The sequence below is a fragment of the Bacteroidota bacterium genome (assembly GCA_030017895.1).
Taxonomy (GTDB): Bacteria; Bacteroidota; Ignavibacteria; order UBA10030; family BY39; genus JASEGV01.
Window position 1 is genome coordinate 1 of record JASEGV010000020.1, and the last position, 41802, is coordinate 41802.

Here is a 41802-nt window from a genome sequence, read left to right on the forward strand (position 1 = left end):
AAGGGTGAAACTTAAAAGATTATATCCGTCAATTCATGGCTAACACAACACTAGTCGGTTTATAAAATTTGCATATTTAACAGCGCTTTTTGTGGCAATTTTAATATTAGTTTATGAAGCATTTATCAATCCTGAAAAACGTTGGTATGCAATATTATTTGTGATATTTGGATTGTCGTTTTTTCTTAAAGAACTAAAGTCCATCAAAGCCCTTTACAAAAATAACAATTAAGCTGCAACACATACTTCGTCATTCGGTGTTCATTATTAGAACTACCCGATAAAAATATCAGATAGTTAATTCGATTCAGTTGGCTGGAGGTGTTTTAATTTTTCAATAACTATTTTGTAGAATTCTTTCCACTTGTTAATGTCCTTATTGTAATTATCGATAGTTAATTTAATTTGCCCTACGGTTACTTTATGCTTTTGGAAAATGCTATCGGAAACTTCATCATTACTTTTTAATAACAGTGAATCGATAGGTTCACGCATCCCTTCTGCTAATATCAAATCAATGTAGATGTCTGCGAATTTAGAACTGGGGATTTCTTTTTTCTCAGGGCTACTGCATCCTATTATTAAAAATAAAATAACGCAACCGGTAAATTGGAAGTTTTTCATTATCTTTACAAATTAAAATACATCTTATATTCGTACGGATGGGGCATAGTTGCTATCGATTTAATATCGTGCTGTTTTGTTTTTATCCATTGTTGAATCAAATCATCTGTAAAAACATCGCCTTGTTTTAAAAATTCATTGTCCTCTTTTAACGCATCTAAAGCTTCTTCTAAATTTTTTGGAAGGAACTTGACGTTGTGTTTATTGTCGTAAACATTTGTATCAATCGGACCTAATCCCTCTTTGATAGGATCAATTTTATTTTTTATTCCATCAAGACCAGCCATTAACATTGCACTCATTAACATATATGGATTTGCAGTTGCATCAGGTGGGCGGTATTCGAAACGAGCTTCATCCGGATTTTTTACATACGACGGAATTCGGATAGCAGCTGACCGGTTTGCTTTACCGAATGTTATGGCTACCGGCGCTTCAAATCCCGGCACTAAGCGTTTATAGGAATTTGTACTAGGATTTGTGAATGCACACAAAGCGGGTGCGTGCTTTAATAAACCCCCGATATACGATAGAGCCAATTCGTTTAAATTGCCGTACCTATCTTTTCCGTAAAAAATATTTTTACCTTTCTTTAGTAAATATTGATGCGCGTGTAGTCCGTTTCCAGCTTGCTGGAACATCGGTTTAGGCATAAACGTGATGAATATGTTATGCTTGCGTGCAAGATTAAACAATAAATATTTTGCTAAAACAATTTTATCGCTAATAGCTAACAAACTATCGAATTGAATTTCAATTTCTTGTTGTCCCCGTTCACCAACTTCGTGATGGTGGTATTTTACATCTATACCCATTTGTTTAAAAAGTAACGAAGCTTCATCCCGGAAATCGTCGTATATATCAAACGGATTTGCAGCATGGTAAGCATTAGCGAAAAATTCTTCTTGATGTTCAATTTTATAAAATGATAAAGCTGTTCGTGTATCGAACTCAACCTTCGAGAAAATATAAAATTCAAATTCAGGTCCCCATAATGAGCTATCAGCGATTCCGGTATCGGATAAATATTTTTCTGCTTTTTGAGCAATAAATCTTCCATCCTGATTGAAGCGTGTTTTATTAGAATCAGTAAGATGTATTTCAGTTAAGACGCTCAGAGTTGGAGCAGTCCTGAACGGGTCAACTACAGCAGATGCAAAATCGGGAATTAAAATCATATCGCTTTGTTCGACTTTCGAAAAACCGTAGCTCGATCCATCGAATCCTATTCCTTCTTCCAACAAATTTTCAAGAAGTCCTGCCTCATACGGAACGCTGATATGATGCAATTTTCCGATTAAATCAATAGTTTTTAAATCTATGAATTTAATATTGTTATCTTTTATAATTTTTTCAGTATTTTGAATTATGTTTTTTTCCATTTGCATTTGGATTTACTTTTAGTTGGTAATACCTGAATTGATGAGAACTTAGGCCAAACTGATGGAAAAATATAAGTAAATTGGGTTTGAAAAACAATTCGTTTACTTGACTTCTAATCAATTTGGATGTAAATTATGATGCAAATGGAATCATCGATATGAAGTTCTACAGAAAAATATGCGATAAACTTTATTGGCAGAAGCTTTCAGCTAAACAACCGTCGTATCATATTCGCTTGTTGCTAATTTTTATTTCTATCTTTGCATTGTTTGGTTATTCCGTTGTTCTCGATTCCGAGGGATATAAATTAGTCCGTCGTAAAAAGCAACTGCTAAATTATGATCGAAGAAATCTAATCTATCTTACCTTCGAACAAATTCAGAAAATGATTTCTTATTTAACCGTTTCAGCGGTTATTTCCTTACACCATTATTCGCCTTCTTCAGAAGATAATCATCTCTGCCCGGTTCTCCGTATTTAGTCCCGCGTACCACAGCATATTTTGGGCTGTGTATTATTTCTATAATAAATTTTATTAATTAAAAAGGCGGGATGAAAAATTCACAAACAAATATTAATTCGCTTCGTGGTATTGTTGAAACGACTCAACATTACAAACGTTTTGAAGAGTTACCTTTTTTAGCCGGCGAAAAACAAAGCACTACTATTTTACTCGGCGGTTTCACAGCACGCCACGATTATTTTGTGCGAGCTGGTATTGAAGGGCTGGGCTACAAAGTTCAAGACCTTCCAACCCCGAATATTGAAGCATATCACGTCGGTCGTGAGTATTGCAATAATGGAATGTGCAATCCCACTTATTTCACAGTCGGTAACCTCGTTAATTATCTGAAAAAGTTAGAAGCAAGCGGAATTGAAAAATCGGATATCGTAAAGAATTATGCTTTCTTGACCGCAGGTGCTTGCGGTCCGTGTAGGTTCGGTATGTATGAGAATGAATTTAGGTTAGCTTTGAGGAATTCAGGATTTGGAGGTTTTCGTGTTTTAGTGTTTCAGCAATTCGAAGGTTTCGATCAATCGAAACAAGGTAACGGTTTGCTTCTGAATGAGGAGTTTTTTCTCGGTATCCTTAACGGTCTCGTGCTCGCTGATATTATTAACGACCTCGGTAATAAAATTCGACCGTATGAAATTAATAAAGGTGAAACGGATAGAATTTTAGCCGATGCAACTGAAATAATTTATCAAACCATCAAAAAAAAACAATCGCAACTCGATGAATCTAAAATAATAAAAATATTTCAGAAATTTACCCGCTCAAAGTCGAAAAGTTTGTACGCTCTTCTGACCGACCAGATGTTAAGCGATGTATATCCTGATGCGTTACGTGTAATCAACGAAAAATTAAAAGCTGTAGTAGTGGATCCGCTTCGAGTAGTTCCAAAGATAAAAATTACAGGTGAGTTTTGGGCACAAACTACCGAAGGCGATGGGAATTTTAAGATGTTCAGATATTTAGGAAATGAAGGTGCAGAAATTATAAAAGAACCAATTACAAATTGGTTGTTGTATCTTCTATACGACGGAAATCAGTTGATTACAGATAGAAAAGAATTTGTGAGAACATATATTCGTCCGAAGCTTTTAATAAAGTTTGGAGAATTTATTTTAAAGAAAGAATATAATCGTTTCAGAAAATCGACGAGCAATTTGCCACAATCTTTGAGCAACCAATACCAACTGGAACAGCTTGCACATAAATATTACAACACTCGTGCAAAAGGGGGCGAAGGGCATTTAGAAGTATCGAAAAGTATTTATTATACTAAAAACCATCTAGCACATTTAGTTTTATCGCTTAAACCGTTCGGATGTTTACCGAGCACACAGAGTGATGGTGTCCATTCGGTAGTAACTTCGCATCATCCTGATATGTTGTTTTTACCGATTGAAACTTCAGCAGAAGGAGAAATAAACGCATACAGTCGTGTGCAGATGGGTCTGACCGAGGCGCGTCTCCGCTGTAAATTAGAGTACGAAAAATCTTTGGATGGAACCGGTTTGACTGAGGAAGAAGTGAGAAAGTTTATTTCAGAAAATCCGGAAATGCAAAATCCATTCTTTAAAATTCCGAAAGTTGAAGAAGTAGCTTCGAGAGCAGCTACGATTGTATATTTTGTTAAAAAACAGATAAAATAAATTTCTACAATTGAATGGCTGAGAGAATCAATACATATAAAGAATTACGTGTGTATCAAGAAGCATTCAAAGCAGCAATGGAGATTTTTGAAATTACAAAAATATTCCCCATTGAAGAAAGATATTCTCTGGTCGATCAAATACGAAAATCGTCTAGATCTGTGTGTGCTAACGGCGCTACAAAGCAGCATTCATTTCAAAGTTGTCGGATGCTGAAACTGAGGCTTGTGAAACCCAAATTTGGTTAGAATTTTCTTACAAGTGTGGGTACATAGATGAAAGTACTTTAAATAAATTATATGCTAAATATTTGTATTATAAACGATCCAGATAAATAGTTTATCAAATCAAAAACGAATAATCAAAAATAATGAATTTATTTATTCAAAAATATCGCCGTTTCTCCCTATCTCCACTTCACCGATTCGAAAAATCTGCGCTAAACATTTGGTGTAATTATGAGAATTGAAAACATATACGAAACAAAATCCAACAATAACTACACACTCGCTGTCGGACTTGATATCGGTTCTACCACAGTTAAAGGTGTCGTGGTTGATTTGCAAAAAGATAAAATAATCTGGAGCGACTACAGGCGGCATGAAACCCGTCTTTCCGAAAAAGTGCTTGATTTTTTACAGAGAATCGAGAACGAACTAAACTTAAAGCCGGGAGATTTCAGAATATTTGTTACAGGCAGCGGTGCCCACGATTTAGCTGAATTAATTGGCGGTAAGTTCGTGCAAGAAGTTAACGCACTATCATTTGCAGTCGAAAAATATCATCCTAAAGTAAAATCAGTAATCGAACTCGGTGGGCAAGACGCAAAAATCATTATCTTCAAAAAATCATACAACGGCAACAAAAAAATTGCATCGATGAACGATAAATGCGCCGGCGGAACTGGTTCGGTAATTGATAAAATTGCCGCTAAGTTAAATATTCCGACTACCGAATTAGGCAACTACCGGTATAAAGGTGTAAAAATTCACTCGGTTGCGGGTAAGTGTGGAGTGTTTGCCGAAACTGATATCAACTCGTTACAGAAGCAAGGAGTATCCACGCATGAATTGATGGCTTCGCTATTCGAATCTATTGTCCAGCAAAATCTAACTGTTCTTACTCGTGGAAACACTCTCTTACCTGAAGTTTTACTCTTAGGCGGACCGAATACTTTTTTACCCGGAATGGTCGAAGCTTGGCAAGCAAGTATCCCAGCAATTTGGAAAGAAAGAAATATTGAAATACCAAAAGATGTTGACCCGACCTCTCTGATAACAGTTCCGCAGAATGCAGAGTTATATGCGGCGATTGGAGCGGTTGAGTTTGGCAAAACTGAACCAGCAACTGTTGGAATATATCAAGGTTGCCAAAAGTTATACGAATTTGTTCACTCCGATCGCGAAAATATAAAAAGTAAATTAAGCAGTTCAGGATTGTGCCAGAGTGAAGATGAAGCGAGAATGTTTGCAGAAAAATATCGGATACCTGAATTTATCCCGCCACGTTATTACAAAAATGAAGTCGTGAATGTTTTTATCGGTGTAGATGGTGGCTCAACTTCAACAAAAGCTGTTCTTCTGGATACGAATAAAAACGTAATCGCTAAAGAGTATCGTTTATCAAAAGGCAATCCCATCGAAGATACAAAAGAAATTCTCCTCAATCTACAACATAAAATTGAATCGCAAGGCGCTCAGCTCAATGTGCTCGGTGTTGGAGTTACAGGTTATGCAAAAGATATTTTAAAAGATTGCATCGGAGCTGATGTGGCGCTTGTAGAAACTGTTGCCCACACGATTTCTGCTTTGCATTACTTTGAGGAAGTGGATGTAATTTGCGATGTTGGCGGACAGGATATAAAAATTATAATTCTAAAAGATAGACGAGTAATAGATTTCAAACTCAATACCCAGTGTTCGGCAGGCAACGGTTATTTTTTGCAAGCAACGGCAGAAAGTTTGGGATTTAATGTAGAAGATTATGCCGAAAATGCATTCAAAGCGCGTCGAGTTCCTGAATTCAGTTATGGTTGTGCGGTTTTTTTACAATCCGACTTAGTTGATTTTCAGCGACAGGGTTGGAAGCAGGAAGAAATTTTAGCGGGACTTGCTAAAGTATTACCTAAAAACATCTGGCTTTATATCGCTCAAATGCCGAATGTATCAAAGTTTGGCAGGCACTTCGTTTTACAGGGGGGAACTCAAAATAATTTAGCCGCAGTAAAAGCACAAATTGATTTTATCCAATCGCGTTATAGCGGTTTGAATGGTGAACCAACACTGCGAGTCCATCCACACACCGGTGAGAGTGGTGCAATCGGTGTTGCGCTTGAAGCATCGCGTTTATTTTCGGAAGGAATGAAAACACGGTTCATCGGTTTCGATGCAGTTGCTTCTATAAAATATCAAACTACACGCAGCGAAGAAACACGATGTCTTTATTGCAAAAATAAATGTCTCCGCACATTCATAGATATTTTCACAACAGCAACCAGTGATTCAGAGTTAAATGGCACTTTCAGTTATAAACAGGGAGCTGAAATGATGCGGTCGGGACGGGTGGAACAGATAGAACCTGATTTTGCAGAGGAAGTTTTGGGTATCCATAAAGAACGAATCATTATAGCAACCTGCGAAAAAGGTGCCGTTGATAATTTAGATGGAATGAAAGAAATTCAAAAGCAGATCGATAAAGCAAAAGCAGCTAATCCGAATATGCTTGATTATGCCGGATATAAAGTTTGGCAACCGGTGAAACCGGAAGCAATTGCCGACAAACCGCATAAGGTTGTTTTGACCAAAAAACAAAAGACAGTCAACCTCCTGAAATTGAAACGTCAAAAATTAGTAATCGGAATTCCGCGTCTCTTAAATTTATATACACTCAATCCGTTTTTTAGTGCATATTTCGAAAGTTTAGGAATATTACCTGGCAACATTGTTTATTCCGATTTCACTTCCGAGAAGCTTTATCGAGATGGTGCGAAACGAGGGAATATCGATCCGTGTTATCCGAGTAAACTTGCAATTCCGCACGTTCACAATTTGCTTTATGTTCAGCATAAGAAGAAGAAACTCGATTACATATTTTTCCCGAGCATCGATTCGATGCCGAGCAACATAATAAATTGTGTTGACCATCGCGGGTGTCCGACGGCAGTTGCAACTCCATTTACAGTAAAAGCCGCATTCACAAAAGAAAAAGATTTATTCGAAGAATTTGGTGTTAAATTTTTAAATCCGTTCTTGAATTTGCTGGAACCCGAATTTACAAAACAGCAATTATTCAATGAACTTGAAATGTATTTAGGTTTAACTAAAAGCGAAAATTCAAGAGCAGTAGAAATCGGGTACACGGCATTGCAAAATTTCCAGAAGGATTTGAAGCATAAAGGGAGAGAAATTTTGGAGATGCTCGAGTATGAAAATCGAATCGGAATTGTCGTGCTTGCAAGGCCATATCACAACGATCCGGGGATTAGCCACGGAATACTTGAAGAATTTCAAAAATTAGGTTACCCGATTCTTACACAGGATTCGCTTCCAACGGATGATGATATTTTAGAAAAGATTTTTTCCGATGATGATGCTCACCCGATGGATATAAATGATGTTTGGAAAAACTCGTATAGTGAAAATACAAATCACAAAATATGGGGGGCTAAATTTGTAGCACGGCATCCCAACTTAGTTGCACTCGAATTATCTAACTTCCGCTGCGGTCACGATGCGCCAATTTATTCTTTGATTCAAGAAATTGTTGAAGCGAGTCGAACGCCATATTTCTGTTTCAAAGATATTGATGAGAACAAGCCAAAAGGGTCAATTAAGATTCGTATTGAAACAATTGCATATTTCCTGAAGAGGTATTTGCAGACAATGCACAACGCGAATCCAGCCACTCCGCAAATTCAAACTCAAAATTTTGTTGAAGAATCAACTTGCGTATAGCTCTGTTTGTTATTATCGCCAACATTTTTTATAATTAAAGCAGATTATATAAACAATATTTTTTGAAAGGAGTTGAGGTTATGAATAAGAAATCACTTATTCTGTTCATGTTTATCTTCACAGGTTATGGTTTCTCCATTCCGATTCAAGATGAAAATGATAAAACTGGCGAGATAATATCTTTTCATTTCCCGCATGATGTGAATCGGATTTTTGCAACACCAACTGCCGATGTTTTGAAGTCGTTAGATTTAAATATTATTTTAGGAGGTGCATTTGGCTTTGAGGAAAGCTCAGCATTTCTTGGTAACGTTGCTTTGGGACTCGGAGGTATTGCAGATATTGAAGTCAACACCGGTTCCTTGTTGGGTGCTCTTGCGAATGTTAATCAAAATATTCCCACAATAACCTTGAAGGGGAAAATTTACAAAGGCACCGGAAATTATCCGGCAATTGCTATCGGTTTGCGGTCATCAAACGATTGGGATAGAACTAAAATTTATGAATCTGGTATTCGAGCGTCCGAACCTGAATTGTATAACGAGGGATTACGTAATGTTGATTACGAAGCTCGCATAACAACAGCATTCATAGCATTCAGCAAAAACGCTAACGAAAATCTTTCACTGCACGTAGGGGGTGGTATAAGCGATTTGCGTTATCGGAATATTCGGTTAGGCTGGTCGCCACCGTACGAATATTTCAGTAAAGATGTAATTAATAAGAAACAACTGGGATATGTTTTCGGTGGATTTATTTATACGATCAACGAGAGGACTCAATTGATGTTCGAAGCCCAAACGATGCCTTATTTTAGTGTCAACACAAAAAATAAAACCATCGTTCCGAAACAAAGAGGTTTGATGGTGGCAGGAATCAGGAGTGCGGTCTCCAAAGTACTCCTTTTTGATACTGGAATTCGTTATCAGAGCAACTACAAAGGTATAGCAGATACACAAATCAGGCTGAGCTTAAGCTTCTTTATTTCTCTTCCATCATAATGAGCAACGAAAATACTTGGACAATAAAGAAACTATTGGATTGGTCGGCGAATTATTTAAACGAAAAAGGTTTCGATGATTCACGATTGAATGCAGAGTTACTGATTTGCCACATGCTTAATTATAAAAATCGAATTGATTTATATTTGCATCACGATAAACCATTGCGTGAGACAGAATTGAAATCATTCAAAGAATTATTTAAGCGGCGTTTAAATCGTGAACCCTTGCAGTACATAATTGGTGAAGCTCAGTTTATGGGACTGAAGTTTAAAGTCGATAAACGTGTTTTAATCCCTCGTCCCGAAACTGAAATGTTGGTCGAGGCAGTCATAGAGACTAGTCAGAATTATCCGAACGGCTTAGATATTCTTGATATCGGCGTCGGAAGCGGGAACATTGCAGTGAGTCTGGCAAAATTTATTTCTGCCGCAAACGTTACAGGTATTGATGCAAGCAGACCGGCTATCGAAATGGCAAGAACTAATGTTGATGCAAATGGAGTTTTCGATAGAATCGATTTAAAGCAGCTAAATATTTTCGACGATGTTTCCGGCCTTCCTAAATACGATATAATCGTTTCTAATCCACCTTACATTTCGAGAAATGAATTTTTAGGAATTCAAGAAGAAATACGTTTGTTTGAACCACACTCTGCAACCACTGACGACAGCGATGGGTTAACTTATCACAGGCGAATAGCAGATGTGGCGCGAAACATTTTCAAAGAAAACGGGTGGCTTTTTCTTGAAATTGCCTACAACCAAAGTGTAGAAGTAACCAAAATTTGTTCTGAGTTCGGTTATTATAAAATCGAAACAATAAAAGATTACAGCGATAACGATAGAGTGATTAAAGCGAGATGGAGTAAATAAAATGCGCGCGTTAATACAAAGAGTTAGCCAAGCGAGCGTTACTGTAAATGGTAAAGTTACAGGACAGATTGACAAAGGATTGCTTATATTATTAGGTGTATCCGGTAACGACGATGAGTCCGATGCAAATTATTTAGCCGAGAAATGTGCCAACTTAAGAATTTTCGAGGATACTCAGGAGAAAATGAATTTATCGGTTCAGGACATCAGTGGAAGTGCGCTCGTAGTTTCTCAGTTTACACTTTACGCCGACACACGACGGGGAAACCGCCCGAGTTTTACTAAAGCAGCTTCGGCAGAAAAAGGGCAGAGATTATACGAGTTATTTGTAGAACAACTGCGCGCATTACTCGGTGAGAATAAAGTAGCAACTGGAGTATTCCGCGCAATGATGGATGTAAATTTAATTAACGACGGTCCTGTAACTATAATGTTAGAATCAAAACCCAAGAACGGAAACTAAAATGAAAACTCCAAAAGTTCTGATGCTATTTTATGATGGGGTTGGAGTTGGCAAAAAGGATCAATCTCGAAATCCGTTTTATGCTTGCAAAATTCCGGCTTTAGAAAAATTATTGGATGGAAACATACCACACTTGCGGCTTAAAAATTTTTCTTCTGATTCTACTTTTTACTCACCAATCAATGCAACGCTTGGCATCGAAGGGTTGCCACAAAGTGGCACAGGGCAGACTACTTTGTTATGCGGAATGAATGCTTCTAAATTTGTGGGGAAACATTTCGGTCCTTATCCATATTCAACACTCCGAATTATATTAGAAGAAAAAAATATTTATAAATTTCTCCATCAAAAACGAAAATCTGTTTTTTATGTAAACGCTTATCCACCGCGTTACTTTGAATATGTTGCAGCACATCAAACCCGCCGCACTGCAACAACACTTGCCTGGGAAATGGCGGGCTTTAAGTTGAATGATTTCAAGCAGTTGCAAGCGGGCGAGGCACTTTCAGCCGATATCACAAGCCAGAAATGGAATGCGCTTGGCTTTCCCGCAGTTCCAATTCTCTCTCCAAAAGAAGCCGGTCATCGGTTGGTAAAATTTTTAGAGAAATATAATTTTGTGTTTTTTGAATATTTTTATACCGACCATGCCGGTCATAGTCAGTCTATGGAAAAAGCCAAAGAAGAGTTAGCAAAGATCGATGAATTATTATCCGGAGTAATTGAGGCGTTTGATAAAAAACAGATGACTATGATTATTACGAGCGACCACGGAAACTTCGAAGATTTATCGGTAAAAACACATACACGAAATCCAGTACCTTTAATAGTTTATGGCAAAGAAGCAGCACATTTTGCAGGAAAGCTGAAAAGCATTGCTCATGTAGCGCCGGCAATCGTGAGTTTGTATTAGAGAAAATAAGTGAATTTAGAATATCGAACATAGAATAATGAATTAATCCAACACCTCGTTATTCTAAATTCTTTGTTCATTATTCAATATTTGAATGAAGATATAAATAATGTTTTCCACAAAACCCGCAATCAAATTTGTCCTTCCTCTAATCGCCGGTATTCTTATCGGCTGGGAATTCTCTTTTTCAATTTGGTACCTGCTTGGATTTTTGGTCTTTCTTTTTACTCTTTCAGTTCTTATCTTTTATTATCACAAGGACAATTCATTAATTTATACATTTATCATAGTTAGTTTACTCTTCACACTTGGTGTTTTCAAAATTACTATAGATGGTAAATTCATTCCCGACAATCAAATATCTAAATTTGTTGCAACGTCCGGTATTCAATCAATTGAAGGCATCATAACCGACCCGCCTCAAAAGAAAACATATAATATTCAATTTGTCATTGAATCTGAAAAAATAAAATCAGAAAAAGATTCAATCGGTGTATTCGGTGGAGTATTGGTTTCAATTCCGCGTGAGAATATATCCGACCAATTTTCAGATTCGTTGGAATACGGTGTTCGGGTGACGCTATCCGGACAACTTGCATTAGCAGGAACGGCTCGCAATCCGGGTGAATTCGATTTGCGACGTTATCTGGAAGTTAACGATATCTACGCACGTATATATCTTGACGGGAGAGAAGATGTTGTAATTCAGCAAAAAACCGGAAACTGGTTTTTAAGTTACATCATTTATCCATTGCGAAAAAAAATCGCTCATAATTTTGATAGGTTCGTTGGTGGCGAAGAAGCAAAATTTTTAAAAGGCATTTTAGTCGGAGACAGAAGCGAAATCCCTTTTGAAACGAAAGAAGCTTTTATAAATTCAGGTGTAATGCACATTCTCGCTGTTTCAGGTTTACATGTCGGGATGATAATATTAATCGTGATATCATTATTGACTGCTTTTCGTATTCCGGAAAAACTAAAAATTATTACAACTTGTTTTATACTGATATCCTTCGTTTTCCTCACAGGACAATCTCCTTCTGTTGTTCGTGCAAGTGTAATGGGTGTAATTCTATTAAGTTCGCTCTTACTTGAACGCAAGATTGATATCTTTAACTCGCTTGCAGTTGCCGCTATTATCCTTCTATTTTTTGATGCCAAGCAGCTTTTTCATCCGGGATTTCAACTTTCGTTTGCAGCAGTAATTTCGATAGTATTACTCTATCCCAAAATTTCATCCGTCGATAAATTAATTCCACAAAATATTCGAAATGTAAGTTCTGTAAAATTTATCATCGGGCTTGCTGCCGTTTCCGTCTCAGCCGCAATAGGAACTCTTCCTTTTACTTCGTATTACTTTGGTAAAATTTCTATGATTGGATTAGTGGCTAACCTACTTGTAGTTCCTTTAACCGGAATTGTATTGGCTTTGGGTATTACAACAACTGTATTTTCGTTTGTATCAAGTTGGCTTGGATTAATTTTCGCTGAGACAACAAAATCGGTTGCGGGATTATTATTGCATTTGGTTGCTGTATTTGGGAATTGGAAGTATTCATTCATTTATTCAAATTTTACATTATTTTCGGGATTGCTATTTTATGGCAGCATTATTTTTCTTTTCACCATAAACCGGAAAGTATTTTTTAAGAGGTCAATATTCGTTCTACTAATCGTGTCGAATATTATTCTTTACTATTTCATTTTTTTCAAAGTTGAACCTAAACTTAAAACAACATTCATAGATGTTGGACAAGGGGATGCTATTTTTTTAGAATTTCCGAATGGTAAAAACATGCTTGTCGATGGCGGTGCGAGAACATTTTATCGGGATGCGGGGCAAAGGTTTATAACTCCATTTTTAAACAGGCAAGGTATTTCTCAAATTGATATTCTTGTAAATAGCCATCCCCATCACGATCATCTTGGTGGATTTCCATATTTGATGCGTAATTTTAAAATCGGTAAAATTATTGACGCGGGGTCTTTTGAAAAATCAGATATTTTTAAAGAATTCAAACATATCATAGATTCATCCAAAATAAATTATCAAATCATTAAAAGAGGTGAAATAATAAATGTTGCAGATAATTTCAGGATATACGTACTACATCCCTCTGAACAATATGATTCGACAGATATACACGACCTGAATAACCAATCTCTTGTGCTGAAAGTTGTTTATGGGAAAACGGAACTTATATTGACCGGTGACGCCGAGAGAGCAACAGAAATAAAATTAATAAATCAATATAAAGAGTTTTTAGAGGTCGATATTTTAAAATGCGGACACCACGGTAGTACTACAAGCAGTAGTCTCGAGTTCATAGAAACAATAAAGCCATCGCTGTCGGTTATTTCTGTTGGATATGCAAACAAGTTCAACCATCCCTCAAAAATTGTTTTAGAAAATTTAAAGCGAATGAATATTAAAATTTATCGCACTGATTTACAAGGAGCAATTGTTTTGGAATCAAACGGATTGACATGGAGAGAAGTTGAGTGGAGGTGAAGGGGTGGCGGTAAGTAGTGAAACAGTTGCAATTACCCCCAACCTCCTCACTTTGTTTCTCATTCAATTTATTTTTATTTTACTTACACTATGAAAAATATTATCAAACTTAAAAAAGGCGAAGACAAGCGAATCCTTTCGGGGCATCTCTGGGTCTTCAGTAACGAAATTCAAGAAATTTTTGCTGTGCCACAAGCCGGCGATATTGTAGAACTGCGCAATCATTCCGGCGAGTTCATCGGTAAAGGATTCTACAATCCAAATTCTCTGATTGTATTCAGGTTATTAACAACCGAAGATGAAGATATAGATTTTCAGTTTTATAAAACCCGAATCGAAAAATCATTAGCTCTTCGGAAAAAGCTTTTCAATAATGTTGAGAGTTTTCGCCTCGTGTATGGCGAGAGCGATTTTTTGCCGGGCTTGATAATCGATAAATACAACGACTGCTTTTCAATTCAAACTTTCTCTTACGGGATGGATAAACATATCACACTTATTTGCGATGTGTTGGAATCAATTTTCAAACCGGCAGGAATTATCCGACGCGATGAATCGCCGTTGAGATCGTTAGAAGGTTTACCGGAAATTAAAGAGGTAGTGCGAGGGGAAATTGGACCTACCATTGTCACAGAGAACGAAATTAAGTATCAGGTCGATTTATCCGAGGGGCAAAAAACTGGTTTCTTTTTAGACCAACGGGAAAACCGGTTTGCTATCAGAAGGTATGTTAAAAACGCGAAAGTATTAGATTGTTTCTGCAACGATGGGGGTTTTGCACTGAATGCCGGTTTTGCCGGTGCAGCAAATGTGCTCGGTATCGATATCTCTGAAACAGCGGTAAAGCGTGCACAACAAAATGCTGGGCTAAATCAACTTGCCGATATATGCAAATTTCAAAAGAGTGATGTTTTCGATTTTCTAAAAAGCACTGACGAAAAATACGATGTCGTTATTCTAGATCCACCCTCATTTACAAAAAGTAAAAAAAACATAACTACTGCCAAGCTTGGGTATAAGCAAATTAATTCAAACGCAATTCGGTTATTGAACAGCGGCGGGATACTGGCAAGTGCTTCCTGTTCTCATCATATCGATGAAGCACTCTTCATGGAAGTCATTATTAAGAGCGCTAAGGAAACCGGAAAAAAAATCCGTCTGTTAGAATGGCGAGGTGCATCACCCGACCATCCTGTTTTACCCGCGATGCCGGAAACAAAATACCTGAAGTTCGGAATATTTGAAGTGTTTTAAAAAAGTATTATATTTTTATAAAATATTACTGAAATGAAAAAATCGCATTATATAATTTTATTCTCATTTATCGCCGTAGCATTTAGTTTAGCACAACACAAGAAAACTGATACTATGATGCTAACACAGGGAAATTTATTATTCGGTAAACCTCAATCCTATTTAGTAAAAAATAGTTGGGGGATGGATTTAATTATTTCTACAAATGGTTTTGGTTTAGGTAATTTTTATGGTTATAATTTTTCTGACGAGTTCACAGGAAAAGTAAATTTATCGATCGCCGAATCAAAAGATGAAAGGGAAATGGAAGTTTATAATCCTTACACGGGGGCGCTGTTTACACCTAATAAAGTGAACAGATTTATAGTTTTTCCGCTTCTATTTGGAGTTGAATATCGACTTTTTAAAGATGAAATAGTTGATAATTTTCGTCCTTATGTTTCGGTGATGACAGGGCCGACCTTAATATTTTCAACTCCTTATGAGATTGAATTTTTTGAATCTTTGAAGTATGGAAAAGCGCATTACACTGTTGGTGGTTATGTCGGTTTCGGTGCTTTCTTCGGTTCAGAACAAAAAAACATATTAGGTGTAAATATTCGTTATTACTTTATACCCTACCAATCAGGTATCGAAAGTTTGCAATTTGTGAAGAAAAAAGATTTCGGCGGTTTTAGTATTTCATTGAGTTTTGGAACAGGATGGTGAACTAATGGTCGGTTTGCTATCCGCCTTCTCCGCCAGAGGCGGAATCGGCGGTCAAGTTAGCAATTAGTAATAGAGAGAATGTAGAGTTGGTCGAGTTACAAATTCCTTGGGAAATTATCCCATTATTTTTTTTGATGGCGTTTCTGTATTCGAGCGTCGGTCATGGTGGTGCATCGGGTTATCTGGCGCTGTTTGCACTTGCCGGTGTTGCCCGTTCCGAAATCGCCCCCGTTGTTTTAGTGTTGAATGTTTTAGTAGCCAGCAGCAGTTTTATAAATTATTACCGGGCAAAACATTTTTCGATTCAGCTTTTACTTCCTTTTATAATTAGCTCGATACCAGCGGCTTTTGTTGGCGGACTTTTAAAAGTTTCATCGCTTGCGTTTACAATTATATTAGGGTCAGTATTATTGTTAGCAGCAGGACGATTGTTGTTTGTAAAAAACCGGATTGAAACCCGTTGGCAGAAATATTCGGGCAAGGCATTTTACTGGGGAATTCCTATCGGTTTTGTAATCGGAATTCTTTCGGGTATTACAGGTGTCGGAGGCGGAATATTTTTAAGTCCGTTCCTACTGCTAACCGGTTGGGCGGATGCAAAAAAAACCGCTGCTGTATCGGCGGCATTTATAATTTTAAATTCGTTGAGCGCCTTAGCTGCAAAATCACTCAGCGCTCCTATTCATTTCGATATAGCATTGATTTTCGGTATTGTGGTATTAATAGCCGGGCAAATCGGCTCACGATTAGGTGCGTTTAAATTTCAACCCGATATCTTACAAAAATTATTAGGGGCTGTTTTACTAATTGCCGGTATAAAACTAATTAAGGAGTTATGGTCATGAAAAATATTTGGACAGAATCAGATATTCAATTCTTAAAAGAGAATTATCCAAAACAGGGTGCTACTTATGTATCACAAAATATTGGACGCTCTGTGCACGCCGTCAGAATGAAAGCTATGCAGCTTCAAATTAAATTCGCGAAACCGGATAGTTGGTCGGAAGAAGATTTATTGCTTCTAAAAAAATATTACCCCAAGCGTGGGTCTCCATATATCTCTACTCGAGTTAATCGCACGCAAGATAGTGTGCGGACTAAAGCAATCCGTCTCGGTTTAAGAAGGGAGGACTTTCGTAAATGGTCTGATTGGGAAAAACGTTATCTCACTCGCCACTATGGATCGAAATCAAATCTTTCTATAAGTCGAACTCTCGGTCGGTCAAAAGATGGAGTTCTCATTAAAGCTCAAAAGTTAGGTCTCACAAAACCGGCAGCTGCACGTTGGACGGAGGAAGAAACAGAACAATTAATCAAGATGTTTCAGGACCCCAAATTTTCGTTGAAGGAGATGGAAAAAATTCTGAAACGATCGGAGCGGAGTATTTGGAAGAAAGCTTTCAAGTTAAAAATAAAGAGACCTTGGCTAAATAAATGGACCGATGAGATGCACGCTTTTCTGAAAAAGAATTATAAAAAGATGGCGTACAAAAATATCGCACAAAAATTAGGTGTTACTGAAAGTTCAGTTCAACATTATGCAAACCGGCACGGATTCCATAAAGGAAACAAAAAATAAATATTCTTATGTCTCAAGAAAAAATATATGATGTAATGATGAAAGCCTCATCGCTTGCAGATGCCGGCGATTTTATGGGAGCGGTAGAAATGACAGAAGAATTATTAAAGGAGTGTCCGGATTTTGTTCCGGTCCTTTGTTTTATCGGAGATATGTATTTGCATCTCGGCTCGCCTGTTTTAGCAATCGACCCGCTTGAAAAAGGTGTAAATTATCAACCTGGTTTTTATCAAAGCCATTACCTGCTTGGCTGTGCATTAGGAAGAACGATGAACTTCCAACTTGCTCTCCACCATTTAAGAATTGCCGATAAATTGGAACCTAATCACACAGAAATTAACCGTAATCTTGGTTGGATACTTTGTATAGGTGGCAAATTATCCGAAGGCAGAAGATTGTTGAACAAAGCAATAAAGATTGACCCCACTAACAGTCTTGCCTACAATGATATGGCGGTAAGTTATTTATTAGGCAATCGCAAGTTTCCACAAAAAGCTAAGTTGTGGTTTGAAAAAGCGATAAAGCTCAACCCGCAGAACGAGTTTATAAGAAATACCTTTGAAGCGTTTATGAAAAGTTGATGTACTTGCCATGAAGTTATACAGAACTCTAATTGGTCTGACTTGTTGAAATGGATCATCTCCCAACACTTATATTTTATGAAGGCATGCTTCAACTAAGAGGAGAAGCAGATAAAGATTTAATATCTATATTCTTTAAAAAACATCCACTTAATTACTTCATCTCGCCTGCTTATAAATATTCTGAAGTTATAAAATATTGTGAAGAAAAGAGGATAGCTATTGAGAACAACGCAGCAAAATTTTATGAAGTTACAAATATCACTCACAGCGAATCGCTTGACCCGTTCGATTTTCAAATAAAAGCAATCGAAGCTTGGGAAAAAGCCGATAAGCGAGGTATGGTTGTCTTACCGACGGGTGCCGGCAAAAGTTTTATGACTCGTTTGTTGATAGCTCGTTTAGCTATCGAAGATGCAAAGTGTTCTGTTCTTGTGGTCGTACCGACAAGAGTACTAGTTTATCAATGGTATGAACAATTGCGGACTGCTTTTCAGCAGGACATAGGAATTATTGGTGATGATATCTTTAATCCTAAGCCCATCACGGTTACAACTTATAAAAGTGCCCAGATTTATATGGCAACTTTGGGCAATCGATGGAAGCTTGTTGTGTATGACGAGATTCATAAAAAATTATCGGAAGGAAAATCAGCTAATGCGGCAAGGTTCTGTATGTCGCCTTATCGACTTGCACTAACAGCAACTCCGGTAAGCAGTGCACTTGCTTTGCTAAGTGATTTAATCGGTCCGATTGTTTATGAAAAAGCAACTGATGACTTGATTGAAAATGAAATCTTATCTGTGTATCGAAGAATATCCGTTCATTTAAAGCCAGCGAAAAATGAAATTGAAACCTACTATGACATTCGTAAACCTATTGAGAAAGTTTGGTATCGTGCAAAAGCAGAACACAGAATTCAGGACAGCAGTTGGCTTGTTCGTGAACGCCTGTATTATCCCGATGACGTTGACCTTGCCCAAAGGTCTCTGTTGCGTGCTTATAGATATTGGCAATCAATACCGAGTCGTCTTGCAAGGTTGGAAGAAATTTTACAAAATCATCAAAACGACAGGATTTTAATTTTTACTGAAAGTCGTTACGCCGCTTACGAAATATCAAAACGTTTCTTAATACCAGCCATTACGGCTGATATAGAATCGGATGAGCGTTCGTTTTATCTTGACGCATTTACGAAAGGAAAATGCCGTGCCCTTGTTACTGCAAAAGCATTGGAAGAGGGTATCGACTTGCCTGAAGCAAATGTCGCGGTTATTATTGCCGGTAGAAAAAACAGTAAAGTGGAAACAATTAGTTATATACAGCGGCGTGGACGCGTGCTTCGCAAGAGAAAAAGTAAGGAAGCTTTAGTTTACGAAATATCTTTTGCACTTCCGATTAAAGTTACGAACAAACCTGCTGAGGTCAACCTTTTCTAATTTCAAAGTGAAACATAAAATACTTAAATGGACTTTAGATCCGAACGATAAACCACTGTGTAAAGACGTTGCTCAAATCTTTCAAGAGTTGCAAAATTTTGTCGGCAAACCCCTGCGTGAGGTAACCGAGGAGATTGAGGGAATAAATATTTCCGAAAAAAAAGAATCTATTCGGAAGTTGCGCCGTGAAATTGCTGAATATATAACAGAAAGTTTCGATGATGAGTTGCCGAATAACTTATCACCCGCCGATATTCGGAAATATATATTCACATCTGTATGGGATAAAGGACACGGTTTTATTACATCCGAGAGTGGGTTGTTTATGCCGACATCGGATGAAATATTCAGTACTGCGGGCAAATATTTCAACCTTGAAACTAAAGTTATTGAGAAATATTTCTTTGCCGATATTCCGGAAGAAAAATTACTAAAGATAAAACCGGAAGTAACTGCAACTGACCCGAGCAGCATAATCAGGGCGCTCAACAGTCGGCGATTGAAGTGGAAGTTAAGAAAATCCATCGGATTAAAATTAGCCATTCCGGTTTATACTGAGAAGAATTCACCGTACACGAGTATAATTTGGTCCCTCAAGAAATGCCATTTAATGTATGATACAGTCCAAAATGGTAATGATATTGTCTTTAATGTTACAGGTCCTTTCGGTTTGTTTATGCACACGACGATTTATGGAAATCGGTTAGCACAATTGATGGAGATGCTGGTTCAGGAAACCATGTGTTCTTGGAAAGTCCAGGTTGATATTCTCAACCGAAAGTTTGCGAAAACCATAAGTGAGAATATCGAAACGGTTATACTCGACAATTCGATGAGTGATTTATTCGCAAACAAAGTGGATATTACCGAGAAGTTTAAGTCTTCCGACGAAGAAGCATTTATGCGTTACATAACAAGATATAGTTCTGATCTGGATGTAAGTTACGAGGGGACGATTATACCGTTAAAGTCGGAAGAAGGGAAGCATATCGGTTTTTTCATACCCGATTTTGTATTAGTAAACCGGAACACTCAAGAACAAATATTAATTGAAATCGTAGGATACTGGCGTGAAGAATACTTGCAACGGAAAATTGAGAAGATAAAACTACTCAAGGATAGAAATTTAATTTTGATCGTAAACCGAAATCTTAGTTTGACTTCCTCCGACGGTGAAAATGTTTTATCGGAATTAGAATTTGTTAAAATATACTATTATTCGAGCAGGGCTGAATTAAAAAACATTGCGAGGAGTGTTGTTGCAGAGCTTGATGGTGGTAATAATTGATTTTGCCTTTTATATATAAAAGTCTATATTTATAGCTAAAAACCAATATTCTATCACGATGAAAACTTTATCCATAGTTCTTTTCGTAGTTTCCTGTGCAATTCTCTCCTGCGATCACGGATTAGCTCCCCCTCCCAAAGAAAAAATTGAACAGGGAATAACCGGCACAATTTATTACAAAGGCACATTCCCCGATTCATTAAAAGAACACCGGCTCTTTGCTGCCAAAATGGATCGGAAATTTCGTAGTATGAATGAAATTATGATGTTAATTTTATCCGGATCCGATTCAATTCAAATTTATCCTTCCATTCTTCAATCGCCGTTATCTCTTATAAAAGAAGATTCAATAAAATTTAGATTTGTACTCCCACCGGCATTATATAAATACATAGCAGTTGCACAAACAACAGGAGCTATATTTGATTCGAGCAAATGGAAAATTGTCGGTGTTTACTCATCCGACTCTATGCGGATAACTTCCGACGAAATATTTGTAGAACCCGGTAAGTTTTTGGAAAATGTAAATATATACGTTAATTACGACAGCTTACCGCCGCAACCATTTGGTATCACTGGGAGGGAACGGTGAACTTTATAAAAATTCGAATCCACCAGTGGCGGACGAAATATGAAATACGAAACAAATTCAAAATACAAATATCGCTTTTGATATTTACAGCATCACTTTCATTTGCACAACAATATGGAATTCTTAAAGGGACAGTTACAAATAAAGAAAACAACCAGCCGCTTCCATCAGCAAACGTTATGATAAAAGGGACACTCATCGGAACTATTACAGATTTCGATGGTAACTATTCGGTACAAAAAATTCGTACAGGAAAATACATACTTGTTGTATCGATGATTGGTTTTCGGAAAGAAAAAATCTCCGGCGTAGTTATCGAGGCAGGCAAGGAAAAAATATTGAACATTAGACTTGAACCGGCGGCAGTTCAAGTCGGACAGGTAGTTATCACAGCAGGAAAACGTGAACAAGGTTTTGCCGAAGTTCCGGCATCGGTTAGTGTGATTGACCCGCAAACTTTTCAACGTCGTAATGCAATTACAATTGACGACGCACTGCGGCAAGTAAGCGGGGTAAGCTTGATTGAATCGCAGGTGAGCATCCGGGGTTCAAGCGGTTACAGCAAAGGAGTCGGCAGCAGGACTTTGATGTTGGTGGATGGCATCCCGCTGCTAACCGGTGATACAGGTGAGTTGGTTTTTGAATCTGTACCGACTTTTAACGTTGATAGAATTGAAATTTTAAAAGGCGCTGCTTCGGCTCTCTATGGTTCGGGTGCAGTGGGTGGGGTCGTGAATGTGCTTACAAAAGAAATTCCCGACCTACCTCAAACGTATTTTAGACTTTATGGTGGATTTTATGATAAACCTTATCATCCCGAATGGGAATGGAGTTCAAAAAAACAATTCATTAATGGTTTTTATGTATCACACTCACAAAAGTTTGACGACCTTAAAACTTTGCTCGCTATCAGCCGGACTGAAGACGATGGTTATCGCCAAAACAGTCGGTGGCTGCGATGGAATTTGTATTCGAAAAATCAATATCAATTTACGCATTCAAAAAAATTAAAGCTATCGTTTAATTATATTGAACAGCGGCGTAACAATTTTCTTTACTGGAGAAATCTTGATAGCGCCTTGATTCCGCCTGCCGATCAATTAGGCGACAGAGTTATCTCGAAGCGTTTCTCGGCTTCATCGCTTTTTACAAACATTGTTACGGATAGGTTTACATATTCAATAAAAGGAGTTTGGTATCACACAGATTGGCGGAATGACGTCGAAGTTATGGGCGACCGTTCTATATCCAATTTTATGGATGCCGAAGTTCAGTTCAATTATCAAATGTTTGCAGACCATATTTTTACGTTAGGTGTGCAAGGGAATTACAATCGTGTTCGGTCGGATATTTTTGGAAATCGATCTGGATTCAATACTGCATTTTATCTGCAAGATGAATACAAAATGCAGGATGATTTGAGATTTACATTCGGCACTCGCATCGATTATTCTAAACTCGATTCACTCAAAAGTCAATTTCAAATCAATCCTAAATTAGGAGTCGCTTACTCACACGATCCGCTAACAAGTCTTAGATTTTCCGTCGGGCGGGCTTTTCGGACGCCTTCTGCTAGTGAAGCGTTTACTTCAACAACTGCAAGTGGGATTACAATTATTCCAAATCCCAGTCTAAAACCTGAAAAAAGTTGGAATTTTGAGGTCGGAATTAACCGGATTGTTTCTAAAAATATTAATGCAGATGCATCAATCTTCCAAACTGAATATGATAATTTGATAGAGGCTAAATTTGTTTCACCGTTCACCGGACAGTTTATAAATGTAACACGAGCACGGATACAAGGTTTAGAAGTATCCGCTACAACCTCGTTCTTCGAAAATTATTTTCTGATGAATTTATCTTACACTTATCTAAAACCAATGGATCGAGTGGAGAACGATATCTTGAGGTTCCGGTCGAAACATCTGTTCTATGTGAATTCAGTTTTGAGTTACTCGAATCTCGAGTTTGGAATTGATTTTCGTTACATAAGCCGGATCGAGAGGATCGATAAAGAATTTACATTGTATATCGTAGATGCAGAGAAGCGTGTTCCAACTTACGTCATCGATACACACATAAGCTCAATATTTAAGTTTGGCGAAGTTCCTTTGAGGTCTTCATTCCATATTAACAACTTGCTGCAGTACAATTATGTTGAGTTAATTGGGAATGTTGCGCCGATAAGAAATTTTGTTTTGAGATTAGAAACTTCATTATAGATTGATTCGTTCTATCGTTGGAACAATGAATCAATAGACCAATGGTTTAATCTCTCCTTTTGCCAATTCAGATTCGTTTTACTATATTATCACAAAGAACAAAATCCAAAATTTAAAATCTAAATTCTAAAATGTTCATAGATTCACACGCACATTTAAATTCCGCCGATTATAAAAATGATATCGCCGAGGTTGTAAAACGCGCTCAGGATGCCGGTGTTGAGTTTATAATAAATCCCGGAACTGACCTCGAATCGAGCAAAGCAGCAATCGAGTTAGCCGAAAAATATGAACTCATTTATGCAGCAGTCGGTTTTCATCCCCACGATGCAGCAAAAGCGAGTGATAAATTACTCGAAGATATCGAAAAATTAAGCCACCACCCAAAAGTTGTTGCCATCGGTGAAATTGGTTTAGATTACCACTACAATTACTCGCCTCAGGAAATTCAAAGAAAAGTTTTTACCAGGCAAATCGAGATAGCTCAGCGGCGCGACCTGCCAATCATCGTGCACATGAGAGAGGCAGAATCCGATACAATATCAATTGTAAAAGAAGAGGTTCGGAAAGCACCGAACTGGCGCAGCAGCATTCCTAATAACCGTTATCCGGCACCAAAAGGTGTGTTCCATTCATTTTCGGGCGATGCAAGTTTGGCTTGGAAAGTAATCAATCTTGGTTTTTATATATCGACACCCGGCACAATAACCTTTAAACCCAAGCACGGACAGAAATCTAAACTCACCGAAGTTGTCGAGAGAGTTTCCATCGAACATATTTTATTAGAGACTGACAGTCCGTATTTAACGCCTGTCCCTCATCGTGGTAAAAGGAATGAACCTGCCTACGTAAAATATGTAGCAGATAAAGTTGCAGAAATTCAAAAACTTTCAGTCGAGGATATTTGCCGTGCATCGAATTTAGGTGTTTATAAATTATTCGGCATCGGTAAATATCCTGAAGCGACAATCGCTTACAAAATTAAGAACTCACTTTATTTAAACATCACACTTCGGTGTGATGCAGATTGCTGGTTCTGCGACCGCCAGGGGGAAGCATTAGTGAAAGGACACAACCTTAAAATCAGAAAAGAACCAACATCGGCTGAAGTTATAGAATCTATTGGCGACCCGAAGAAATACGAAGAGGTTGTCTTCTGCGGTTTCGGCGAGCCGACTATTCGTCTTGACGTTGTGAAAGATGTTGGCAAGTGGGTAAAACAAAATGGCGGGAAAGTTCGCCTCAATACAGATGGACACGGTAACATTATCAACCATCGAAATATTGTTCCCGATCTTATCGGCGTCATCGATTCTGTATCGATTAGTTTAAATTCCACCGACCCCACACAGTATGGAGAGATGATGAGGATCGACGGTGAGAAATATTTCCCCGCGATGATAGATTTCGCTAAAGAAGCTGTTAACTTAATCGGCGATGTAACCATGACTATAGTTGACCTAACAGGTGGAGATGAAATGAATGCACGCTTATTTGTAGAGAATGAGATTGGTGCAAAATTTAAAAACCGTCCATATTTTTAAGAGGGAAAAATGAAAACATTATTTCTTTTATTCGTTCTGATTTCAGCAGTTTGTTTTACTCAAACTGAAGAGGAGAAGGAGCAAATCAGACGCAGTAAAATTGAACTTATTCTCAAGATGCAGGATTTGCGCACAGTCCACGACGGCAAGTTGGTTAGTTTTCTCTCTGATACCGACGATGTTGTGCGTGAAAAAGCTACATTTGCTTTCGGAAGTATTCAGGATACAACAGTTCTACATCTATTAATAAGAAATTTAAAAGATAAAAGTGGAGCAGTTCAAAGTGCCGCGGCTTTTGCAATCGGACAAACCGGAACTATACTCAGTTCGAAAGGGAAGATAGATTTAGAAACTCAATTGATATGGAAACAACTCGGGAATACTTTAGTCGATGAGCGGTTGATTGAAGAACTTGGGAAATTTGGGACTGAAGAAGCGCTGAATCAACTGATGATTCGTTATGGGACTTTGTACCCACGAGTTTTTGTAAACGGATTAACTATGTCGGTTGCGCGGTTTGCAATTCGTAATATATATAACTCCGATGCAATCAAGTATTTAACTTCATTCATCAATCCCGAATCGCCGGTAAACTGGCGAACAATGTATGCGCTAATGCGAATCAGTTCAATGTCTGAAAATCATCAGGAAATTCTGAATGAAATTCATAACATTGCCCCTATGTATAAAAGCGGCGACCCGATTGTACGAATGAATTTGGCAACTTTGTTAGGACGGTTGAAGGATGAAAAATATTGTCTTGATCCGCTTCAACGGATGGCAAATTATGATCGTGATTGGCGGGTGCGTGTTAATGCCATTCGGGCACTTGCAAATTTTTATTTGAAAAACAACGAGAACGCAGTAGAAACTTTTAAGCGGGCGTTTTATGACGAAAATATGCACATCGCTTTAACAGCATTATCAGCTTTTGCAAACACGAATTTAAAAGAGGAGAATGGTAATAAGACTGTTCAAGAAACTTTCCAATGGCTGAGAAGAATTGTCGAAAATCCGGATAACACATACCGTTGGCAATATCAGGGACAAGCTTCGATTACTTATGCAAAATTAGTAAAGGGAAAAGCGGTCGATGTTCTTCGTAAAAATTTTGATGCTTCACGACAGCTTTTACCTAAAATTGTAGAGGCATTGGCTCAAACTGGTTCGTTTGAAGTGGCTGATGATTTATTGAAATTTAGCGAGCACAAAGACCCATTAACCGCAGCTGCTGCATTAGAGGGGTTGCAACAGTTGTGTAAAAGACAGAATAATAAAAAAGAGTTGATTGAAAATTCATACAGCAAAATTATAAGCAGACTTGAGAGTCGTGAGATTGCTGTTGTTTCTACGGCAGCAACTATTTTACGTGATTCAATTTTTTTGAGAAAAGAATCGGTTGACCCGTTATTGAATGCTTTGAACCGTTTAAGAATTCCACAAGACACTGATGCGATACAGGAAATAATTACAACATTAGGATTGCTGAAGGACGAAAAAGCATTAAAAAGTTTACGCCGACTGTTGCAAGTTCCGGAACGAACAATTGCAAACGAGGCTGCCTTGGCGTTAAAATCCATTACGGGCAAAGATTATTCGAAGGATGTTCAATTACATATGCAGCCAATCTATGTTGATTATGATTATAAATATTTAGATTCAATCCGAAAATATCCAATCGTGAAAATTGAAACTATACGTGGCGATATAAGAATAGAACTTAATGCTGATGCGGCGCCCTTTACGGTGTTGAGTTTTGTTCGATTAGTTGAAAAAGGTTTTTTCCGCGGAACAGTTTTCCATCGCATCGTTGCAAACTTTGTAATTCAGGGGGGCGATCCTGAAGGAACGGGATGGGGAGGACCGGGGTATTCAATTCGTTCTGAATTTTCACCGATAACGTACGAAGTCGGTTCTGTAGGTATGGCGAGTTCAGGAAAAGATACTGAAGGGTCTCAATTTTTTATTACGCAATCGCCTCAACCTCATCTCGATGGAAGATATACGATATTCGGAAAAGTTATTTCGGGAATGGATATCGTGAATACAATTCAAAGCGATGATAGAGTTTTGGATTTGAAGAAGATTTGGTGATAATAACTATTAGGAATGCATTATGTCAGATGATATTGGAAACCGATTCGATCAGTGGGAAAACGAAACATTAAAGTCTGTTCTTAATAAATCTAAGGAAAGAAAAGAAATATTTTCTACTGACTCAAAGGTAGAAATAGAACGTATATACTTCAAAGAAGCGGATTATCTCAACGAACTCGGTTTTCCGGGAGAATACCCGTTCACACGCGGAGTTTATCCGAATATGTATCGCGGTAGGTTCTGGACTATGCGGCAGTATGCCGGCTTCGCAACGGCTGAAGAATCAAACAAACGCTATCGCTATTTACTTGACCACGGTACTACAGGATTATCTGTTGCATTTGACTTGCCTACACAAATCGGATACGATTCCGACCACCCGATTGCTGAAGGCGAGGTTGGCAAAGTCGGCGTTGCAATAGATTCGCTCGAAGATATGGAACGACTGTTCGAGGGGATTGAACTTCAGCGCGTTTCAACATCAATGACAATTAATGCCACTGCGGCGATTTTACTATGTATGTATGCTGCAATAGCAAAAAAACAGGGTGCCGATTTATCTAAAATTTCCGGAACAATTCAAAACGACATTCTGAAAGAATACATCGCACGCGGGACTTACATTTATCCACCACAACCTTCGATGCGATTGGTTACAGATACTTTCAGTTGGTGCAACAAAAATTTACCCAAGTGGAACACCATTTCAATCAGTGGCTATCATATCCGTGAGGCCGGATCGAATGCAGTGCAAGAGGTCGCTTTCACTTTAGCAAACGGCATCGCTTATGTTCAGGCGGCGGTGGATGCTGGGCTTGATGTCGATTTGTTTGGTTCGCAATTATCTTTCTTCTTTAATGCGCATAATAACTTGTTTGAAGAAGTAGCAAAGTTTCGTGCAGCAAGGCGTTTATGGGCAAAGATTATGCGTGAAAGGTTTGGAGCAAAAAATCCTGAGTCGATGAAACTTCGCTTTCACGCTCAAACAGCCGGTTCAACCTTAACAGCGCAGCAAATCGAAAATAATGTTGTCAGAGTAACGCTTCAGGCACTAGCCGCGGTGTTAGGCGGCTGCCAGTCGCTGCATACTAATAGCCGCGACGAAGCACTTGCGTTGCCAACTGAAGAATCGGTGCGGCTCGCCCTTCGCACACAACAAATTATCGCTTACGAAAGCGGATGTGCCGATACAATCGACCCTGTCGGCGGTTCGTTCTATATCGAGAATATCACGAATGAAATTGAGAAACTTGCAACAGACTATATCATAAAAATCGACGCAATGGGTGGTGCTGTAAAGGCAATCGAAAATAAATTTTATCAAAACGAAATCGCGAACAGTGCCTATAAATATCAAAAAGAAATTGAAAGTAAAAACAAAGTTATTGTTGGAGTGAATGAATTTGTTTCAAAAGAAACAATCAAACCAGATCTCTTAAAAATCGATCACAGCGTACGCGATAAACAACTTATGAAACTGAAAGAATTACGACAAAAAAGAAATAGTAAAACAGTCGACTTAGCGATAAAAAAACTTAAAGAAGTTGCTCTATCGAACGAAAATTTGTTACCACATCTACTTGATGCTGTTGAATGTTATGCAACCATCGGTGAAATATCGCAGACGCTTCGAGAAACGTGGGGCGAATATAAAGAACTTTAATATGAGGTATGATGCAACGGAATGAAACTGTTATAGTGCTCGATTTTGGGTCGCAGTACACTCAACTAATTGCACGCCGTGTGCGTGAAATCGGTGTCTATTCTGAAATTCATCCTTATAATATTTCTATCTCAAAAATCAAGGAAATCGCTCCGAAATGCATAATATTTTCAGGAGGGCCTTCTAATGTTTATCAAAAAAACGCTCCTATCCCTTCTGCCGATATTTACAAATTGAACATACCTATACTTGGTATTTGCTATGGCTTACAACTTATCGCGCATCAACTTGGAGGCGAGGTTGACCGATCTGCCAAACGGGAATATGGTAAAGCTCTATTGTTTATTGACGATACCAACGACTTGTTTTTTAATTTTGGAAACCAAACTAATGTGTGGATGAGTCATGGTGATGCATTAACAAAACTTCCGTCGGGTTTCGAAAAGATTGCTCATACAAACAACTCACCTATTTGTGCAATCCGGAACGAAAGCCGGGAAATATATGGTGTTCAATTTCATCCCGAAGTAATACACACAGACAAAGGGATAGATATACTAAGAAATTTCGTTCTCCGAATATGTGGGTGCAAATCAGATTGGAGTACTGAGTCTTTTATAAAACAAAAAACCGTGGAGATTCGCAATGTAGTAGGAAGTGGCAAAGTCATTTGTGCATTAAGCGGCGGTGTCGATTCGTCGGTGCTTGCTGTTATGATGCATAAAGCAATCGGGAATACTTTATTTTGTTTTCATATTGATAACGGACTAATGCGGAAAAATGAAAGCGAAGAAGTCGTTAGAAGATTCAAAGATGAATACAAAATAAATTTAGATTATATCAATGCTTCAAAAATATTTCTTGAGAGATTAGAAGGGGTTGAGGATCCTGAATTGAAGAGAAAAATTATTGGACACACTTTCATCGAAATATTTGAAGAAGAGGCAAGGAAGCTTGGCGATGTCGATTTCTTGGCTCAAGGCACCTTGTATCCTGACGTTATCGAATCCCAATCGTTCAATGGTCCTTCAACAATTATCAAAACACACCACAATGTAGGCGGGCTTCCTGAAAAAATGAAGCTCAAGTTGATTGAGCCGCTGCGCGAATTATTCAAAGATGAAGTGCGTGCGGTCGGAAGAGAACTCGGCTTGCCTCACGATTTAATTTATCGCCACCCTTTTCCGGGTCCTGGCTTGGCAGTCCGAATTATCGGTGAAATTACAAAGGATAAATTAGAAATATTGCGGCTGGCAGATTATATTTTTATAGAAGAATTGAAGAATGCACAACTTTACGAATTAATATGGCAAGCATTTGCAGTTTTATTACCTGTTCAAACAGTCGGAGTAATGGGCGACGAACGAACATATGAAAATGTAATAGCTTTGCGCGCTGTTACAAGTGTTGATGGGATGACTGCTGATTGGTTTAGAATGCCAGCCGATATTTTAGAAAATATTTCGAATCGGATTATTAATGAGGTAGCGGGTGTGAACCGGGTTGTCTATGATATAAGCTCTAAACCACCCGCAACGATTGAGTGGGAATAGTAAAGTAAACTGGAAAGGAGAGTATTTGTGAAATTATTAATTGGGAAAAAAATGATAGAACGAAAAATATTATTTATTCGGTCTCAAAAAGTGATACTTGATTTTCAACTGGCGAACCTTTATCGTGTTTCAACTAAGAGATTGAAGGAGCAGGTTCGGCGCAATTATAAAAGATTTCCATCTGACTTTATGTTTGAATTAACTACGGAGGAGTACGAAGATTTGAGGTCGCAATTTGCGACCTCAAACATAGGGAGAGGAGGTAGGCGTTACTTACCGTACGCATTTACAGAACAGGGTATTGCGATGTTATCATCTGTTCTGAAGAGTGAGAATGCAATAAGCGTAAATATTGAAATAATGCGTGCCTTCGTCAAATTGCGAAATATCTTGGCGTCCGATAAAGAGCTTGCAAGAAAAATATTTGAGATGGAACAAAAATATGATGCTCAGTTCAAGGTGGTCTTTGATACACTACGACAACTGATGCAACCGCCACAAATGCCAAAACGGGATATTGGTTTTAGGGTTGGAGAACCCAAAGTGGTTTACAAAATTAAAAAGAAAAAATCTAAAAGATGAAAAAATATTTCCATTTTATAAAAATAGAACACACACTTTTCTCGCTTCCTCTTATTTACGCCGGAGTATTTTTAGCAGCCGAAACAATACCGCAGGTTCAGTTGCTAGTACTCGTACTTGTTGCAGCTACGGGTGCGCGTACAATCGCCATGACTCTAAACCGGATCATAGATGCCGAGATTGACAGAAGAAATTTACGAACAAATAATCGAGAGATACCTGCAGGCAGAATGTCATTAAGCGAAGCCGCAGGAGTTTTGTTTGTTGGAGCGGTGTTGTATTTTGGTGCTGCTTATTTCATTTCGTGGTTCTGTTTTATTCTCTCACCAATTCCACTTATCATCTTCGTCGTTTATCCTTACTCAAAACGGTTCACGGCTCTCGCTCACTTTGGAGTCGGTTTGGGATTGTCGATGGCGCCGCTTGGCGGTTGGTTTGCGGTTAAAGGAAGTTTAGAAAATATATTCCCTGGTGCGTTGATCTCCTTATTCACACTTTTGTGGGCAACAGGGTTTGATGTAATTTATTCAACTCTCGACGAGAAATTCGATAAAGAAGCCGGATTGTTTTCTTTTCCGTCAAGATTTGGTTCTAAGAAAGCATTAATTATCTCGTCTGCCCTTCATATATTGGCTTTCGGAACTTTGATTTTACTTTTTCTGGTATCAATAAATAATCTTTGGGCTTTGCCATTTCTTTTGTTATCAGGAATCTTGCTATATCTTGAACAGAAAAAATCCTCAGATGTCGAATTAGCATTTTTCAAGATCAATGCGGTAATTGGTTTTGTTGTTCTCGCTATGGTTTTAATGAAAGGTATTTCTTTATGAAAATAGCTGTCGGAATAACCGGTTCATCCGGTGCTGTCTTTGCTTATGAATTTTTAAAACAATGCGATGCTAATAAATATTTAGTCATAAGCAAGTGGGGAAAAATTTTGCTGAAGGATGAACTTGGAATCAACGAGAAAAAATTAAAGCCATATTTTACAAAACAATTCTCCGACGATGATCTATCGGCACCTTTGTCGTCAGGAACGAATAAAATTGATGCGGTTGTTATACTTCCATGTTCTACATCCACACTCGGGAGAATAGCTTCAGGTATTGGCGACTCATTAATTACTCGAATGTCGCAGGTTGCTTTAAAAGAAAGACATAAATTGATATTATGCATTCGCGAAACACCTCTATCCACAATCACATTGGACCAGTGCACACGCCTCTCGCAATCGGGCGCAATCATCATGCCGATATCTCCGCCAATGTATTTCAAACCCAAAACAGTCGATGAATACATCACTGCGTTCGTTGAAAAACTTCTTTCAGTAATCGGGGTTCGTGAATCAAAAGGTTGGCGGTCTGAGGAGTTAGAATGAAGCACAGCTTCCCGGCACTCGGCGAATTTCTAAAATATCTGGAATCTATCGGGGAACTTCATCGGATAAAGACTGAAATTGATCCTGAGTTAGAATCAACTGAAATCGCTATCCGCGCGCTCAAACAAAACAAGCCTGCCTTATTGTTCGAGAATCCGAAAGGTTCCAAATATCCGCTGGCGATGAATATACTTGCAAATGAAAGAAGAATTGAACTTGCCCTCGGGATCCATCCCGAAGAACTTGGGGAGAAACTAATTTCTTTTTTAGAACAAGCGATTCCTCCGAAAATCGATTTCTTACTTAATCAGAAATCAATTTTGAAAAGATTATTTTCTTCACGTCCGAAGTTGTCATCAAGTGGAATGGCACAGGAAATTGTTGGTGAGCCCAAACTTACGCAACTTCCAATTCAAAAATGCTGGCCCGATGACGGTGGGCGTTTTATCACTCTCGGTCAGGTATTCACTTATGATCCACTAACGAAGAAGCGAAATGTGGGTATTTATCGTATGCAAATGTTCGACGATTCATCTACAGGAATGCACTGGCAGATACAAAAGGGCGGGGGATTTCATTATTATCAAGCTCAAAAACTTAAGAAAGAATTTGAAGTTGCTGTTGCACTCGGAACTGACCCTGCAATGTTGTTAGCAAGCGTCGCAGCACTTCCCGAAGGAATCGATGAAGTTATGTTTGCAGGTTTCTTACATGGCGCAAGAATGAAAATGACTCGTGGTAAAAGTATTTCGATAGATGTTCCGGCAAATGCTGAATTTATTTTGGAAGGTAAAGTTTCTCTCACAGAATCAAAATTAGAAGGACCGTTTGGTGATCACTTCGGACATTATTCTGCCGCATCCGAGTTTCCTCTCTTCCGTTTGAATACAATTACACACCGTAAAAATCCAATTTATCCGGGAACAGTTGTTGGTAAGCCACCAATGGAAGATAAATTTCTTGGCGATGCCACTCAACAAATTCTCGGTCCACTCATTCGATTGATGCACCCCGAAATAAAAAATATTTGGGCTTACTATGAAGCAGGTTTCCATAACCTGCTCGTTGTAGAGATTGAAGAACGTTATGAAAAGGAAGCTGCTAAGACGGCAATGTCTTTGATGGGTGAAGGACAACTCTCGCTGGCCAAGTGCATCGTAACAGTTTCAGCCGGTGTTTATCCGAAAGATTGGAATGCTGTGTTGAGGGAGATTCGAGAAAATTTTGACCCACATTTCGATTTCATTATGATACCTAAAGTCCCGCTTGATACACTCGACTTCACAAGTTACAAGATGAATTTAGGTAGTAAAATGGTGATAGATGCGTGTAAGAAGCGAAGAGCCGAGAGCGGTGAGCAGAGAGATTTTAATCTCAAAGATTTACGTTCATTGCTCATAGCGCAAGATCGTCGAATATTAGACATCAATTTGATTGAGAACACTCTACTAATAATAAAAGTCGATTCCAAAATCCAGTCATCCATTACTCCAGTTATCCATCAATCCACTGGAAGCGGTGAACATCACTCTATTGGTAAAGATGTACTCCAAAAATTATTATCGCTTTCAGAACTTTCAGTCATAAAATTTATTGCGGTTGTTAGCGAGGATGTTGATATCCATGATAAAGAAAACTACATCTGGGGAATTTTTACTCGTTTTGATTGTGAGCGCGACGTTAGTTTTACCGAACAAAAACTTATCGGAATTTCTCCTGTATATTCCGGTGTTATGGGTATTGATGCTACATGGAAACCGGGTTACCAACAACCCCTTTTAATGGATAAAAGAATTGTGAAGTTGGTTGATGAGAAGTGGGGAAAAATTTGGGAAAAGGATTGATGCTTGCCCGTCAGCAGGCGGGGATTATTGAAGTATTGGATTGTTGGAGAAAGTGATTTGGAAGTTTCGTGTTTTTTGAACAAATTTAGTTACGAATGGAAAAAAATAATCACATAACGATGAAAGAAATCCGTGCAATCGCTAAGCGGATTGCCGAGAAGTTTAATGTTGAGAAAATTATTCTCTTTGGGTCTTACGCCTATGGAAAACCGAAGGCGGGAAGTGACGTTGATCTTCTTATTGTAATGAACACCGATAAACGACATTATGAATTACGCTACCAAATATATTCTATACTTGAAGATTTTAAATCCCCAGTCGATGTTGTTATCAAAAAACCAGAGGATGTAAGAGCAGCATCTCGTAGCAGAGATTGGTTTTTACAAGATATCGTCAATAAGGGACGTGTTATCTATGGGTAACGGTTTGAGGCTTACCATAGAAGCGAAACAATGGATAGATAAAGCCGAAGCAGATTTCGTAGCTGCGAATCGATTAATTAAACATAGAAGAAAACCAAATTATGACCTCGTGTGCTTCTGCTCTCACCAATGCACTGAAAAGTATTTAAAGGGATTTCTCACAGCTGCAAATAAAAGATTCGAATATAAACATCAATTAGAAAAACTAATTCTGCCTATTTGCATAGAAGTCAATTCATCCTTCGAATTCATTCGAGAGTTATTGCGTAGACTTGATGCATATAGTGTTGATTTTCGATACCCTGGCCACAGTGCTGACCGGAAAGAGGCACTACTTGCAATAAAAACTGCACGCACTGTGAGGGAATTTGTTAGGGAGAAGCTTCCCCTCGAGAAATCAAAATGAAAAGAGCGGCGGTAAATAACTTACATGTATTATGAAATGCAATAATCACATAACGATGAAAGAAATCCGCTCCATTGCGAAGCGCATTGCTGAAAAGTTTGATGTGCAAAAGATTATTCTCTTTGGCTCGTACGCAAAAGGAAAAGCTGATGAAAATAGCGATGTGGATTTGCTTGTCGTGATGGACACTAAGAAGCGCCCAATCCAGCAGCGATATGAGATTTATAAATCGCTCACGCCGATTCATTTCGCTTTAGATATTATTGTGCGAACCGAAGATGATTTGAAGCAACGCATTCCTAAAGGCGATTGGTTCCTAAAAGAAGCGTACGAAAATGGAAAGGTCCTTTATGCGCGGTGATCCGTGGAAAGAATGGATACGAAAAGCTGAAGGTGATTATCGAATGGCGATACTGGCAATGAGCGCAAACAATCCAGGACTCTATGACGGAGTTTGCTATCATGCTCAGCAGTGTGTAGAGAAGTACTTGAAGGCTTTCTGCGTATATCATGGGAAGAACTATAAACGGACTCATTCATTGATTCCCTTGTTGGAAGATTGCCTCGAAATCGACCCAACATTTGAGTTCATTAGAACACCGTGTGATGACATTACAGGAATCGATCAGTTCCGATACCCATCTGATTTTGCAAACAAGGATGATGCAATGCTCGCTTTAAAAAGTGCAAAAATCATTCGAAAGTTTATCCGTGAAAAACTTGGTTTGGCAAAACGATGGGTGGAGAAGCGGAGATGAGAAAGAAAAATTTAAAACTTAACAAATGACAGATCGTCAAAATTACAAACAGATCATAGAATCAATATTTGGTGTCCACACTGAATCCTTCAATCCTGGAAGTAGTTTAACCAATAATGTCATTGGTGCCCTCAATAATGGGGACTATAAAAAGTTTTCTAACGCCTTTACTGAACGTCTCAAGCGGCTGAATCAAATTTACTCTGCTCAAGATAAAGATAGAAAAAATCTCTTGGTACAAGTAAATGCAATAGCGACAAATACCTGGGAAGGCGCTTATTCAGAACTTGTGGCGTTTGACTTCTTAAACAGAGACAAAAAGTATACGCCAGACCCAATTTCCCTCAACAAGGACATTGATCCGAATCGAACATTTGCTGTGGAGCTTGGTCAAACGGGCTCGGCGAACTTAGACGGATGGTTCTCAGAATATGATGTTTATTTCGATGTGAAATCACTTAAAGATAATGTGAGGGAAATGCTGCTTGGCATTTGTAACGAAATACGGAAGCAATTAAAGCGAGATGATATTGCGATAATACCAGATTACCCTCTTACGTTGTCTTATAGAAATATTCAGGATAAAAGAGACTTACTACTAAAGGAATTTGAAACAAAGATCGATCAGGTTAAAAAGACCCCTTTCATTCAAAGCCAAGTGATTAATAATCTGAAATACCGGATCGTATGGGGGAAAGGAATTGCCGTAACCATGCAAGTCCACAATATGCACCAACTTGCAGAACAATATCATCGCATTGTATTCCTTCATGCTAAAAAGTTTGTGAAGGGTAGGCCATTCTTCTTAGTATTTGTCGTATTCCCATGGTTTAATGGTATCATTACCGATTTCCTTGATAGCAATAAGAAGTTTTATAGAGCTTTCGCACGTAGGGTATTTTGTCAATACATTAGCACAAAAACATTGTTTAAAGAACTATGCCCCAACTTTTCTGGTAATCAGACAATTTTCGACTTGACTAAGAAACTATCTGGTCTAATATTCTTGGAAGACAAGTGTATTGAAGAACGAGAGAACGAAAGTGAAAATGTGAGTTCTTTTATTTACTTGAATCCAAACGCAGATAACAAGATCACCGCTTCCGTTTTCGCTGAATATATTCGAAGATTGACTAGGTCAGACTTTGATGATTTTATTTATGATAATTACTAATGGACAATACAAAAATAACCACTCAATTTTATGAAAAAAATCCTGATTTCTATCTTGAGAAATAAAACTGAAATTCTAAATAATAGTATTGTTATTGCTTATTGTTTTCTTCTTTTTATTGCTCTGTATTCTTGCTCGCATAAGACCGATTTTACAAATCCCAGCAAGGTACTTGAGCGGTATCTTGAATTGAAGAATTCCAATAACTTTGATGTCCAATATGACCTGATATCGTCTAAGTCGCGAGAAATTGTAAATAAAGATGAGTTTGTAAGATTTTATGGTAGGGATAGTGCTGGATTAAGCAAAAATATCGAGGTCAAGTCGATGGTTGAACTTGAGGTTGATAAAAATTATCCTAATTACAAAAGATTCAAAGTCGAGGGAATGGTAATATCAGAGACTGACACTGGAGAGGTTCGTTATTATTATACCCTGATAAACGAAGATAATAATTGGAAAGTTATCTGGACACGAACTCTTGAAGATTTGTCTAAGAGGCAATATGAAAAAGGATTATATAATGAAGCAATAAAATTAAGTGAAAAAATCCTTGAGGTCGATCCATTTTCCTCTAAGGCATATTCTCGTAAAGCTTGGTGTTTTGAACGGGATAACTCCTTACCAACTTCTGAACGGAACTCCAAAGTTTTGGAAAATGCTAAGAAAGCCTTGGCTTTGGAGCCTGATATAGCCCAACATTACAATACTTTAGCAATGTATTATGGTATCGTTTTGATCCCTGAGTTAGAAATTGAAAATCTTCAAAAAGCAGTTGTATACTCTCTTGATGAAAAAGGAAAATCAACGTACTATAGCAATATAGCTTCAACTTATTCTGGTTGGAATAAATTGGACAGCGCTTATTTGTATATTAACAAAGCGATCGCATTAGATTCAAATAGCACTTTCTCGTGGATGCGAAAAGGAAGCATTTTATTAAAACAGAATTTAAGAAATGACGCACAAATAGCATTTGAAAGGGCCTTAAATTTACCTGAGATGGAAACTGCACTACAGTCCCACTTATACTTCTTTTACGCCTTATTATCAAATTCTCAAAACAAGTTTAAGGTTGCTCACATGTATATTTTAAAAGCACTTGAAATGGATCCAAACAATTTTACATATCAACAACTTTACAAAAAGATTAAGTCAAAATTAAACTAAAATCCTTAAAATTCGCATTGATTAGTTTCAATATATCACCCAACTTTCGCGACAAACAACTCATCCCCATTTTCCAAAAACTCCAGCACGGCAACCGCCTCTCGCTTGAAGATGGACTCGTTCTCTTCAAGACGGACGATCTAATATCGCTCGGCAAGATGGCAAACTTCGTTCAGCAGCAAAAGAGCGGCGATGCTGTGTACTTTGTGCTCAATCAGAAAATTGAGCATACGAATGTTTGTGTTCTCTCGTGCAAGTTCTGCGACTTTGCAAAAAAGAAGGGCGAGCCTGGTGCCTATGAGATGTCCACAGAAGAAATTTTATCTAAGCTTTCTCCTGAAATTAAAGAAGTCCACATCACTGGCGGTATGCCGCCCGATTGGCCCTGGGAAAGATACCTCGAGATCATCTCTTCCATTCATAAGAAATTTCCAGAGACTGATGTCAAAGCTTACACTGCTATTGAAATAGATTTCTTCCACAAAAAATTCAAAATGTCTGTTGAAGAAGTTCTTCGTCAAATGAAGGAGGCGGGATTAAAGACTATGCCCGGCGGCGGTGCTGAAGTTTTTTCAGAACGAGTTCGGCGGCTTCTCTTCAATCAAAAAGTCGGAGAAAAAATTTGGCTTGATGTTCATAAAACCGCTCATCGTATGGGAATCCCAACCAATGCCACAATGCTTTATGGTCATATAGAAACAATTGAAGAGCGTCTCATTCATTTAATAAAACTTCGGGAAGCTCAGGATGAAACCGGTGGATTTCTCACGTTTATTCCGCTTACATTTCAACCAGGAGAAACCGGAATTAAACCACTTGATACATATGGTTCTGCAATAGACGATCTTAAGACGATTGCAATATCCAGATTGATGTTAGATAATTTCCCTCATATCAAAGCGTACTGGGTGATGCTCACCGAAGAAGTTGCAGCCGTTGCGCTAAACTTCGGCGCCGATGACATGGATGGGACTGTCGGCGAAGAACACATTGCTCATGACGCAGGCGCATTGAGTCCGATGAAACTCGCAAAAGAGAATTTAATAAAAATCATTAAGGACGCCGGTAAAATTCCTGTTGAGCGCGATGTGTTTTATAATCCGTTAAAAATTCATGGTGAGAATTTAATTGGAAAAATTCCGTACCTCAATTCAGTTCCAGTTTATCGCTATCTCGATAGCGAGGATTTTAAAATATTACCCGTAACTCCTCGACGGTTGGGAGTGTTGTTCAAACAAGGAACTGTAGTTGCTGGTCTTGTTTCTTTGATGGATTATTTTGATCAGGAAGAAAACTTAGACATTATGAATTGGTGTATCGCAGCTCGCGATCAAGTTCAGAGTGTTTTACTTTTTTCTAAATATGAATGGAAGAATTTAGCCGGTAAAACTATAGGCGTTATTGATGATACTTCGACTTCTGTAAAACTTCTGGAAGTTATATTGAAAGAGAAGTATGGAGTTAGTGCTTCTCTTGAGAGAATGAAGCCAAATGATTATCAAAATTATTCAGCCGTAATATTAATCGGGGATGAGGCTTTAAAAAGTATGAAGTCAGGTATTCCCGGATTTAATTTTAGATACGATTTAGCAACGGAATGGTTCGTTTGGCAAAAGGTGCCTTTCGTCTTTGCCGTTTTTGCGGTGAGTAAAAGTCTTTCTCAGGATTCAAAGAATCTAATTCAATACTCGATAAACGAGTCGTTAACAAATGCAATGAACAATTTAGAAGTAATTGGTTCGAATCATGGGAGAACACTTGGCTATACTTCTAAAGAAACAAAGGAATATCTTGAAGAATTTAATTACGTTCTCGGTGAACGTGAGCGTGAAGCGATTCGAGTGTTTAGAGAGATGGTGGCTAATCTTGAGCAAACGCCAGTAGGTAGTAAATAGTAAGTAGTATGTTAAAGAATATATCTCATAAAATACAAAACAACGAACGGATAACATCCGAGGAAGGTTTGGAACTTCTTCAAAAAGCTCCACTTCTGGATCTCGGAGAGTTGGCTTCAGCGGTGCGTTTTCGGAAAAACCCAAAACCTCAGGTTACGTTTGTTGTGGATACTAATCCAAACTACACTAACATATGCACAGTCGATTGTATTTTCTGCGCCTTTTATCGCCATCCGGGAGAAGAAGGCGAGTACACATTATCTATAGACCACCTCATTCAGCAGTTCAAGGAATCTGCGGAGAAGGGTGTAACTACCGTTCTATTGCAAGGTGGGGTGAATCCGAAGCTTCCGTTTGATTATTATCTTGAGCTTGTTCGTCGGACAAAAAGAGAAGTTCCACAAATTTATCCACACTTTTTTTCTGTCTCTGAAATTGTAGGAATGTCGGAAGTGTCAGATTTACCGACAAGTGAGGTACTTAAACAGTTGTGGGATGCGGGAATGCGTTCACTTCCCGGTGGAGGTGCAGAAATTTTATCCGATAGAGTTAAAAAGAAAATCTCAAATAAAAAAGAAACCGCCGACCAGTGGATTGATGTAATGCGGCAAGCACATAAAATCGGATATAAGTCAACGGCGACAATGATGTACGGACATATCGAAACGGATGAGGAAATTATTGAACACTTAGAAAGAGTCCGCTCGCTTCAGGATGAAATAAGTGGGTTTACTGCATTTATACCTTGGTCGTTCAAACCGGGGAATACACCGCTTGAAAAAATTATTCCACACTATGCGTCTCCAACTCGGTATCTTCAAGTACTTGCTTTGTCGAGAATTTACTTAGATAATTTTCCGCACATACAATCTTCCTGGTTTTCGGAAGGGAAAAAGATCGGTCAGATTTCACTTCACTTCGGTGCGGATGATTTTGGCGGGACGCTGTTAGAAGAAAACGTACACGCTGCTGCAAACTTTGTGAACAAATCCAACACTGAAGAAGTTGTTGATATTATCCGGCAAGCGGGGTTTATTCCAGCACAGCGGACGACGCTGTATGAGATTGTGAAAATATATTGAGGAGTGAAAAGGTGAAGAAGCTACATATATTAGTCATAATATTAATAATTCAATTCTATACTTGTTATTGTCAAGAAAATACCAATATAACATTAAGCAAATTAATATCTCCATTATCGGCCCAGGCACTTCTTGATTCTGGGAAAGGCGTTTTTATTGATGTCAGTTCTTATCAAGATTATTTAGAGTCGCATGCTAAAGGGGCGACGTCATTTTCTATATCACGCATAGAAGAATTTCCTAAAACGTATCCTGACACGAACCAGAATTATATCCTAATAGGTAAAAACGTTTTGGAAGCATTAAATTGTTTAACAAAATGGGGGTATAAAAATATTTACGTTATTAGCAGGAATGATAAATTTGATAACGATTATAATACAACAGAATTTTGGGAAAAAGAAGGTGTCCCAATCGAACGCTGGAATAACACAATAGTTGGAGGAGACACATTTTATGTTTCTGGACTTGAAATATCACGACTGAACAAAGGAATACCTATTAGAATCGCAAGTTTTACCCAGCCAACTATACGAATGTTAGAAATGTACAGAAATATTCTCGAAACTCATTTTGACGATAGAGATGATGAGAAGATTGATCTATTTAAAGAAATAAGCGGTGTTTCTTATGGGCAGTTCCAAAAATTCAAATATAAGTTTAGTGTTATAGATTTTATCGTCGTGT

Annotated in this window: 36 protein-coding genes and 2 pseudogenes; 36 read left to right on the top strand and 2 right to left on the bottom strand. The window is 38.1% G+C overall.

Annotation, left to right across the window (positions count from 1 at the left end):
* Nucleotides 1-297: 297 nt before the first annotated feature.
* On the bottom strand, nucleotides 298-624 hold the full coding sequence (locus tag QME58_05380; protein ID MDI6803264.1) for a DUF4296 domain-containing protein: 327 nt from the start codon (nucleotides 622-624) through the stop codon (nucleotides 298-300).
* 5 nt (nucleotides 625-629) lie between these two features.
* Entirely contained in the window at nucleotides 630-2012 is a 1383-nt protein-coding gene (gene glnA, locus QME58_05385; GenBank protein MDI6803265.1) for a type I glutamate--ammonia ligase, read from the bottom strand.
* 152 nt (nucleotides 2013-2164) lie between these two features.
* Here glnA and QME58_05390 point away from each other — a divergent pair, with 152 nt between their 5' ends.
* The 36 genes and pseudogenes from QME58_05390 to QME58_05565 form a co-directional block, all read left to right on the top strand.
* Complete coding sequence (locus tag QME58_05390; protein ID MDI6803266.1) at nucleotides 2165-2488, top strand: hypothetical protein; 324 nt, start codon at nucleotides 2165-2167, stop codon at nucleotides 2486-2488.
* A 71-nt stretch (nucleotides 2489-2559) separates the two neighbouring features.
* Entirely contained in the window at nucleotides 2560-4167 is a 1608-nt protein-coding gene (locus QME58_05395; protein MDI6803267.1) for an activator of (R)-2-hydroxyglutaryl-CoA dehydratase, read from the top strand.
* A gap of 14 nt (nucleotides 4168-4181) precedes the next feature.
* Nucleotides 4182-4501: pseudogene (locus tag QME58_05400) on the top strand (four helix bundle protein).
* Nucleotides 4502-4625: 124 nt separating this feature from the next.
* The gene (locus QME58_05405; protein ID MDI6803268.1) at nucleotides 4626-8120 is read left to right on the top strand and encodes a BadF/BadG/BcrA/BcrD ATPase family protein; all 3495 of its coding nucleotides are present in this window, start codon (nucleotides 4626-4628) and stop codon (nucleotides 8118-8120) included.
* 80 nt (nucleotides 8121-8200) lie between these two features.
* On the top strand, nucleotides 8201-9121 hold the full coding sequence (locus tag QME58_05410; GenBank protein ID MDI6803269.1) for a hypothetical protein: 921 nt from the start codon (nucleotides 8201-8203) through the stop codon (nucleotides 9119-9121).
* Entirely contained in the window at nucleotides 9121-9996 is an 876-nt protein-coding gene (gene prmC, locus QME58_05415; protein ID MDI6803270.1) for a peptide chain release factor N(5)-glutamine methyltransferase, read from the top strand. Before QME58_05410 ends, prmC begins: the two co-directional genes overlap by 1 nt.
* A 1-nt stretch (nucleotide 9997) precedes the next feature.
* Complete coding sequence (dtd, locus tag QME58_05420) at nucleotides 9998-10459, top strand: D-aminoacyl-tRNA deacylase (protein ID MDI6803271.1); 462 nt, start codon at nucleotides 9998-10000, stop codon at nucleotides 10457-10459.
* A gap of 1 nt (nucleotide 10460) precedes the next feature.
* Nucleotides 10461-11372 (top strand): alkaline phosphatase family protein, encoded by a 912-nt coding sequence (locus tag QME58_05425; GenBank protein MDI6803272.1) that lies wholly within the window; start codon nucleotides 10461-10463, stop codon nucleotides 11370-11372.
* Between the two features lie 109 nt (nucleotides 11373-11481).
* The gene (locus QME58_05430) at nucleotides 11482-13884 is read left to right on the top strand and encodes a DNA internalization-related competence protein ComEC/Rec2 (protein MDI6803273.1); all 2403 of its coding nucleotides are present in this window, start codon (nucleotides 11482-11484) and stop codon (nucleotides 13882-13884) included.
* 90 nt (nucleotides 13885-13974) lie between these two features.
* Nucleotides 13975-15138 (top strand): class I SAM-dependent rRNA methyltransferase, encoded by a 1164-nt coding sequence (locus QME58_05435; protein ID MDI6803274.1) that lies wholly within the window; start codon nucleotides 13975-13977, stop codon nucleotides 15136-15138.
* A gap of 33 nt (nucleotides 15139-15171) precedes the next feature.
* Entirely contained in the window at nucleotides 15172-15846 is a 675-nt protein-coding gene (locus QME58_05440) for a hypothetical protein (GenBank protein MDI6803275.1), read from the top strand.
* 86 nt (nucleotides 15847-15932) lie between these two features.
* Entirely contained in the window at nucleotides 15933-16691 is a 759-nt protein-coding gene (locus tag QME58_05445) for a sulfite exporter TauE/SafE family protein (GenBank protein MDI6803276.1), read from the top strand.
* Nucleotides 16688-17425, top strand: a complete 738-nt coding sequence (locus QME58_05450) for a hypothetical protein (protein MDI6803277.1) — start codon at nucleotides 16688-16690, stop codon at nucleotides 17423-17425. The genes QME58_05445 and QME58_05450 overlap by 4 nt, the downstream gene beginning before the upstream one ends.
* A gap of 8 nt (nucleotides 17426-17433) precedes the next feature.
* A complete protein-coding gene (locus QME58_05455; protein ID MDI6803278.1) occupies nucleotides 17434-18006 on the top strand; it encodes a hypothetical protein in 573 nt (190 codons plus the stop codon).
* 50 nt (nucleotides 18007-18056) lie between these two features.
* On the top strand, nucleotides 18057-19445 hold the full coding sequence (locus QME58_05460) for a DEAD/DEAH box helicase (GenBank protein MDI6803279.1): 1389 nt from the start codon (nucleotides 18057-18059) through the stop codon (nucleotides 19443-19445).
* A gap of 7 nt (nucleotides 19446-19452) precedes the next feature.
* Nucleotides 19453-20733 (top strand): DUF790 family protein, encoded by a 1281-nt coding sequence (locus QME58_05465; protein ID MDI6803280.1) that lies wholly within the window; start codon nucleotides 19453-19455, stop codon nucleotides 20731-20733.
* A gap of 58 nt (nucleotides 20734-20791) precedes the next feature.
* Entirely contained in the window at nucleotides 20792-21325 is a 534-nt protein-coding gene (locus QME58_05470; GenBank protein ID MDI6803281.1) for a hypothetical protein, read from the top strand.
* Nucleotides 21322-23547, top strand: coding sequence for a TonB-dependent receptor (locus tag QME58_05475; protein ID MDI6803282.1), 2226 nt, complete (start codon nucleotides 21322-21324; stop codon nucleotides 23545-23547). The genes QME58_05470 and QME58_05475 overlap by 4 nt, the downstream gene beginning before the upstream one ends.
* A 131-nt stretch (nucleotides 23548-23678) precedes the next feature.
* A complete protein-coding gene (locus QME58_05480) occupies nucleotides 23679-25091 on the top strand; it encodes a YchF/TatD family DNA exonuclease (GenBank protein MDI6803283.1) in 1413 nt (470 codons plus the stop codon).
* A 9-nt stretch (nucleotides 25092-25100) separates the two neighbouring features.
* Nucleotides 25101-27185, top strand: a complete 2085-nt coding sequence (locus tag QME58_05485) for a peptidylprolyl isomerase (GenBank protein ID MDI6803284.1) — start codon at nucleotides 25101-25103, stop codon at nucleotides 27183-27185.
* A gap of 22 nt (nucleotides 27186-27207) precedes the next feature.
* The gene (locus tag QME58_05490) at nucleotides 27208-28851 is read left to right on the top strand and encodes a methylmalonyl-CoA mutase family protein (GenBank protein MDI6803285.1); all 1644 of its coding nucleotides are present in this window, start codon (nucleotides 27208-27210) and stop codon (nucleotides 28849-28851) included.
* Nucleotides 28852-28859: 8 nt separating this feature from the next.
* Entirely contained in the window at nucleotides 28860-30404 is a 1545-nt protein-coding gene (gene guaA / locus QME58_05495; protein ID MDI6803286.1) for a glutamine-hydrolyzing GMP synthase, read from the top strand.
* Nucleotides 30405-30455: 51 nt separating this feature from the next.
* Entirely contained in the window at nucleotides 30456-30986 is a 531-nt protein-coding gene (locus QME58_05500) for an ORF6N domain-containing protein (protein MDI6803287.1), read from the top strand.
* Nucleotides 30983-31816 (top strand): UbiA-like polyprenyltransferase, encoded by an 834-nt coding sequence (locus tag QME58_05505; protein MDI6803288.1) that lies wholly within the window; start codon nucleotides 30983-30985, stop codon nucleotides 31814-31816. The genes QME58_05500 and QME58_05505 overlap by 4 nt, the downstream gene beginning before the upstream one ends.
* Entirely contained in the window at nucleotides 31813-32364 is a 552-nt protein-coding gene (locus QME58_05510; protein ID MDI6803289.1) for a UbiX family flavin prenyltransferase, read from the top strand. Before QME58_05505 ends, QME58_05510 begins: the two co-directional genes overlap by 4 nt.
* Nucleotides 32361-34208, top strand: a complete 1848-nt coding sequence (locus tag QME58_05515) for a UbiD family decarboxylase (protein ID MDI6803290.1) — start codon at nucleotides 32361-32363, stop codon at nucleotides 34206-34208. The genes QME58_05510 and QME58_05515 overlap by 4 nt, the downstream gene beginning before the upstream one ends.
* A gap of 95 nt (nucleotides 34209-34303) precedes the next feature.
* Nucleotides 34304-34630: a nucleotidyltransferase domain-containing protein gene (locus QME58_05520; protein MDI6803291.1), complete on the top strand. Its 327-nt coding sequence runs from the start codon at nucleotides 34304-34306 to the stop codon at nucleotides 34628-34630.
* On the top strand, nucleotides 34623-35036 hold the full coding sequence (locus QME58_05525; protein MDI6803292.1) for a HEPN domain-containing protein: 414 nt from the start codon (nucleotides 34623-34625) through the stop codon (nucleotides 35034-35036). Before QME58_05520 ends, QME58_05525 begins: the two co-directional genes overlap by 8 nt.
* Nucleotides 35037-35067: 31 nt before the next feature.
* The gene (locus QME58_05530) at nucleotides 35068-35397 is read left to right on the top strand and encodes a nucleotidyltransferase domain-containing protein (GenBank protein ID MDI6803293.1); all 330 of its coding nucleotides are present in this window, start codon (nucleotides 35068-35070) and stop codon (nucleotides 35395-35397) included.
* Nucleotides 35372-35794: a HEPN domain-containing protein gene (locus QME58_05535; protein ID MDI6803294.1), complete on the top strand. Its 423-nt coding sequence runs from the start codon at nucleotides 35372-35374 to the stop codon at nucleotides 35792-35794. The genes QME58_05530 and QME58_05535 overlap by 26 nt, the downstream gene beginning before the upstream one ends.
* Nucleotides 35795-35819: 25 nt before the next feature.
* A complete protein-coding gene (locus QME58_05540; GenBank protein MDI6803295.1) occupies nucleotides 35820-36968 on the top strand; it encodes a hypothetical protein in 1149 nt (382 codons plus the stop codon).
* A 30-nt stretch (nucleotides 36969-36998) separates the two neighbouring features.
* Nucleotides 36999-38138: a hypothetical protein gene (locus tag QME58_05545; GenBank protein ID MDI6803296.1), complete on the top strand. Its 1140-nt coding sequence runs from the start codon at nucleotides 36999-37001 to the stop codon at nucleotides 38136-38138.
* Between the two features lie 17 nt (nucleotides 38139-38155).
* Nucleotides 38156-39253: pseudogene (gene mqnE, locus QME58_05550) on the top strand (aminofutalosine synthase MqnE).
* On the top strand, nucleotides 39227-40033 hold the full coding sequence (locus QME58_05555; protein ID MDI6803297.1) for a menaquinone biosynthesis protein: 807 nt from the start codon (nucleotides 39227-39229) through the stop codon (nucleotides 40031-40033). The pseudogene mqnE and the gene QME58_05555 overlap by 27 nt, the downstream one beginning before the upstream one ends.
* A gap of 8 nt (nucleotides 40034-40041) precedes the next feature.
* Nucleotides 40042-41115: a cyclic dehypoxanthinyl futalosine synthase gene (gene mqnC / locus QME58_05560; GenBank protein ID MDI6803298.1), complete on the top strand. Its 1074-nt coding sequence runs from the start codon at nucleotides 40042-40044 to the stop codon at nucleotides 41113-41115.
* Between the two features lie 11 nt (nucleotides 41116-41126).
* On the top strand, nucleotides 41127-41802 hold a 676-nt coding region (locus QME58_05565; GenBank protein MDI6803299.1), incomplete at its 3' end, for a rhodanese-like domain-containing protein.

What these genes read in the sequence shown, in the direction of transcription:
- QME58_05380 (MDI6803264.1), bottom strand. Translation starts at nt 624, where the DNA reads ATGAAAAACTTCCAATTTACCGGTTGCGTTATTTTATTTTTAATAATA.
- glnA (MDI6803265.1), bottom strand. Translation starts at nt 2,012, where the DNA reads ATGCAAATGGAAAAAAACATAATTCAAAATACTGAAAAAATTATAAAA.
- QME58_05390 (MDI6803266.1), top strand. Translation starts at nt 2,165, where the DNA reads ATGAAGTTCTACAGAAAAATATGCGATAAACTTTATTGGCAGAAGCTT.
- QME58_05395 (MDI6803267.1), top strand. Translation starts at nt 2,560, where the DNA reads ATGAAAAATTCACAAACAAATATTAATTCGCTTCGTGGTATTGTTGAA.
- QME58_05405 (MDI6803268.1), top strand. Translation starts at nt 4,626, where the DNA reads ATGAGAATTGAAAACATATACGAAACAAAATCCAACAATAACTACACA.
- QME58_05410 (MDI6803269.1), top strand. Translation starts at nt 8,201, where the DNA reads ATGAATAAGAAATCACTTATTCTGTTCATGTTTATCTTCACAGGTTAT.
- prmC (MDI6803270.1), top strand. Translation starts at nt 9,121, where the DNA reads ATGAGCAACGAAAATACTTGGACAATAAAGAAACTATTGGATTGGTCG.
- dtd (MDI6803271.1), top strand. Translation starts at nt 9,998, where the DNA reads ATGCGCGCGTTAATACAAAGAGTTAGCCAAGCGAGCGTTACTGTAAAT.
- QME58_05425 (MDI6803272.1), top strand. Translation starts at nt 10,461, where the DNA reads ATGAAAACTCCAAAAGTTCTGATGCTATTTTATGATGGGGTTGGAGTT.
- QME58_05430 (MDI6803273.1), top strand. Translation starts at nt 11,482, where the DNA reads ATGTTTTCCACAAAACCCGCAATCAAATTTGTCCTTCCTCTAATCGCC.
- QME58_05435 (MDI6803274.1), top strand. Translation starts at nt 13,975, where the DNA reads ATGAAAAATATTATCAAACTTAAAAAAGGCGAAGACAAGCGAATCCTT.
- QME58_05440 (MDI6803275.1), top strand. Translation starts at nt 15,172, where the DNA reads ATGAAAAAATCGCATTATATAATTTTATTCTCATTTATCGCCGTAGCA.
- QME58_05450 (MDI6803277.1), top strand. Translation starts at nt 16,688, where the DNA reads ATGAAAAATATTTGGACAGAATCAGATATTCAATTCTTAAAAGAGAAT.
- QME58_05455 (MDI6803278.1), top strand. Translation starts at nt 17,434, where the DNA reads ATGTCTCAAGAAAAAATATATGATGTAATGATGAAAGCCTCATCGCTT.
- QME58_05460 (MDI6803279.1), top strand. Translation starts at nt 18,057, where the DNA reads ATGGATCATCTCCCAACACTTATATTTTATGAAGGCATGCTTCAACTA.
- QME58_05470 (MDI6803281.1), top strand. Translation starts at nt 20,792, where the DNA reads ATGAAAACTTTATCCATAGTTCTTTTCGTAGTTTCCTGTGCAATTCTC.
- QME58_05480 (MDI6803283.1), top strand. Translation starts at nt 23,679, where the DNA reads ATGTTCATAGATTCACACGCACATTTAAATTCCGCCGATTATAAAAAT.
- QME58_05485 (MDI6803284.1), top strand. Translation starts at nt 25,101, where the DNA reads ATGAAAACATTATTTCTTTTATTCGTTCTGATTTCAGCAGTTTGTTTT.
- QME58_05490 (MDI6803285.1), top strand. Translation starts at nt 27,208, where the DNA reads ATGTCAGATGATATTGGAAACCGATTCGATCAGTGGGAAAACGAAACA.
- guaA (MDI6803286.1), top strand. Translation starts at nt 28,860, where the DNA reads ATGATGCAACGGAATGAAACTGTTATAGTGCTCGATTTTGGGTCGCAG.
- QME58_05500 (MDI6803287.1), top strand. Translation starts at nt 30,456, where the DNA reads ATGATAGAACGAAAAATATTATTTATTCGGTCTCAAAAAGTGATACTT.
- QME58_05505 (MDI6803288.1), top strand. Translation starts at nt 30,983, where the DNA reads ATGAAAAAATATTTCCATTTTATAAAAATAGAACACACACTTTTCTCG.
- QME58_05510 (MDI6803289.1), top strand. Translation starts at nt 31,813, where the DNA reads ATGAAAATAGCTGTCGGAATAACCGGTTCATCCGGTGCTGTCTTTGCT.
- QME58_05515 (MDI6803290.1), top strand. Translation starts at nt 32,361, where the DNA reads ATGAAGCACAGCTTCCCGGCACTCGGCGAATTTCTAAAATATCTGGAA.
- QME58_05520 (MDI6803291.1), top strand. Translation starts at nt 34,304, where the DNA reads ATGGAAAAAAATAATCACATAACGATGAAAGAAATCCGTGCAATCGCT.
- QME58_05525 (MDI6803292.1), top strand. Translation starts at nt 34,623, where the DNA reads ATGGGTAACGGTTTGAGGCTTACCATAGAAGCGAAACAATGGATAGAT.
- QME58_05530 (MDI6803293.1), top strand. Translation starts at nt 35,068, where the DNA reads ATGAAATGCAATAATCACATAACGATGAAAGAAATCCGCTCCATTGCG.
- QME58_05535 (MDI6803294.1), top strand. Translation starts at nt 35,372, where the DNA reads ATGGAAAGGTCCTTTATGCGCGGTGATCCGTGGAAAGAATGGATACGA.
- QME58_05540 (MDI6803295.1), top strand. Translation starts at nt 35,820, where the DNA reads ATGACAGATCGTCAAAATTACAAACAGATCATAGAATCAATATTTGGT.
- QME58_05545 (MDI6803296.1), top strand. Translation starts at nt 36,999, where the DNA reads ATGAAAAAAATCCTGATTTCTATCTTGAGAAATAAAACTGAAATTCTA.
- mqnC (MDI6803298.1), top strand. Translation starts at nt 40,042, where the DNA reads ATGTTAAAGAATATATCTCATAAAATACAAAACAACGAACGGATAACA.